Origin of the sequence: Actinocrinis sp. (assembly GCF_035605935.1) — a bacterium.
In the GTDB taxonomy this organism is placed as follows: Bacteria; Actinomycetota; Actinomycetes; order Streptomycetales; family Catenulisporaceae; genus Actinocrinis.
Genome location: NZ_DATNGK010000104.1, coordinates 1 through 56603, shown reverse-complemented (window position 1 = coordinate 56603; position 56603 = coordinate 1). Strand labels below are relative to the sequence as shown.

Below are 56603 nucleotides of genomic sequence, written 5' to 3'. Positions count from 1 at the left end.
GGCGCTGGACGAGGCCGACATCCGCCACCGGCACTGGCTCGGCATGATCACCGTGACCGAGCAGAGCGACGGCGAGCTGTTGGTGCGCAGCTACGCCACGGTCATCGAGATCCCGCACGGCGGCAAGGCCTCGCTGAAGTTCAGCACGGTCTGCGAGGACCTGCTGGTGCGGGTCGGCGGTGAGCTGAAGATCCGGGACCGCCAGGTGGTCCGGGACGATCTGCGCTAGAGCGAGGTGGCACGCAATATAAAGCAGCCGCCGCTTCCCTTCGGGGAGGCGGCGGCTGCCGTGTGTCAGAGGGTTGCCCAGGTTCGTCAGGAGGCGACGATCGGGGCGGACTGGATCATGTCCAGGAGGCTGCGGAAGGTCTCCGCGTCTGAGACCGCGTCATCCGGCAGGTCGATGCCGTACTCGCGGCGGATGCGGCCGGTGACCTGAAGCAGCGCGAGCGAGTCGTAGCCGATCTCGACGAAGGGGGTGTCCAGGACCTCCTCGCCGTCCAGATCCACTCCCTCCTCTACCCCGGCGCTTTCGCGCAGCAATCTGGTCAGCACTTCGCGGTCGATCGTTTGGGACATGCTCGGCACTCCTTGCTCGGTTAGCGTTGTTCTCCGGTACGTGCGGTGCTAGGCGCCGACGACGAGGGCCGCGTTGAATCCGCTGTAACCCCTGGCCAGGACGAGGGCGGCGCTCGCGTCGGTCTCGCGGGCCTCGGTCACCAGATCGATCGGCAGGCCGGGCGCGGCCTGCGCGACGTTGATCGTCGGCGGGATCACGTGGTCGCGCAGGCTCAGCAGCGCGGTGGCCACGTCGAGCGACGCGCCGCCGCCGATCAGCCGGCCGGTCATCGTCTTCGGCGCGGTGACCGGCACCGCGTTCGGGCCGAACAGCGCGCTGATGGCCAGCGCCTCGGCCCGGTCGAGTCGCGCAGTTGCGGCGGCGTCGGCGAACACGACGCCGATGTCCGCCGGGGCCAGCCCCGCGTCGGCGACCGCCTGGCGGGCCGCGCGCAGCAGTCCCCCGCCGCCCGCCAGCGGATCGTTCTCAGCATCCTCAGAGGAGGGCCGCGGGTCGAAAGTCGCGGCGTAGCCGAGGATCCGGCCGTACACCCGCTCGACCCCGCGGGCGCGGGCCGCGTCGGCGTCTTCGACCACGATGATCGCCCCGCCCTCGCCGGGCACGTATCCGTTCGCGTCGGCGGAGAACGGCAGGAAGCCCTGCGCCGGATCCGTTGAGCGGCTCAGCAGTCCGGTCGCCAGCTGACCCATCCAGCCCCACGGGCACAGCGCTCCGTCCACGCCGCCCGAGACCACCAACTCAGTGCCCTTACGGATCTGCCTGCGGGCGTGGCCGAGGGCGTCGAGGCCGCCGGCCTGGTCGGTGACCACCACCCCGCTGGGGCCGCGCATGTGGTGCCGGATCGAGATCTGGCCGGTGTTGGCCGCGTAGAACCAGGCGAAGGACTGGTACGCGCTGACGTACTCCTTGCCCTTGCTCCACAACAGCCCGAGCTCGCGCTGGCCGAACTCGACGCCGCCGCCGGAGGCCGAGGTGATCACGCCCATGCCGTACTCGGGCAGTTCCTCCGGGTTCACCGCCGCGTCGCCCAACGCCTCCTCGGCGGCCACGAGCGCGAACTGCGTGCTGCGGTCGGTCTGCGGCAGCAGCCGGCTCGGGATGCGCGCCTCGGCGTCGAATCCGGTGACCTCGCCCGCCAGACGGGAGGGGTAGCGGCTGGCGTCGAAGCGGGTCAGTTCGCCGATCGCCGGACGTCCGGCGAGCGTAGCCTGCCAGTGCTGCTCGACGCCGAGTCCCGTCGGCGCGGCGATGCCGAGCCCGGTGACCACGGGTGCTGACACGCTCATGCTTGCCTCCTGCCGACGCGGTTGAGCACCAATGCGCTCTGGAAACCGCCGAATCCGCTGCCGACGCTGAGCACCGCGTCGGTGCGGTGCTCGCGGGCGGTGTTCGGGACGTAGTCGAGGTCGAGGTCCGGGTCCGGCTCGTGCAGGTTCGCCGTGGGCGGCACCACGTTCTCCTCGATGGCCAGCGCGCAGGCGGCGATCTCCAGCGCGCCGATCGCGCCGAGCGAGTGCCCGATCATGGACTTGATCGAGCTGACCGGGGCGCGGTACGCGTGGTCGCCGAGCGCCGCCTTGAACGCGCCGGTCTCGTGCCGGTCGTTCATCTTGGTGCCGGAGCCGTGCGCGTTGATGTAGTCGATCGCGTCCGGGTTCAGCCTGGCCTCGTCCAGCGCGACCCGGATCGCCTCGGCCATCTCGCGGCCGTCGGGCTTGAGCCCGGTCATGTGATAGGCGTTGCAGCGCGAGGCGAATCCGCTGATCTCGGCGTAGATGTGCGCGCCGCGGCGTTGGGCGCTCTCCAGCTCCTCCAGGATCAGCACCGCCGCGCCCTCGCCGAGTACCAGGCCGTTGCGGGTGCGGTCGAAGGGGCGGCAGGCGTGTTCGGGGTCGTCGTTGCGCGGGGTGGTGGCGTGGATCGCGTCGAAGCAGGCGGCGGTGATCGGCGCGATAGGCGCCTCGGTACCGCCGGCCACGACGACGTCGACGCTGCCTTCCCGGATCAGGTCGACCGCGTAGCCGAGCGCGTCGAGACCGGAGGTGCAGCCGGTCGAGACGATCGAGGCCGGTCCCTGCGCTCCGGCGGCCCAGGCCACCTCGGCGGCGACCGAGCTGGGCACGAAGTGCCGGTACAGCTCGGGCACCACGTATTCGTGGTCTACTTCCCACTTGGTGCCGGTGTCGCTGACCACGACGTACTCGCGCTCGAGGCTCGTGGTGCAGCCGACCGCGGTGGCGATCGTGGTGCCGACGCGGCCCGGGTCCAGCGACTCGATGTCCAGGCCGCTGTCGGCCAGCGCCTCGCGGGCGCAGACCACCGCGAACTGCGAGGCCCGGTCCATCCGGCGTGCGTCCTGGTGCGAGAGTCCGGCCTTGATCGGGTCGAAGTCGACCTCGGCGCCCACCCGGGAGCGGAACGGCGAGGGGTCGAAGTGGGTGATCGTGCGGGTGGCGGTGCGGCCGGAGGTCAGCAGCTCCCAGTAAGCCTTGGTGCCGACGCCGCCGGGGGCGACCACGCCGAGGCCGGTGATGGCGACCGCGCGGCTCATCGACCCGCTCCTTCATGGTGGTTCGAACGGTGACCCAGCCCGGACGGGCTGCTCGCGGGCGGGCGGCGCCGGCCGGGGTCGGGGGTGCGGATAGTCCTCACTGAGGTCGGTCCCTTCTCAATTCCGATTCCAGCCGGGTGCCGGGACGGGCGGAATCGTGTCCCGCCCGGTCCCGGCAGCTACCGGGCGCGCCCGCGGTGGCGGACGGCTGCCGGATCTCGGTCCGCCTCCCCGCGGATGAGCGGAGATCGGAACCGCGTAGGCGCATGGTTGGCGACCTGGCTCGACGCCTGCTTGAGCGGTCGCGGAAGGCTCGGTGGCTCAGGCCGCCGCGACGCAGATCGCGTCCGCGGGCGGTGCAGTGGCGTCCTGCGGCGCTTGCGCCGCCTGCGCGGCTGTGGGGGCGGGGGCGGGCGAGGACGCGGGACGCGGTTTGACCTTGCGGTTGCGCAGCATCTGCCGCCACTCCTCCGCGGAGAAGCCGGCCGCCTCGGTGGTCGCGATGAAATCGAGCAAGATGTCCAGGAACCGTTGCGGCTGCGTGTGGAACGGGAAGTGCCCCGTGTCGGTGAAAAGCTCCAGCCGGCTGCCCGGCATCGCCACGTGCGCCAGCCAGGCGTGCGACGCCGGGAGGATCGGGTCCTTGGCGCCCCACATGAGCATGGTGGGCATGCCCTCGGTGAGGTAGCAGCGGTCCAGCAGCGTGCCCAATTGCCCGCGCCAGTCCAGGACGGCACGCAGCGTTCTGCCGAACGCGAGGCGCGAGTCGGCGTTCGGCAGTGCGTCCAGTACGCGCAGCAACTCCGGCGCGTCGCGGCCCAGCGGCAGCCCGGAAAGCTGGAGCAGCTTGACCGCGGCGGTGATCTGCAAGCGCACCGTGGGCAGCTTCATCGCGGCCATCAGCAGTTCCGCGCCCGGCAGCGAGGCCGCGCGCAGCAGCGGGGTGACCTGGCGGCCGACTCCTCCGGTGGCCACCAGCACGATCCGCTCGGTACGCTCAGGGTACTGATAGGCGAACTGCATCGCCACGCCGCCGCCGAGCGAGTGGCCCACGAGGGTGACGCGATCGATCCCGAGCACCGAGAGCAGATCGCGCATGCCGTTGGCATAACCGCCGATGGAGTAGTCGCCGCGCGGCTTGTCCGACTCGCCGTGGCCGAGCAGGTCCGGCACGATCACCCGGTGGTTGCGGGCCAGTCCGGGCACGATCGGCGCCCATGTCTCGGAGGAGTCGCCGATTCCGTGGATCAGCAGCACGGCGGGACCGTTGCCCGCCATCCGGAAGGCATGCTTATGGCCGTGGATGGTCCGGTATCGCAGCCGAGCCATCGGGAGCGGCACCGACTCGGGCACCACCCGCAGGGCTCTGCGATCCCGGGCAGAGGTCGCGTAAGTCGCCGCGCCGCTCTTCGTGTTCACCGTGCTCTCCCTCACTGATGCCGTCGCCAGGACCCGGCCGAGCACTGCTGGTGCCGGAGGCGTCCGTGGCGCCGGCGCGGCCGCAGCTGAACCTGCCCAACCGCTTCGATCCGCGGGCGGGCGGCGCCGAGCACAGCCACGACCGCGACGAGCGCCGCGATCTGCGCTTCGGTCGGGTTCCCGCGCACGATCCGCAGGCCGAATTCGGGCGCGCCGTCAGGGCCCGCAGACGCAATCGCCTGGTTCCGCGTCATAGCCGCCGCCTAGACCGGTTGGTTGCCGTGTTTGCGCTCCGGCAGGTCCGCGTGCTTGTTGCGCAGCATCGCCAGCGAGCGGATCAGCACTCTGCGCGTATCCGCCGGGTCGATGACGTCGTCCACCAGGCCGCGCTCGGCCGCGTAGAACGGGTTCATCAACTCACTGCGATACTCTTCGATCCTGCGGGCGCGCACCGCCTGCGGATCCGGGGAGTTCGCGATCTCCTTGCGGAAGATGACGTTCGCCGCGCCTTCCGCGCCCATGACCGCGATCTCGTTGGTGGGCCAGGCGAACGAGAGGTCCGCGCCGATGGAGCGCGAGTCCATCACGATGTACGCCCCGCCATACGCCTTACGCAGGATGACCTGGACCCGCGGAACTGTGGCGTTGCAGTACGCGTACAGCAGCTTCGCGCCGTGCCGGATGATGCCGTCGCTCTCCTGTTGCGCGCCGGGCAGGAATCCGGGCACGTCCACCAGTGTCACCAGCGGGATGTTGAAGGCGTCGCACAGCTGCACGAACCTGGCGGACTTCTCACTCGCGTGGATGTCCAGCGCGCCGGCCAGCACCAGCGGCTGGTTCCCGACGATCCCGACGACCCGGCCGTCGAGCCGGGCCAGCGCGCACACGATATTCGGCGCCCAGTGCTCGTGGATCTCGAGGAACTGCTCGTGGTCCACCACCTCGCGGATCACCGCGCGCACGTCATAAGCCTGATTCGGCCCGGTGGGGACCAGATCCAGCAGCGCCTCGGCGCGGCGGTCCGCCGGATCGTCGCACTGCGCCTCCGGCGGCAACTCGGCGTTGTTGGACGGCAGCAGCGAGAGCAGATACCTGACATCCTCGAAGCAGGAGCCTTCGTCATCGTGGATGAACGCTGATACGCCAGAGGTGCGCGCGTGCACGTCCGCGCCGCCCAGGCTCTCGTGCGTCACCTGCTCGCCGGTCACCGCGCGCACCACGTCTGGGCCGGTGATGAACATCTGCGCGTTGCCGCGCACCATGAAGGTGAAGTCGGTCAACGCCGGCGAATACGCCGCGCCGCCCGCGCACGGCCCGAGGATCACGCTGATCTGGGGTACCACCCCGGACATGCGCACGTTGCGCTCGAAGATGCCGCCATAGCCGGCGAGCGCGGTCACGCCCTCCTGGATCCGGGCGCCCGCGCCGTCGCACAGGCCGATCAGCGGCGCACCGGCCGCCGCGGCCAGGTCCATCAGCTTGTGGATCTTCTGCGCGTGCGCCTCGCCCAACGCCCCGCCGAACACCCGGAAGTCGTGTCCGAACGCGAACACGGTCCGGCCGTGCACCAGGCCCCAGCCGGTGACCACGCCGTCGCCGTGCGGGCGGCGCCGTTCGAGACCGAAGGCGTTGGCCCGATGCCTGCGCAGCGTCTCCACCTCGGTGAAGGTGCCCTCGTCGAACAGCAGCTCCAGCCGCTCGCGCACGGTCAGCTTTCCGCGTTCGTGCTGCCGCACGGTGGCCTGCTCATCCGGTCCGGCGCACACCAGCTCGCGCAGTGCGTTCAAGTCCGCGGTGGCGGCACGCAGATCGGGTGTAGCGGCGGCGCCAGCAGCCTGCTCGGCCTCGGCTATCGTTTCGGCCAACAGTTCGGCGGCGAGTTCATCGAGGGCCGCGGTTTCCATACACACTCCCTGCCTGCGAGCGACGACGCGCCCCGCGCGGGGAATGGCGGCCGCGCGGGGCAGTCGGCGGACTGCCGAACTGGCGGGACCGTAGGCAGCGCGCCTCGCGGGGCGCTGGAGAACCGCAGGCGCGGGTACGACGGTGCGCGCGATCCGGCGGCCGGCGTCGTGTCAGGGCCCGAAGCGGCAAGGTCCGGTGCTTGCCGCTCTAGAGCGTCAGGCCACGAACCTGTCGAACGAGGCGTCGCGCGGAGATTCGAGATCCAGCGCCGGGTCGGAGCGCAGGATCGCCTGCTGCAACCGGTGCACCCGCCCGGACGGCTCAAGGCCCAGCTCGCGGTTGAGCGTGTTGCGCAGCTGATGGAAGGACTCCAGAGCCCGCCAGGCGCTGCCGCAGCGGTAGAACGCGAGCATCAGCTGCATACACAGGTTCTCGTGCATCGGATACCGCGCGACCAGCACCCGCAGCTCGCCGATCAGCGAGCCGTGCCGGCCGAGCCGCAGATCGGCCTCGATCCGGCGCTCGAGGGCGCCCATCCTGGTCTCTTCCAAGCCGAGCACATCGAGTTCGAGGACCCGCCCGGCCCGCACATCGAGGAGCGCGGGACCGCGCCAGAGCCGCAGCGCGCGGCTGAGCGTGTCCGAGGCCAGGTGGTCATCGCCGGCCTCATAGGCCCGGCGGCCGGCCGCGGCCAGCTGGTTGAATTCCTCCGCGTCGATGCGTCCCGGCTGCACCTCAAGCAGGTAGCCGCCGTGCCGGGTGACCAGCACGTCCTTGGCCTGCCTGCTCGGATCGTCGGCCAGCGCGGCGCCGATCAGCCGGCGCAGCTGGAGCACATACGTCTGCAGCGTGGTGGCGGCGCTTCGCGGGGCCTCCGCACCCCACAGCTCCTCCACCAGCGTCGGCACGGTGACCACCCGGTCAGCGCGCAGGGCGAGAAGGGCCAGGACCTGGCGCGGCTTGCTCGCGCTCGGGACGATCGAGGTGCCTTGTTGGTCGATGCACACCGGACCGAGAACTTTGACATCCATATCACGGTCTCCCTTCGAGGTGGCGTCCAACGGTCAAAGACCGCGATGACGACCGCCCGTCGAGAATCGCACCACGGCAGGTCCAGCAGCCAGTGACCGGCTCATGAGAGCGGACGTGAAGAAATCACACCCCGTGGGTGAGCCCGGCACTGTTCGATGCCGAACATCAGCGCGCACTATCGGTGATGTCAGCACGAACGGCTGACGAAGATCCGGGAGGGGAGATCCGTCATGTCGAACGTCAGCAACACGCCGGTCGAGCACGACTGGCGCTTCGCCGAACTCGTCGCCCGCAGCTGGATGGAGCCGGAACTGGTGGTGCGGTACGCCGCGGATCCCTGCGGTGTGCTGGCCGAGTTCGGGCTCGAAGTCGCCTGCCGCGAGGACGCGCCGGCCCTGGAGCCGTACTGCGGTCCGGACCTGATCATCGAGGACCTGGAGCACGCCCGCGGCCATCGGCTCACCGGGACCATCCTGTTCTGCGGCGGCGAGCCGCAGGACGACCAACCGGAGCCGCAGCGCGATCCGATTCCGGTGCGGGAGCCCTCGGCGTGATCACCGCAGGCGGTCCGGACACGGGCCGGCTGGTGGGTTTCAAGCGGCATCTGCGCAGCACCGTCATCCCGGGCGAAGCGGCATATCTGCTGTCTCCGCTCGGGGTGAAGGCGCTTCAGGGGGATTGCATCGAGGTACTCGCTCCGCTGCTCGACGGCAGCCGCACCCTGGCCGACGTCGTGCGCGACGCCACCCCCGAGATGACCGCCGCCCAAGTCGGCCGTCTGATCGGCCAGCTCTTCGAGGCCGATCTCCTGGCTTTCCGCGATAGCGCGCACCCGGGTCAGGGGCACGACATCGCGGCCGAGGCCTACTGGGACATGGCCGGGCTCGACGGCCCGCTGGCGGCGCAGGCGCTGGCCAGGACGCCGGTGCGGCTGGTGCCCATCGGCGAGGTTGATCTGGCCGCGGCGCGCGAGGCGTGCCGCGCTTCCGCGCTCAGCACCATCGAGGACCGGCCCTGCCAGGCCGGCGCGTTCACACTCGTGTTCTGCGACGACTACCTGGCGCCGGAATTGGCCGCGGTCGACGCCGCCCAGCGCGAGGCCGGCCAGCCCTGGCTGCTGGCCAAGCCGTGCGGTCCGCAGCCGTGGATCGGGCCGCTGTTCCAGCCGGGTTCGGGTCCGTGCTGGTACTGCCTCGCCAAGCGGCTTGGAGACCACCGCCGTTGCGAACTGTCGCTCAGCCGTGCGGAGGCGGCTGGAGCGCGGGTGCGGTACCCGGAGGCGTCGATCGCCGCCGCCAGGTCCGTAGCCATCCAGTTCGCGGTGCTGGAGAGCGCCAAGTGGCTGGCCGGAGTGCGCCAGGCAGAACAGAACACGATCTACACGCTCGACACGATGACGCTGCGCGGCACCCGGCACGCCGTCACGCGCCGGCCGCAGTGCCCGAACTGCGGCGATCCGGCCATGATGGCGGATCTCGCGCGCAGGCCGATCACCCCGCGCCCGCGACTGAAGGCCGCGGACACCGGCGGCGGTCATCGAACCCTGTCCGCGGAGGCGATGCTGGCTCGATACGGGCACCTGATCAGCCCGGTCACCGGGATCACCAAGGCGGTCGAGCCCGCCGAGGGGACGCCGGACTTCCTGCACTGCTACGTCTCAGGTCCGAACCTGGCCGTGCGCGCGCAAACGCTCACCGGGTTGCGAGCAGGCATTCGCGCCCAGAGCAGCGGCAAGGGACTCACTGCGCTGGAGGCGCAGATCGGTGCGCTCTGCGAGGCCGCGGAGCGTTACAGCGCCGTGCGCCAGGGCGACGAACTGACCGTCAAAGCCAGCTACCGTTCCTTGGGCGAGCAGGCGGTCCACCCGGATCGCTGCCAACTCTTCCACGAGCGCCAGGTGCGCGACCGGCGGCGCTGGAACGCCACGCACTCCGCCTTCCAGCAGGTGTGCGAGCCCTTCGACGAGAAGGCGGTGCGCGAGTGGACGCCGGTGTGGTCGCTGACCGAAGGCACCCAGCGGCTGCTGCCCTCCGAACTGCTGTACTTCGGACCAGCGCACGCCAGGTCGGGGCAAGTGGCCGCCGACTCCAACGGGAACGCGGCCGGCAGCTGCCTGGAGGACGCGCTCGTGCAGGGTTTCCTGGAACTGGTGGAGCGGGACGCGGTCGCGCTGTGGTGGTACAACCGCACCCGGCAGCGCGCGGTCGACCTCGGCTCCTTCGACGAGCCGTGGATCAGGACCCTGTGCTCGCATTACCAGCGGTTCGGCCGCGAGGTGTGGGCGCTGGACCTGACCTCGGATCTGGGTATCCCGGTCATCGCCGCGCTCTCCCGGCGGCGCGACCTGCCGGGCGGCCGGATCGTCTTCGGCTTCGGGGCGCACTTCGACCCGCGTATCGCGCTGCGCCGGGCGCTCACCGAGATGGGCCAGCTGTTCGGCTCGGTCCTGGGCCGCGAGACGCAGACGAGCGGTCACGGCGTCGATCCGGACCTGGACGCCTGGTGGAACCGGTGCGCGCAGCAGAACCCGGATTATCTGAATCCGGATCCGGGCGCCGCGGCGATCGCGGCCGGCGATTACGGCTACACGCCGACCGCGGACCTGCTCGACGACGTGGAGGCGATCATCGCCCTCACCCGCTCGCGCGGCCTCGATCTGCTCGTGCTCGACCAGACCCGCCCGGACCTCGGTGTCCCCGTGGTGAAGGTGATCGTGCCCGGACTGCGGCACTTCTGGGCGAGATTCGCGCCGGGGCGCCTCTACGACGTGCCGGTGGCGCTGCACCGTCTCGCTGAACCGACACCGTACGAACAGCTCAACCCGGTTCCGCTGTTCGTCTGAGCACCCTCAAGCAACTCCACCGAGCACCACCCGGCCCCGGGCGCAGGAGACCGATCGCCATGTACACGCTTCACCTGGGCGATCCCGGCGAGGGATCGAAGGAACTCTGGTCGCTGCGCGAAGACGTTTTCGTCGAGCCCACCGCGCCGGACGGATCCGTCACGCTGTACGGCCGCTGGGGGGACGTGGTTCTCTCGCACGTCCCCGACGCGGTCGGCAAGTTCCTGCACCGGATGCAACTCGGGCCGGTCTCGCTCAGCAACGTGCTCGGCGACTCGGCCGGCCCGGATCCCCTGAGCACCGCGGAGCGTGCGATGCTCTTCGTCACGCTCGACCGGCTGCGGCACCTGATCGTGCGCTCGCTCAGCGCCGGGCACGGAGAGCAGCCGCTGGTGTCGGTGATTCCCATGTCCCCGCGTGCCACCTTCCAGGTCAAACCGCTCGAACCCGACCTGCCCATGCGCCTGTCCGTCTTCGCGACCCTCGGCTCGGACGGCGCCGTGCTCAGCCTCGAATCCCCGCTCTCGCTGCACCACGTGGTGCTGCACAGTCCGCAGGCCGCATGGCTGGCGACGACGCTGTCGCGGCCGCGCACCCCGGACGAGGCCGCGTCGCTGCTGACACTGCCGCGCGAACTGGTCCTCAACACGCTGGCCTACCTGGTCGCCGCGGGCATGGTGGTGCAAAGCGAACCGGGCAGCCCGCCCGACGTCGCGCGGTTCGCCGAGGACAGCGATCCGTCGCTGCGCGGCTGGGCCAGGACCGACCTGGCCTTCCACGTCTCGAGCACGCTCGGCCGGCACGACCACGACTTCGGCGCGACCTACCCGCTCGGCGGGGAAGCACGCCTGACGCTGCTTCCCGAGCTCTCGCAGCACGGACCGAAGATCGCGCTGAGCCGGCCGCGGCTTTCCGAGCTGCTGGACGGCGATCCGCCATTCACCGCGGTGCTGGAGGGCCGCCGTTCGGTCCGCGAGTTCGACGACACGGCGCCGACCGCGCGGGAACTCGGCGACCTGCTCTACCGCAGCCTTCGTATCAGGTCCCTGATCGGGCCGCGCGATACCGGTCCCGATCAGGCGACGACGGTGGACCGGCCGTACCCGGCCGGCGGCGCGATCCACGAGCTCGGGTTCTTCATCGTCGTCGACCGCTGCGAAGACCTGGCCCGCGGTATCTACGCCTACGACGCCGTCGAGCACGCGCTGACGCCGGTCGGCGCCGGGGACGCGGACGCGGACCTGCTGCTGGCGCACGCGCGCACCGCCGCGAACATGGCCGGCCCGCCGCCAGTGCTGATCATGATCACCGCGCGGTTCGAGCGGCTGTTCTGGAAGTACGCGGGCCTGGGCTACGCCCTGGCGCTCAAACACGTCGGCGTCGTCCAGCAGACCCTTTACCTGGTGGCCACGGCCATGGGCCTGGCTGCCTGCGCGATCGGCACCTGGGAGATCGAGGAATCGGCACGGATCCTCGGGCTGGACTGGCTGGCCGAGTCCTGCGTGGGCGCCTTCACGGTCGGCCACGCCGCACCGCGCGCGGCGGCGGACTCACGGGCGCGGCACCCGGTCAACGACGCCGACTGGGCCGAACTATGCCGCGCCCGCCTGTCCTGCGGCCGGTGACTGGCCCGCCACGGCCCCGGGGGCAGGCGCGGAACCGAACGATCAGACTACTGATCATTTGGGCCCGCGGGCACACCTGTGCCGATATGCTCGCACAGCCTCCCTTAAGTACGGATCCCGCCATATATTCAAGGTCTACGTCGACACTCGCGAGGAGTGGCATGGCCACCGACCGCACAATGCCGCACAGACGCGTCACACCCAGGTCGTTCCGGCGGGCGGACACCGACCCGCTGGACGGGTTGGCGCGAGCGATCGATGCGGGTCAGGGCGCGCCCGCTCCACGGATCGCTCGCAATATCCTGTTATTCCTGCTGTGTACGTATGCATTCATCGGAGCCCTTACGGTTCCCCTTGACGATCCGGGCGACAACCCCGCGAACACCGGTTCGTATATATGCATGGGCATCGTGTTCGTCCTGCAGGTCGCGCATTCCTCGTCCTGGGCGCCCCGCTGGCCGCTGTGGGTGCGGGCCCTGAGCCTCAGCGCCCAGGCGGTGGCCACTTATCTTCCGTTCACCGTCTTCCACGAGCTGTGGGGCGGGATGACCGGGTTCCTCGCCGGGTCCATCATCATCCTGCTGCGCGGTCCGGTGGCTTGGACCCTGTTCACGCTGTGCCCGCTGAGCATGATGTGGGTCGCCGCCGCGACGCACGAGACCGGGCCGTGGATCGCCTACTTCGCGGTCGCCACCGCGAACACCGGCCTGGTGGTCTTCGGGCTGACCAAGCTGACCGATCTGGTGACCAAGCTGCACGCGGCCCGCGCCGAACTGGCCCGGATGGCGGTCGCCAGGGAACGGCAGCGCTTCTCGCGCGACCTGCACGACCTGCTCGGGTACAGCCTTTCCTCGATCACGCTCAAGAGCGAGCTGGCCTACCGGCTGGTGGAAGGCCAGACGGAGCGGGCGCGCCAGGAACTCGAGTCGATCCTGGAGATCTCCCGGCAAGCCCTCTGCGACCTGCGCACAGTGGCCAGCAGCTATCGCGACCTGTGCTTCACCGAGGAGGTCTCCAGCGTCGAGTCGATGCTGCTGGCCACCGGCGTGGACGTGTCGGTGGAGGTCGCCATGCCGGAACTGCCGCCGGCCGTGGACACCGTGTTCGCGACGGTGCTGCGCGAGGGCGTCACCAACATGCTGAGACACAGCAAGGTAGAGCACTGCTGCATCACCGGGCGCGCCGCCGACGGAGCGGTGCGCCTGGAACTGGTGAACGACGGCGTCGGCGCGCAGGACGAGGAGGCGCCGGACCCGGCGGGCAGCAGCGGGCTCGGCAGCCTCGCGCAACGGCTGGCCGCGATCGGCGGCGGGCTGACCGCTGGCCCCGGGGCGGACGGCACCTTCCGCGTGGTAGCCCAGGCGCCGCTGCGCCGGGGCCGAGTCAGATCGGAGCGCGTCGGATCAGAGCGCGTCGGATCAGCGCGCGTCGGATCAGCGCGCGTCGGATCAGAGCGCGCGGGATCACAGCGCGAAGGATCACAGCAGGCCGCGCCGGTCGGGATGTCGGCATCCCTGGCCGATCCCGGGCGCGGGTCTGCCGATGAGGCAGACGATGAGCAGTCTTGATGGGTAACCTGAGACGAACGGGAGCCATAAAGGAGCCACCCGCGACCGTCGGGCCGAGTCCGGAACGGGCACGCGCGCAGCCACAGGCGGAGCTGACCTCGGCGAGCATGGGGGAGCCGGATCATGCGATGAAGCAACTGACCATTTTGCTCGCGGAGGATGTCAACATGGTGCGCGGCGCCCTGGTGGCGCTGCTGAACCTGGAGCCGGACCTGACCGTGGTCGCCGACGTCGACAACGGCGACGACATACTGCCCAGGGCGCTTGAGCACCGGCCGGACGTGGCCGTCATCGACATCGACCTTCCGGGTATCGACGGGCTCACCGCCGCGGCCCAGCTGCATGAGCGGCTGCCCTCGTGCCGGACCTTGATTCTCACCAGCCTCGGCCGCCCGGGCACGCTACGCCGCGCGCTGACCGCGCACGTGTCCGGGTTCCTGCTCAAGGATGCTCCCCCGGCCAAGCTCGCGGACGCGGTGCGAAACGTGGCGGCCGGTTTGCGCGTGATCGATCCCCAGCTGGCGGTCGCCGCGTGGGACTGCCGGGACAACCCGCTCTCCCAGCGCGAGTTGGAGGTGCTTCGGCTGGCGGCGCGCGGCGCCGACGCCGTCGAGATCGCCGCGCGGCTCTACCTCTCCCCCGGCACGGTGCGCAATTACCTGACGACGATCGTCACGAAGCTGAGCGCCCGCAACCGGGTGGACGCGATCAGGATCGCCGAGAACGCCGGCTGGATCCCGTGACCGGCCGCCGTCGCGGGATCACGTGACGGCCGGATCGGGCGATAGCGCGATCACGCGGCGGCCGGGACCCGGCGGGCCCCGGTCAGCGCCTCGAACAGACCCGGGTCCAGCATCGTGCCGGCCGCGGTGTCCACGGTGTCGCCGAAGCCCGCGTCGAACAGCGCGACGCTGACCGTGTAGCGCCGATCGACCGCGCAGGTGCCGAAGGTCCACTCGTCGCCGGTCCCGGGCGAACCGTCCGGCCGCAGCACCCGGGCGCGCGGGTCGCCGAGCCGGAACCCGAACTCGGTGAACTGGAACCGCAGCCCCTGCCCGATCGCCTTGCTGTAGGCCTCTTTCAGCGTCCACAGCCGCACCAGCGCGCCATTGCGGCGGTTCGCCGCCATCGCGTTCAGCATCGTCAGCTCGTACGGAGTACAGGCCTGATCCTCGGTGCCGGTGCCCGACATCGGGCGGTCGGCCAGCTCGACGTCGACTCCGATACGGCCACGCCTGGTGATCCCGACGACCAGCAGCTCGTCGGTGTGGCTCAAACTGATGTCGATCTGGTCGCAGCCGCGCAGATACGGTCGCCCGCCCGGCTTGTAGGCCAGGTCGAGCAGCTCCGGCCGAGTCTCGATCACCGCGGCGGCCGCGTGCTTGAGCAGGAGCCGTGCCGCGACGAACCGGGAGCGGATGTGCCGGTGCGTCATACGTTGCGCGCGCGCCCAATCGCGGCCGAGCAGCAGCCGCAGCCGCGGGTCGTCCGGGTCGCCCGGCAGCCAGTCGTCCAGCCGGCCGTACACCATCACCCCGCCGGCCTCGGCCAGCCGCCGGCGCACCAGCTCCCACGGTCCATCAGGACCCTCGATCAGCAGCGGACGGCCGAGCGGCCCGCCGGCCGCGCCCCCGGGGCCCACCCCGGCCATCACGCGACCAGACCGGCGGACAGCTGGCCGCGTAGGTATTCCACCAGGGTCGCGGGCGTCACGATGCTGTCGAGCATGTCCGGCAGCGACAGCTTGCCAAGCGCGGGCAGCCGTTGCTCCAGCTGGTAAGTCAGCTGCATGACCATCACCGAGTCGAATCCGAGGTCGCCGCGCAGCGCTACGTCGGGTCCGATGCGCGCACACGGATCGTTGACCAGGCGGGAGACCGCGGAGTAGACCGCCTCGCGCACCGGGTCGTCATCCAAGGCCTCATGCGGCAGCAGTTCGGCGATCAGCGCCACCAGCGCGGCCGCGTCGGTGTCCTCGCTGCGGCACACCGGCACGCAGGCCGGGCCGTCGTCCCCGGCCAGCGCCTTGACCAGGTTCGTCAGCACCGGCTTCGGGCCGATCTCGAGCACCATGTCAAGGCTTTGCTCCGCGAGCAGCCGCTGCGCGGCCTGCGCGAACCGCACCGGGGCGCTGATGTGCTCGGTCCAGTAGAGCGCGCCCAGAGCCTCGTTCAGCAGCCTGCGGCCGCGCACGGTGGAGTAGAACGCCAGCTTCGGCGGGTTCGGCGGCACCCGCGAGGCGACCCGGGCGAAGCGCTGGAGCATCGGCTGCATCAGCGGCGAGTGGAAGCCGTGCGAGACCTGGAGCAGCCGGGCCGCCACCTTGCGCCGGGTCAGCTCGTCGTGGATGTGTTCGAGGGCGCCGAGGTCGCCGGAGAGCACCGTGGCGCGCGGTCCGTTGAAGGCGCCGAAGCCGACCTTCGCCGACCGCTGCACGAAGTGTTCGAGTTCCTCCGGCGCGGCGCGCACCGCCAGCATGCCGCCACCGCTCGGCAGGTATTGCATGTAGGCGCCGCGTACCGCGACCAGGAGCGCCGCGTCGTCAAGGCAGAGCCCTCCGGCGACGACGGAGGCGGCGAACTCGCCGATGCTGTGGCCGATGACCGCCACCGGCCTGATCCCCGCGTCCAGCAAGGTGGCGGCCAGGGCGTACTCGATGGCGAACATGGTCGGCTGGGTGAACCCGGTCTGATGGACTCTCAGGTCACCACGCACGATCAGATCGGTGACCGAGGTGCCGGTGTACGGGCGCAGCGCCTCGGCAGCTGCGTCCAGGTGGCGGCGGTAGCCGTCGTGCCCGAGGTAGAGCCGGGCGGTCATGCCCGGGTATTGCGCGCCCTGCCCGGTGAACGCGAAGGCGATCCGGGGCCCGGAGCGGTCGATGCTTGCGTTCACGGTCGGCTCCTTTCTGAGTTTCGCCCGTCGCGCGGCGGCGTGCCGCCGGGCGCGATCGTGCCCGATTGCGCGCGGCTGTCATCAGCCTGCTGCGACAGATGCTCCGCCAGCGCGGCCACGGTCGGGTAGTCGAGCACCACGGTCACGTCGACCGGCAGGCCGAGTTCCTCCTCCACATCGCCGTAGAGGTTCAGCGCGACCAGGGAGTCGATGCCGTACTCGGCGAGCGGGACCAGCGGATCGATGTCCAGCCGGCCCAGGTATCTGGCCAGCCGGTGCACCAGCCATTCGCGCAGCGCGGCCTCGCGCTGCTCTGGCGCGAGGGTGAGCATTCGCGCGTTCACGCCGCCTCCCTTCGGGCCGATCCGCCGGCCGTGCGTGCCCGGCCCTTGGTGCGCACCAACTGCCGGACCTTGGGATCGACCAGTTCGAGCAGCGGCTCGAGCCGGTCCTCGAGGAACAGCGAGCGAACCGCGCTGCGCGCGAGCTTGCCGCTGGTGGTGCGGCGAACCGTGCCCGGTCGCACCAGTACGACCCCGGCGGCCTGCACCGCGAATTCCGCGGACACCCGTTCGCGCACCGCGGTCGCCAGCTCGGCCAGGTCGGCCTCGCCGCCCACGGAGGCCGGGCGCACCTCCTGGACCAGCACCACGTGCTCGCGGTCCGATTCGACCGGGAAGGCGACTCCGGCGCCGAACAGGGCGCTGACCCGCTGGATCGACTGCTCGAGATCCTGAGGGTGCAGGTTGCGCCCCGCCACGATGATCAGATCACTGATACGGCCGGTGACGTACAGTTCGCGGTCCTTCAGGAAGCCGAGGTCGCCGGTGCGCAGGAAGCCGCTCTCGTCGTCCGCGGTGCATGCGTCGAAGCCCTCCGCGCTCTCCCTCGGGCGGCCCCAGTAGCCGGAGGCGATGCTCGGGCCGCGCAGCCAGACCTCGCCGACCGCGCCTTCGGCCAGTTCGGTGCCGCTCTCCGGATCCACGATCCGCACTTCGAGTCCGTGCACTCGGCCGCAGCTGCTGAGTGTCCGGCTCGGCCGGTTGGCCGCCGCCGGCCAGAGCCGTCGCTGTTCCAGCGCCGCACGGTCGGCTTCGACGGCGGGCGCGCCCTGGCCGCCCGCGCTGCACGAGACCATCAGCGTCGCCTCGGCCAGGCCGTAACCTGCCCGCAGCGCCGTGGACCGCAGCCCGAACGGGGCGAATCGCTCGGCGAACCGGCGCATGGTCTCCGGGCGCACCGGTTCGCCGCCGTTGACGGCGCAGCGCCACTCGCTGAGGTCCACCCCGGACAGCTGCTCGTCGGTGATCTTGCGCAGGCACAGGTCGTAGCCGAAGTTCGGGGCCGCGGACACGGCCAGGCGGTGCTCGGAGATCAGCCGCAGCCAGTCGGCCGGGCGCTTGGCGAAGGAGATCGGGGACATCAGGACGCTGGTGGCGCCGAGCCACAGCGGGTGCAGCAGCTGCCCGATCAGGCCCATGTCATGGTGCAGCGGCAGCCAGCCGCCGATCGCGGTGTCCGGGGTGGTGCGCAGCAGCTGCTGGATGGCGGCCTGGTTGGCCAGCAGGTTGGCGTGCCGCACCACTACACCGCGCGGGTCACCGGAGGAGCCGGAGGTGTATTGCAGCAGCGCGATGGCGTCCGGGCCGAACGCGGGCATGCGCCAGTCGGAGGGCTCCGGAGCGGACGGCAGACCCAGCAGCGTGTCCGTCGCCACGCAGGTGATCTCTCCGTAGCCGCCGAGCGCGAGCGCCTGACTGGCCGCGCCGGCGTTGCGCCCGTCGGTCAGCACGAAGCGCACCGCGGCGTCGCGCACGATCCCGAGTACTCTGCGCTCCGCGTGGCGCAGGCCGCCGGGGTTGGGGCCGGGCACGGCGATCGCCCCCGCGTAGAGGCAGCCGAGCAGCGACACGGCGAACTGATGAGCGTCAGGCTGCTGAATCAGTACGCGTTCGCCCGTCGCGCCGTGGATGTGCAGCCACGCGGCGAGGGTTCGCGACTCGCGGTCCAGCCGCGCGTAACCGATCCGCCGGATCCCGCCGGTCTCGTCCACCACGACGAGCGCGTCTCGGCTGGGCCGGTTCGCGGCGTGCCGCCGCACCAGCTCGGTGAAGCTTCGGTGTCCGGTCATCTCCGTCCCCCTGTCCCGTCGGTGGGCCCTGCTCCGGCGCCGGGCGGCGAATGTCCCGTGTGTGCGGCGCCGAGGCCGTCGGGCCTCATAGTTCGGAGTATGTGTCCGTATTCTCGAAGGCTCCTCGAACACCCGTTGCCGTCCGAGTGAGCACGCCGCGGCCGGTCGGGCGAACAATCGGGCATATCGTGACTCTTCCGCCCCGGGCGCCGCAGGCTGCGGCGCGCCGGGATCGGAATTCCGCCGCGGTTCAAGCGGATGCGGAGGGGTCGTCAGCCGCGCCGCTACGCGGATCGGTGGCCGCGCGATAGCGGGTGAGGTAGCGCTTGACCGCTTCGGCGTCCGGAGCCGCGGGGCGCTCGGCCCGGGCGCCGGCCGGAATGTCGGGCCGCGGCGTGCCGGGCACGACCACGTCGGCTTCCGGCAGTACCCCGTCGACGAGGTACGCGGCCACCAGCGACTCGACCTGCGCGTTGCCGCGCACGCCGAAAACCTCGTTGGAGCCGTCGTCGGCGATGGTGATCAGGCGGTCGCCGAGGTGCGCGGCCATGTCCCGGCCGCCGGGATAGTTCAGGTTGGTGTTGCCCTCGGCGTGCACGATCAGGCCCGGGGCGTAATGCGCGCGGCGCAGCTCGGTCAGCGGCTCACGCGGCTTGTCTGCGCGGAACGTCGCCACCCACGGTTGCACCCGCGAGACGCCGTAGCCGTAGGGGTAGCGATCGCGGTATTCGCGCATGTCCCGGAAGTACAACTCAAGGTCCTCAGACCAGTCGCCCTCGCAGGTGATGGCCTCGACGACGCCCGGCGCGTGCGTGTCACCCGGCTTCGGCTGGTCGCCGTCTGGCGCGGCGAACAGCCAGGCGGTCGCGGCGCCGGCGGGGTTCGCGTCTCGCAGCGCGGCGACGGTATACGCGAGCTGATCCCACAGCGGCCGGTGCGTCGCGCCGTTGCCGACCGCCCCGTCGAAGGCGGTGCGATCGACTCCGCCCACCGGCTTGACCGCCAGCGCCGCGGCGACCCGCTCGACGGTCGTGATGACCGCCGCGGCGTCCGAGCCGAGCGCGAACACGCCGTCGCGCTCGCCGGCCCAGGCGGCCCAGGCGTCGACGTTGCGCCGGATCGCGATCGCCTGCGTGGTGTACTGCGCCCGCCAGATGGCCGCCGGATCAACGCAGGAGTCGAAGACGTGCCGATCCAGCCGGGTGCCGAACATGCTGCCGTAGACCGAGCCGAGATAGCTGCCGAAGGCGTATCCCAGGTAGCTGATCTTCTCCTCGCCCAGCGCCTCGCGGATCAGATCGAGGTCGCGCGCGATGTTGCGGGTGGTGATATGGGCCCTGAGCTGCCCGCCGGCCCGCGCCGCGCCCTCCTCGGTCGCCTTCATGTCGAGCGCTATCTGTGCGAAGTCCTCGTCCGCCGGCCGGGAGGACCACGGCGCCTTGGCCGCGACCAGTTCCCGCAGCAGCGGCGCCGACAGGCCCCAGCCGCGCGGATCGAAGCCGACCAGGTCGTACACCTGGTGCACCGGGGTGCCCGCGTATCGCAGCGGGCTGAAACGGCCGAGCCCCTGGTTGCCGCCGGGACCGCCGTTGAGCGCGACGAGCGTGCCGCGCCGCCGCGCCGGATCGAGCGCCGGTATGCGCCCGACGACGATCCTGATGCTCTCGCCTTGCGGGTCTGTGTAGTCAAGCGGTACCTCGACCTCGGTCTGCTGCAGACCGCTGTCACCGCCGGCGCCGTCGGCCACCGACCACCGCAGGGCCTGTCGGCGGTAACGCGCCGGGACCTCGCCCACCAGCTGCGTCGTCGTCATGTTCAAGTCCTTCCTCACGAGCCGCGGTCCTGGTCGGGGCAGTGTCCTGAAGCGGCCTCTAGCACCGGTGGAGCGGGCCTTCCCGCGCGGGCGCGGCGCGGCGTCCTCCAGCGGGAGTCGAGCCGGGCATCCCACACTCCGGACATGAGCCCGCTGCACGGATTGCGCGTCCTGGAACTCGCCGCGATCGGTCCCGTTCCCTACGCGGCGATGCTGCTGGCGGACCTCGGCGCCGAAGTGGTGCGGATCGACCGGGCGGACGGCGAGCAGCCGTTCGCCGCTTGGCACCGCGGCATTGACCGGGGCCGGCGCCGGGTGGCTCTGGACCTGAAGCAGCCGGACGCACTGGCCCGGCTGCTGAGCCTCGTCGAGGACAGCGATGTGCTGCTCGAAGGCTTCCGGCCCGGGGTGGCCGAGCGGCTCGGCTTCGGCCCGCGCGCGTGTCATGAGCGCAATCCGGGGCTGGTCTACGGACGGATGACCGGCTGGGGGCAGGACGGCCCGCTGGCTCACGCCCCGGGCCACGACATCAACTTCCTGGCACTGTCCGGGGCGCTCGACGCGATCGGCCCTGAGGGCGGCGATCCGGTGGTGCCGCTGAACCTGGTCGGGGACTTCGCCGGCGGGGCGCTGCCGCTCGCGGTCGGCGTGCTGGCCGCGGTGCTCGAGCAGCGCACCACCGGGATCGGCCGGGTGATCGACGCCGCGATCGTGGACGGCACCGCCAGCCTGCTCACGATGCTCGCCGCGATGGAAGGCGCCGGGCTGTGGAGCCGCGGGCGCGGGCGCAATCTGCTCGACGGCGGCGCCCCTTTCTACACCGTGTACACCTGCGCGGACGGCCGCCACGTCGCGGTGGGCGCGCTGGAGGAACGGTTCTATCGGCAGTTCGTGCGCGGGCTCGGGCTCGATCCCGAGCAGCTGCCCGACCGCGACGACCCGGCCCAGTGGCCCGCGCTGCGCCGCCAGTTCGCACTGCGCTTCGCCACGGCGGACCGGGATTCATGGGCCGGCCGGTTCGACGGCACCGAAGCCTGCGTCACCCCGGTGCTCAGCCTCGCCGAGGCGGCCGAGCACCCGCACCATCGCGCCCGAGGCACCTACCGCGACGAGGCGGGTTTACGACTGCCGGCCGCGGCGCCGCGCTTCCTGGACGACCCGTCCCGCGCCGCGGCGGCCGCACAGCACGTGCCGTGACACGGAGGAGAGAGATGGCCGCGAACAACCGCCGAGCGGTGCAGATCTATGACACGACCCTGCGCGACGGGGTACAGCAGGAAGGCCTGGCGCTGACCGTCGCGGACAAGCTGGCCGTCGCCCGCCGGCTCGACGCGTTCGGGGTGGACTTCATCGAGGCCGGCTGGCCCGGCGCCGTTCCCCTGGACACGGATTTCTTCCAGCGCGCCGAACGGGAGCTGACGCTCGCGCACGCTCAGCTCGCCGCCTTCGGCGCGACCCGGCGACCAGAGGGCGACGCTGGTAACGATCCGCAGATCCGCGCGCTGCTCGACGCTCGGACACCCGTGGTGACCCTGGTGGCCAAGAGCCACGACCGGCATGTCGAGATCGCGCTGCGCACGACGCTGGCCGAGAACCTGCGGATGATCCGCGACTCGGTGCGTCAACTGATCGCGCAGGGCCGCAGGGTCTTCGTGGACGCCGAGCACTTCTTCGACGGGTACCGGGCCAATCGCGCTTATGCGCTCGCCGTCGCCGAGGCTGCGATCGATGCCGGAGCGGAGAAGGTAGTGCTCTGCGACACCAACGGCGGCACGCTGCCGACGCAGCTGGCCGAGATCGTCGCCGTCGCGACGGAACGCGGCCTTGCTGTCGGCATCCACTGCCATGACGACGCCGGTTGCGCGGTCGCCAATTCGCTGCTCGCGATCGGCGCGGGTGCCGGGCAGGTGCAGGGCACCGCAAACGGATACGGCGAGCGCTGCGGCAACGCGAACTTGTTCAGCGTCGTGGCGAACCTGGTGGTCAAGGAGGGGCACGAGCTGCTCTCCCCCGCGCAGCTGGCCGGTATGGCGCGCACCGCGCACGAAATCGGCGAACTGGCCGCGGCCCCGGTGCTCTCCTCGGCTCCGTATGTTGGCGCGTCGGCTTTCGCGCACAAGGGCGGGCTGCACGCCTCGGCGGTCCGGCTCGATCCAAGCCTTTATCAGCATATTGAACCGGAGCGGTTCGGCAACCGCAGCCGGGTGCTGGTCTCCGATCTCGGCGGCCGCTCCTCGATCGAGCTCAAGGCCCGCGAGCTCGGCTACACCGTGCGCGCGTCCGATGAGCGAGTCAACCGGGCGATGCTGCGGATCAAGGAGCTCGGCCGGCTCGGGTACGCCGTGGAGTCCGCGGACGCGTCCTTCGAATTGCTGCTGCGAGAGCACCTGGCCGATCAACCGATGCCCCGCGTGTTCGACATCAGCGCCTGGTGGCTGTCCACCTCCGGCTCCTGGGACCGGTCCGCGACCTCGACCCGCGCGGTGCTGCGGGTCGACCGGGATGGGCGCACGGTGACCACCAGCGGAGTCGCCGACGAGCCTGTCAGGGCCCTGTTCCAGGCGTTGTGCGCGGCGCTGACCCCGGTCGTGCCCGGTATAGAGGCGCTCGAACTCCTCGACCACGAGTCGCGGCCGATCACGACGGACGACGACGGACAGCCGGCGACCAGGGTGCTGATCCGGTTCGGGTTGGGCGCACGCGCCTGGCGCACCGTCGGCGTCGGACGCGACCTCGCGGCGGCGGCGCTGCTCGCGCTGAACGACGCCGCCGACTACGTGCTCGCCTGCGGTCCGGCCGGCGCGCCGCCCGCTCTCGACCGGCGGCGCGGTGAGCCACGGGCGCAGCGCACGGGCGCCAGTTCCGGGGCTGCGGGATGAGCGGCCGTCGCGCCACCCGCCCGGGCTCCGCACCGGGCGCCGGAGTTGGTGCCAGGACCGGGGACAGCACCGGCGCCGGTGTCGTAACTGGGACCGCTGCGACGGTTCTCGCGTTCCCCGGTCAGGGATCACAGTTCCCCGGCATGACGGCTCGGCTGTACCTCGGTCACGTCCGATACCGCGCGCATCTGGAGGCGGCGGCCGAGGCACTTGGCCCATATACGAGCTCGTCGATCATCGACCTGGTGGTGGGCGGGGACGCGCGCATCTGGCAGACCGGCTTCGCTCAGCCCGCACTGTTCGCGGTCGAATACGCCTTGGCCACCACCCTGATCGAGAGCGGCGTACGCCCGGCCGCCGTGCTGGGCCAGGGCGTCGGCGAGCTGGCCGCGGCGGTGATCGCCGGCGCGCTGAGCCTTGATGACGCCGCGCTGCTCGTCGCGACGCGCGGCGCGTTCATGCACTTCCTTCCGCCCGGCGGCATGCTCGCGGTGCGCGTGGGGGCGCGCGGACCCGGCGGGCTGCTGGACGGGCCGCTCAGCGACGCGCTGGCGCGGGAGCCGGCCGTGACCGTGAGCGCGTTCAACGGCCCGCGGGATCTCGTGCTGTCCGGCGAGCCCGCAGCGCTCGGGCGGGTCGGCGCGGCGTTGCGGCGCCAGCGTGTCGCGACCTTGCCGCTGGCCGTGCCGCACGCGTTCCACTGCGCGTTGATGCAGCCGGTGCTCGGGCGGTACCACAGGGTTCTGAGTCGGGTTTCCCTCGGCGCGCCGAGCCTGGCGTTCTACTCGACCGTGCGCGGCGGTGCCATGCGCGGCGAAGCGCTGGACGCTCAGTACTGGGCGGAGCACGTGACCGCGCCGATCCTGTTCGCCCGCGCGGCCGAGCGCCTAACGGCCGACCTGCGTTCAGCCGTGATCGTCGAGGTGGGGCCGAGGCCGTCGCTTGGCGGCCTGCTGCGGCGGCGCGGCGGCGGGGCCGACACCCTCGTCTGCGTATCCGCGTGCCCGAGCGTCGATACCGACGCCGCCGGACTGAACGCGCTCGCGGAGCGCCTCGTCGACGGCCGTATCGCGAACGAAAACACGCAGGAGCGCTGGACGGCCGCCTCAGCAGCCTGATCCAGCGCTCCCGATGCCGGGTGCTGCGCGTTGGCCGACGCGCAGCACCCGGCGTGTTCAGGCCGCCACGTCTGCGGCAGAGGCCTGATTCACGGGCCGTACGGATTCCGGGGCGGCGACCAGGATCGGGCGCGGCATCCTGATCGCCTTGGTGGCGCGGGTGCCGACCCGGCGGCGCAGCACCGGCAGTGCGCCCTGAAGACGTTCGACGCGGATGGGCCGCGGTCCGCCGCCTTTGGGCTGCTTACCCTTGGCTACCGCGGCCATCGCGGCCTTCATCCCCTTCGCCCGGGCGCGGGCGTTTCGGGCTTCGAGCCGTTCCTGGAAGCGCTGGCGGTCCTCGACCACCGGGCGGCGGCGGGCCTCGATGAGCGCGCACGCCTCGTCCAGCGCGCGTGCGCCATCAGCGTCCTGCGACGGATCGGCGTGCCGGCCGGCCAGGATCGGATGCAGCACGTTCGAAGCCTCGACCGCGTCGGCGACGGCCAGTCCGATCCCATATCCGCCGACCGGCGAGATGACGTGCGCCGCGTCACCGATCAGCAGCAGGCCGGGCAGCCACCACCGCTCCAGCATGGTGATCCGGATGCTCAGCAGCTTGAGCTGGTCGAAATCGGTCAGCTCGGCGGCGCGCTCGTCCAGCCACGGCAGCGTGTTGTGAATGAATGCCTTGATGGGTTCCACACCGCGGGCGCGCGCCTGCTCGACGCTGCCGACCGGGATGGCGTAGCCGATCTGCCAGTGGGTGTCGTGGTTGAGCGCGGAGCCCAGGCCGCGTTCGTCGGAGAACAGGTCGAAGCCGCACAGCCACGGATCGCTGTCCTTGTACCGCGGAACGCGCAACCAGAGCAGGTCGTTGCCGACGCCGCACTCGCGCGACGGGATCTCGGCCAGCCGGCGCAGCACCGAGAAGCGGCCGTCCGCGCCCACCACCAGCGGCGCGCGCACCTCGTGCTCGATGCCCCCGGCGCGATAGCCGACGCCGCAAACCCGGCCGTCGTCCGATCTGAGCAGACGGTTGACCCGGGCGCTGAAGCGTAGTTCGAAGCCGGCGAACCGCCCGGCCCGCGTCGCCAGGAACTCCAGGAACCGCGACTGGGAGAGTATCGCCATGAAGGGGTGATCGCGGCTCGCCGCACCGTAGTCGAGCAGCTTGTAGTCCCTGCCCCGGGCGTGCCAGGTCAGGCCGGTCGCCTTCGCGTGGGGCAGTTCGAGCACCGCGTCGGCCAAGCCCAGCGCGCCAAGCAGGTCGAGGACCGCCGGGCTGAGCGTGTCCCCGCGAAATTCGCGTTCGAAGTCGCCGGCTCCTTCCAGCAAGGTCACCCGGACGCCGTTCCTGGCCAGCAGATAGGCCAGCATCATGCCGCCCGGACCGCCGCCCACGACGACGCAGTCCGTCTCGGACGTCTCCACCGCGCCCATAACCGCCTCTTCCGTATCCGTCGGTCCGCCGTGATCCGTCTCACCATGGCGGCGGCCGCTGGACCCGCGATGCAGCCGGACTCGAACTCCGGAGCTCGAACCCCAGAGCTCGAACGCGAGAGCTCTAACACGGCGCGCGAAACGGCGACGCAGCGAAGTCGCGGGAGCAAGAGCAGGGCCGATCACGGCACGCCGCCGCGTCGAGCGCCGCTCGAGGACCCGCAGCTACCTTCGCGGCGGCCGGCGCGGTCGGCGCCGGCGCGGAGGAGGAGCCTATGAACACCGAAGCGCAGCCCCGGCCCTACCCTTTCAGTGATCCGGATCGGCTCACCCTCGATCCCGTCTATGAACAGCTGCGCGACTCGCCCGGTCTGATCCGGGTCCAGCCCCCGCACGGCGGGTGGGCCTGGCTCGCCACCCGGTACCAGGACGTCAAGACCGTGCTCGGCGACCCGAGGTTCAGCCGCGCCCGCGCGGTCGGCCCGGACGAGCCGCGGCACATGGCGATCGGCCAGCGGCCGGACACGATGGTCGCGATGGACCCGCCGGAGCACACCCGGTTGCGCAGGGTCGTGGCCAAAGCGTTCACGATGCGCGGGATCGAGCGGCTGCGTCCGTGGATCCAGCAGCTCGTCGACGGGCTGCTCGACGAGATCGAACGCGACGGCGCGCCGGCGGACCTGGTCGAGCAGTACGCCTGGCCGATCCCGGTGAACACCATCTGCGAACTGCTCGGCGTACCGCAGCACGAGCGCAAGCAATTCCAGATCTGGTCCGACGTCGCGCTCTCCACCCGCTCCTCGGGGCGCACCCCGGCCGAGGTCGGCCAGGCGGTGGCCGGGCTGCGCGGCTTCCTGGCCGAACTGGTGGACCGCCGCCGCAGGGAGCCGGGCGAGGACCTTATCAGCACCCTGGTCTCGGCGCGGGATGCCGAGGACCGGCTGACCGAGGACGAGATGGTCGGTCTCGGCGTCGGCGTCTTGGTGGCCGGGCACGAGACCACCGCGAACCAGATCGGCAACGTCATCTATCTGTTGCTGACCCATCCCGAGCACCTGGCCAGCCTGCGCGAGCGGCCCGAGCTGCTGCCGCAGGCGGTCGACGAGCTGATGCGGTTCATCCCGCTGTTCGCCGGTTCGTCCTACCCGCGCGTGGCCACGGAGGACATCGAACTCGGCGGCACCCTGGTACGTGCGGGCGAGGCCGTCCTGCCGTCGATGATGTCGGCCAACCGGGACGAGTCGGTGTTCCAGAACGCCGCACGGCTCGACTTCGAGCGCGCCGACAACCCGCATCTGGCCATGGGATACGGCGTGCACCGCTGCCTCGGCACGCAGCTGGCGAAAGCAGAGCTCGAAATCGCCACCTCCGCGCTGCTGCGCCGGTTCCCGCAGCTGCGTCTCGCGGTGCCGGCCGAGCAGGTGCCCTGGCGCGTGGGCGCGCTACAGCGCGGTCCGAGCAAGCTCCCGGTGCTGTGGTAGCGGCCGACCGCCGCCGGCACCGGGCCAACGACGAAAGCACTCGCAGAGAAAGGCCATCTGATGCCCAACACCCTCGCGCTCGACGCGCACGCCCAGGAGCTGCTGTTCCGCGGCGCGCACACCGCCTACTCGTTCAGTGACGAGCCGGTGTCCGATGCGACCGTGCAGGCGATCTACGACCTGGTCAAGTGGGGCCCGACCTCGATGAACCAGCAGCCGCTGCGCGTGGTGCTGATCCGTTCCGAGGAGGCGCGCGACCGGCTGGTGCAGCACATGATCGAGCCGAACCAGGCCAAGACCAAGGCGGCGCCGCTGGTCGCGATCCTGGCGGCCGACATGCGGTTCCACGAGAAGCTGCCGCGGGTCTTCCCGCAGTTCCCGATCGCCAAGGGCTTCTTCGACGGCGACGACAAGCTGCGCGAGGATTCGGCGATTCAGAACGCGCTGCTGCAGGCCGGCTACTTCCTGCTCGGCATCAGGGCCGCGGGCCTGGCGGCCGGGCCGCAGGGCGGGTTCGACGAGGACGCGGTGAACAAGGAGTTCTTCGGCGACGGCCGCCACCGGGCGCTGATCGTGGTCAACATCGGCAAGCCGGGCGAGGGCGCCTTCTGGGACCGCAACCCGCGCCTGGACTACGACGAGGTGGTCACCACCCTCTGAGAGGGCGTCCCCACCATCGCTCCACGGCAGCCTTCTGGTATCAGAAGGCTGCCGTAGTGTGTCCGCAGCCGCGGATGACGGACCGCGGCGTAGCCGGTCCACCCGGTGTCAAGTGCTCCTGAAGACCGGATTCGTACTCTGCGGCCATGAGGATACTTGTCAACACCGGCCCGGCATACGGGCTCTACAACCCGCTCGTTCCGCTCGCGTGGGCGCTGCGGTCGGCCGGCCACGAGGTCCTGGTCGCCGGCCCGGAGCCGATGGCGGGCATGGTCAACGGCTCCGGTCTGCCGTTCACCCCGATCTACGGCCCGATGCACATGCGCGAGTTCATGCTGCACGACCGGGAGGGCCGCCCGCTCGTGCAGGCGAGCGACGAGGACGCGCAGCTGGAGCAGATCGGGCGCGGGTTCGGCCGGCTCGCCGGCCGGGTGCTCGACGGTCTGCTGCGGGTAACCAGGCAGTGGCGCCCCGACGTGGTGATCGCCGAGCCGCACGCCTACGCCGCCGCGGTGGCCGCCGAGATCAACGGCATCCCGTGGATCGAGCACGGAATCGGCATGGGCTACCGGGCGGTGTGCGACGAGTGGGGTGTCGACGAGTTCGGACCCGAACTGAGCCGTTACGGCTTCTCCGGGTTGCCGGGCCCGGCGGCGGTGTTGGACAACTGCCCGCCGACGCTGCGCCGCGACGACGCGAAGCCAGGCATCGCGATGCGCTATGTCGCCTACGACAAGCCCGGCACCGTGCCCGACTGGGTGATGGAACCGAAGCGCCGGCCACGGTTGCTGCTGACACTGGGCACGGTGGAACCCGAGTTCGTCGGGGTGAACCGGAACATCGCCGGCGGCCTGCCGCTGTTCCAGGATCTGCTGCGCACGCTGCCGACGCTGGGTCTCGACATCGTGGTCGCGGCCGCGGACTCGGTAGTCGAGCAACTGCGGCCGCTGCCGGAGGCCGTCATCGCGGCGGGCTGGCTGCCGCTGACCGCGGTGCTGCCCGCGTGTGATCTGGCGGTGCATCACGTCGGTGCGGGAACGACGATGGCCTGCCTGCTCGCCGGACTGCCGGAGGTACTCATCTCCCGCAACGCGGAGCAGACCGATACCGCGCGCCGACTGCACACCGACGGCGCCGCCATCCAGCTGGTCTCCGAGCACCTGGAGACCGGTGCGGTGCTCGAAGCCTGCCGGGCGCTGCTGGAGAACCCGCGGCACCGCGAGCGCGCGCAGGCGCTACGCGACGAGGTGGCCACCCTGCCCTCGCCGGCGCAGCTCGTGCCGCGCATCGAGCAGATCGTCGCGGAGCACGCCGGCTCGTTGGCTCCGGCGCTCGCTTGAGCCGAGCGTCTTCGCCCATGAACGCGGGCCCCGGCCGTGGAAGCGGCCGGGGCCCGTCAGCGTTTGCGGTGCCTGTGTTTGTGCGGTGCCTGTGGTTGCGATGCAACGCCCTGCGAGTCGGGGCGGCTACACGCGCTCGGCGCTCAGGGTCACCTCGACCGGGTCCGCGACGCCGCCACCTGCCGTGTGCATGACGGCGGAGCCGGCGGATTCCAGCCGGTCGCCGCTGACGGAGCCTGACTGGATTGCGTAGACCGCGCCGATCTGGCCGCCATTCCCGTCCGGGACCGGGTGCGTGACATGGTGGACGAAGGTGCCGTCCGGGCGGGTGAACCAGTGTCCTGTGCCCATGAACGCCGGCTCGCCGTCGGGTCCGGGCGGACCGTAGGCGGTCAGCGTGTGGTCGGGGTTGAAGTCGAACCTGGTGCGATAGGGACTTGCCTCCCCGGCGATGGTGGAGCTCGCGGTCCAGGTGCCGACCGGGGTGGTCGTGTCGATCGTCTGGTTCGTCATCGGTGGCCCTCCTCGTTCCGGCGCGGCAATACGCGGCCTAACCGATGGTGATCCCCGCCGCTCGCGCCCGAGTCGAGCGGCGCTCGGATCGGGCCGATCCGTTTGGTCCGCTCAACTGGATAACCCGTCAGATGAACTCGACGCCGTGGCCCACGGCATCCCCCGCCGCGAAGGCGAGCAGCCGCTCCCCCTCCTGCGCCACCTCGGCCTGCTCGGCCTTCGACAGCGGCGAGAAGGGTTCGACGACCAGCGTCGCGTCCTTCTTGGCCCGCTCCACCTTCCACGTCGCCCTGACCACACCATCGACCAGCAGCGTCGCGGCCACGGCGCCGTGCTGGCCCGGCCGGGTACGGGTCTTGCCGCCGACGCCCGAACTGACCACCTTGCGCTGCTCCTCGGTGATCACCCGGCTTCGGTCCGCGTGCGCGACGATCAGGTTGTCGTAGTCGGGCAGGAATCGCGGCGGGGCCGGGGTCTGCGGGTCAGGGCGCGGCGCGTCCGGCAGGTCGAATAGCTCCTCGCCGCGCTCGTCCCGGAAGACCGCGAGTCGCGGCCGCAACTGCTCCACGGCGCCGGCAAGGCCGCGCAGCGCCGACCATGCTTGCACATCCTTGACCGACGCCGGCCCAAAAGCGGCCAGGTACCTGCGCACCATCTGCGCCTGGTCAGGCTCCCCCAGCGGCCGCCCGAGCCAATCCTCGGCCAGCGTCAGCGTCACCGCGCCGCCCTTGCCCCAGGTACCGCACGGCGGCACGTGCACCATCGGCACCATGTACTGCACCGAGTAGCCGAGAGCGGTCGGGTTGCGGTCCGGCCAGCGCTCAGCCAGCAGCTTGCGCAACTCGACCAACGTCAGTTGCCTGCCACGAATCAGATCCCTGCCATAGTTGGCGAGTTCGGCGATGTCCATGTCCTTGGTGTGCCGGCCGAAGAAGCTCTGCTGCGCACGGTCGAGCATCGGTTGGAGTGTCGGGCGCAGCCACAGGTAGTCCTGCGCGCCGATCAGATGCTGGGTGTAGCGCATCATGGTCGAACGCACGATGACGCGGTCGAACAGCAGCCGGGTCAGCTCGTCGAGCTTGAAATCCGTGGACCGGGTCCACACCCCGATATACGGCGGGCTCGGCAGCTGCGACTGAAGGCCGACGAGCCGGGCGACCATCCGCTCCGCGTCGTGCTCGGCGCGCTCCAGCAAGTGCTGCCGAGCGAGCGTGGCGCGGTTCAGCGCGCGGGTGCTCAGCGTCTCCCCCGAAATCGCCCCCGACGCCGTGACGCCGGCCGACTGCGACGCCTCGCGCGATGCCGAACTGCGTGCCATGGTCCTGAGTTCCTCTCTCCCGCCGTCCGCGCCGCGGCGCGTCGGCTGCCGGGCGTGCCGACCAGGTTACGCCGCGCGACCGGCCCTGCGCGGCCTGCTTCCACCGGGCGGCGAGTCCGGTTCGAGCCCGCGCCGGGATGCTGCGATCGGCCATCCGCAACCCGGACGCACGAGGAGACTCAGCCATGACAGCGGAATCGATACCCGCCACGACGCGGGAGGTGCAGCTGGCGTCCCGACCCGACGGGGACTTCCGGCCGGAGAACCTGGCAGTCGTGCAAGTCCCGCTGCGCGAGCCCGGCGAGGGCGAGGTGGTGGTCCGTAACGAGTGGATGCTCATGGCGACCGCGTACCGCGACCTGATGAACGAGGACTGCAAGATCCCGGTGCCGCGCTTCGAGATCGGCGCCCCGCTGACCGGCCGCACCGTCGGCACGGTACTGCGCTCGAACAGCCCGCAGTTCGCGCCGGGCGACTTCGTCGAGCACTTCCTCGGCTGGCGCGAGCACGTGGTGCTGCCCGCGCAGGCGCTGGCCAAGCGGGACCGCGCGCAACTGCCCGCGCCGCAGTACTTCCTGGCCAACGGCCCGACGGCCTGGCGCGGCATCGTGGACATGGCCGGCGCCGGCGAGGGCGATGTGGTCTTCGTGTCCGGCGCCACCAGCGGCGTCGGCTCGCTGGCCGGGCAGATCGCCAAGCACCGGGGCGCGGCGAAGGTCATCGGCAGCACCGGTTCCAAGGCTAAGATCGACTACCTGGTCGGCGAGCTGGGCTTCGACGCGGCCTTCGACTACCACGACGGACCAGTGCTCGACCGGCTGCGCGAGCTGGCACCGGACGGCCTCAACGTGGTCTTCGACAACGTCGGCGGCGAGCAGTTCGAGGCCGCGGTGCAGGCCGCCGCTGCGGGCGCCAGGTTCGCGCTGTGCGGGGCGATGACCGAGCAGCTGGGCCGGGACCGCGCGGACCTGCCGCGGCTGGACCTGATGGCGTCGATCGGCAAGCAGCTGACCTACCGTCCGTTCGCCTGCTTCCACCTGCCCGAACAGATCGCGATCTGGAACGAGCACTTCGCGAAGTGGCTGAACCAGGGCACGTTCAAGTACTCGCACACGGCGCTTGAGGGCGGCGTGGAGTTCGCGCCCAAGGCGCTCAAGGGCCTGCTGGACCGCGAGTACAGCGGCAACGTGGTGCTCAAGCTGACGGTCTGACAGCTGACGGCCCCGCAAGTCGATCGCTGCGAACTGCCGCCCCGAACGCAGGAAGGTCCGCCGGCTGGCTACCGGCGGACCTTCCTGCGTGACAGGCCACTTAGTTTCCGAGGCGGCCGCGTCCCGCCCCGCGTCAGTGACGCCCCTCGGCGAACTCACGGATGCTCAGCGCCACATAGTCGAGCTGCTCGGCGGTCAGCGCCGGGTACACGCCGATCCAGAAGGTGTGCTCGGTGATGATGTCGCTGTTGGTCAGCTCACCGACCACCCGGTAGTCCCGGTCGGTGTACGCGGGATGCCGGGTGAGGTTGCCGGCGAACAGCCTGCGCGTGCCGATCTTGCGGTCCTCCAGGAAGTTCACCAGCTCGGCGCGGCTGTAGCCGGCGTCGGGCCGCACGGTGATGGCGAAGCCGAACCAGCTCGGGTCGCTGTTCGCGGTCGCCTCAGGCAGCAACAGACCGGGTACACCGTCGAGCGCGCCGCGCAGCCGCCGCCAGTTGGCCCGCCGGGCCGCGCAGAACTCGTCCAGCCTGGCCAGCTGGCTCAGCCCCAGCGCTGCCTGCAGGTCGGTGGCCTTCAGGTTGTATCCGACGTGCGAGAAGATGTACTTGTGGTCGTACCCGTGCGGCAGGTCGCCCATCTGGTACTGAAACCGCTTGAGGCACTTGTTGTTCTCGCCGGGCTCGCACCAGCAGTCCCGGCCCCAGTCGCGCATCGACTCGACGATGCGGGCCAGGGCGAGGTTCGCGGTCAGCACGCAGCCGCCCTCCCCCATCGTCAAATGGTGGGCCGGGTAGAAGCTGACCGTCGTCAGGTCGCCGAAGGTGCCGGTGAGCCTGCCACCGTAGGTGGAGCCGACCGCGTCGCAGTTGTCCTCGATGAGGAACAGGTGGTGCCGCTCGGCCAGCTCGGCGATCTCGGCGACCTCGAACGGGTTGCCCAGCGCGTGCGCGATCATGATCGCCTTGGTCTTCGGGCCGATCGCGGCGGCCACCCGCTCGGCGGTGGCGTTGTAGGTGCCGAGTTCGACATCGACGAAGACCGGCACCAGGCCGTTCTGCAGGATCGGGTTGACCGTGGTGGGAAAGCCGGCCGCGGCGGTGATCACCTCGTCGCCCGGGCGCAGCCGCAGATCACCGAGCTGCGGCGAGGTCAGCGCGGAGAGCGCGAGCAGGTTCGCCGAGGAGCCCGAATTGGTCAGGTGCGCCTTGCGCAGGCCGAGCTTGCGCGCGAATGCGGACTCGAACTTGCGCGAGGAGTGCCCGGCGGCGATCCGCATGTCCAGCGCGGCCTCCACCAGCGCCACCCGGTCCTCCTCGAACAGCGTCGCCCCCGAAGGCCAGATCTCGGTCACCCCCGGCTCGAAGCCCCGGGGCGGATTCTTCGCCTGGTGGTACTTTCGCACCAGCTCCAGGACGGCTTCCTTCTCGTCGGTCAGCGTGGCGGTCAGGGTGTCGGTCAGAGTCATCGCGGTCCTCCAGGAACTCGGTTCTTCGGGCTTGACCGGGGCTGCGGCACCGGGCCGGGAGCAAGGGGGCTGCGGGCGTCGCCTGGCGGCACCCCGGCCCGGGCGAACACCTCGTCGACCAGGCGGGCCAGCTCGACGGCCTGCCGCAGCGACGCCATGCGTCCGGCGCTCGCGAATTCGCGGCGGCCGGCCGCGCGCACCGCGCGGGCAAAGTGCCGCAGCGTATTCGAGCTCTGATCCTGCGCCGGCGAGAGCACGTCGCGCGCGCCCTGCCCGCTCTCGACCCGCAGCGCCGCCGGCACGTCCGGTGGCGGGGTGAACGCCCGGTCCGCCGTGATCCGGCCGTCGGCGCCCCACAGCTCGTAGCGGGACTGATAGGCGTGCCGCATGCCGAACGTCAGCTGCGCGGTGATCCCCTGCGGCGAGCGCAGCAGCACCGCGCCGCCGAGATCGACCCCTGATTCGCCGGGGTCGAGGTGCGCGCCGACCACTTCGAGCCGCGGGCCGAGGAAGAACTGCGCGGCGCGCAGCGGATAGACCCCGATGTCGAAAAGCGACCCGCCGCCGAGGTCGGGCCGCAGCCGGATGTCGCCGTCCGGGCGCGGCGGCACCGCGAACGCCGCGCTGAAGGCGCGCAGCGGCCCGATGGCGCCGCGCCCGAGCAGCCGCCGGGCGGTGTGGTTGCGGCCGTGGTGCGCGAACATGAAGTTCTCCATCAGCACCAGGCCGCGCTCCTCGGCGTACCCGGCGACGCTCTCGGCCAGATCGGCGCGCGTGCTCAGCGGCTTCTCCACGAGCACGTGCTTGCCGTGGCGCAGCGCGGCCAGCGCCCACGGCGCGTGCAGCGCGACCGGCAGCGGGATGTAGACGGCCTCGATGTCGGTGCGCTCCAGCAGCCGCTGGTAATCGGGCTCCGCCGCGCAGCCGAAGGCGCCGGCTATCTGCGCCGCCCGGCGCGGATCGCGAGCCGACACCGCGACGAGGCGCAGCCCGGCCTGCTCCCGCGCGGCGGGCAGCACGCGCCGCACCGCGATGTCCGCGCACCCGATGACGCCGAGCCGGACCGGCCCGCGGTCCGGCGACACCGCGTCACCGGACCGCGTTCAGGCAGGCCACCAGGCTGCGTGCCTGAACGCTGACATAGTGGCCGTGCAGCAGCAGGTCGCCCAGCTGCCAGGCGGTGACCCAGGTGTACTCCTCGGGCAGGTGCGCCGGCAGCGAGTCGTCGGCCTCCACGATGAGGTACCGGAATTCGGCGTTGAGGAACCGCCCGCCCTCCTCGGAGTGAATCGTGTCGAACCGGATGCGCGAGGGGTCCGCGCCGAGGACGTAGTCGAGCAGGAACGGCTGTTCGCTCTCGTCGTAGTTGCCGGGCCGGCACTGCACGGTCGGGCCGAGTTCGACGGTGTCCAGGAAGCCGCTCTCGATCTTCGCGTGCGCCAGCACGTGCAGGACGCCCTCGATCCGCTTGACCACGAAGGCCGCGATGCCGAGGCCGTTCGGCTCGAACAGCGGCTGGCTCCATCCGGACACCTCGCGGCTGCTCGCCTTGACGTCGACCGCGACGACCTGGAAGTGCCTGCCGTCCTCGCGCACGATCGCCTCATCGGTGCGGCGCCAGCCCGGCAGGCCGGCCAGCGGGACCTGTTTGGCGGTGAACTCCAGCCGGGCGCGCTGCTCGGTGAACCAGCTCAGCAGCTCCACGGTGCCGACGGCTGCGCCGGCCTGAGGGTCGCGCGAGGCGGCCAGCGCGTCGTGGAACCCGCCCGGGCCCAGCGGCGCGCTGGCAGCCGGCGGCAGGCAGGAGAGCACCGTGCGCGCGTCCATGTTCACCGCGTTCTTCTGGTTCATCAGCTCGTTGATCTGGCCGAGCGTCATCCAGCAGAAGTCGTCGTGCAGCTCCACCTCGCCGTCCGCCTCGACGATCATGTTCCGGTTGCGCTTGCGGTAAAACCACCAGCCGTGTTCCGACTGGAGCACGTCGGTCACCACGCGGCCGCGGCGCGGCGCGGCGAAGTATTCGAGGTAGCGCACCGCGTTGCCCTGGTGTACGCGCATGTAGTTGCTGCGGGTGGCCTGGACCGTCGGGGCCAGCTGGAGCATGCGCGGGTTGCCCGGCTCCATCTTGGCCTGCATCAGGAAGTGCAGCACCCCGTCGAACTCCTTGACCAGGATGCCCAGGATGCCGATCTCCGGCTGGTTGATGATCGGCTGGTGCCATTGCGGAAGCGGACCGCCCGAGGAGGTGACCGCCAGGCCCTCGACGCTGAAGAAGCGGCCGGTGCGGTGCACCAGGTTTCCGGTGTCCGGCGCGAAGGACCAGCCCTCCAGCGCCTCGAACGGGATGCGTCGCACGTCGAAGGTGTGCACCCGGCCGCGCTCGGCGAGCCAGGCCTCGATCGCCGCGGCGTCGGAGAGGGCCGCTCCGGACGAGCAGGCCGCCGAGCGGTGCAGTCGGAAGGGCAGCTGCGCGTCGTGCGCAGTGCGCAAAATCCGTTCCGGGGCCGCAGTGATCCCCATGGTGAGCCTCCTGAAGTCTCGCCGGTTGCGGGTCCGCGCGCGATCAGATTCAGACAGGCCGCGCGGCGGACGCGGGGTCACGGTCGGCCACCGCGCTAGAGCCGCGCACGAGGGCGCCCGGACCCGGTCGCGCCGGACCGCCGGCGCCGCACCGCGAACGCGGAGGCGAATAGGGACTCTGTTCGGCCGCTGACACCCCGCGGGATCCCGGCCGCGGCGCAGCGCCGCTCCACCGTCGCTCCGCCGCGGTGCGAGCCCCGGTTGCGAACCTCGCCCGGCCGACCGTCGCACCCGCGACCGCACCGGCCGGATCCAGAAGGGTTTCCCGCCATGCCTACCGTCGCAACGAGAGGCCTCAAACCGAGGCTGGACTCACTGACCGGGCTGCGGTTCGTCGCGGCAGCGCTGGTCTTCTTCTTCCACGGGAGCATCGAGTTCGTCTTCGCGAACCCCTCGACGCAGAGCGGCTACCTCACCGCGGCGCGCACCGCGGGCTTCGTCGGCGTCTCGTTCTTCTTCATCCTCAGCGGCTTCGTGCTGACCTGGAGCAGCCGGCCGCAGGACCGGGCCCGTTCGTTCTGGCGCCGCCGCTTCTTCAAGATCGCGCCGAACTACCTGGTCACATATGTGGCGGCGCTGATTTTGCTGGCCTCGATCCACAAGCCGAGCGGGATCGGCCAGGCGGTGGCGAACCTGTTCTTCGTCCAGTCCTGGGTACCGCAGTTCTCGTACATGAGCGGCGTCAACGACGTGAGCTGGACGCTGTCGGCCGAGGCGTTCTTCTACCTCTCCTTCCCGCTGCTGCTCGTGCTGATCAAGCGGATCAAGGAAACGCAGCTGTGGTACTGGGCCGCGGGCGTGGTCGCGGCGGTGTTCGTCCTGCCGGCCGTCGCCCAGGCGGCGTTCGCCGACAAGCCGTACTTCATCTGGGGCCCGGCCTCGTGGCACCAGATCTGGTTCGTGTACACGTTCCCGGCCGCGCGGCTGCTGGAATTCACCCTCGGCATCCTGCTGGCCAGGATCGTGCTCGCGGGTAAGTGGATCCCACAGTTCGGCGTGTTGCCCGCGACCGTCATCGCGGTGGCGGGATACGTCCTCTCGCTGCACGCGCCCTTCCTGTACCGGTACGCCGCCGCGACCGTGATCCCGCTGGCGCTGCTCATCCCGGCCGCCGCCACCGCCGACGCCGCCGGGCGCCGCACCGTGTTCTCCAGCAGGGTGATGATCCGGCTCGGTGAGGTCTCCTTCGCCTTCTACCTGGTGCACCACCTGGTGATCGTCTATGGGCACCGCGCCTTCGGCCTGGGTGCGTACGGCTACCCCAAGGCCTGGTCGACGCTGCCTGCCATCGCATTCCTCATCGGGACATTCGTGGTCAGCCTGATCCTCGCCTGGGGCCTGTATGAGCTGGTGGAGCGGCCGGTTATGCGCCGTTGGTCCGCAGCGCGGCCGAAGGCCGGCTCGGTGGGGCCGATCCCGGCGCAGGCCCCCGTGCCGCAGACCGAGCAGGTGGCACCCGGCAGGCTCGCCCCGACCGCCAACGCCGAGTAGGAGGAAGCGTGTCCACCACTTCGCTCTCCGCAGCGCCCGGGGCGTCTGCGGACCCTGCGATCCGGCCGGTGACCCCGGAACTGTACGTGGAGATCCAGCAGTACTACGCGCGCCAGATGCCGCTGCTCGAAGAGCTCGACATCGAGCGGTTCGGGCTGACCTTCACCGAGGACGCCGTCTTCGAGCACGTTCCGGACGGCTGGAGCATGCGCGGCCGCGAGCAGCTGGTCGAGGCGACCCGCGCGAACACCGCCCGCTACGGCGAGACGATCTTCCGGCACTGGTTCGAGAACCGGATCATCGAGCTCTGCGACGACGGCACGGTGCGCGTCTCGTACACCGCGCTGGTCAGCCTGACCGCTCCGGACGGGACCGTCTCATTCGAGCCCAGCTGCACGGTGCGCGACGTGCTGGTGCGCGGCGCGGACGGCGTGCTGCGCACCCGGCACCGCAGGCTGCGGCACGACACCTCGAGCCGGGAGCGCTACTGGGCCGGCCAACTGACCGCTCGCAGCTAAGGCGCGTTCCGCCGCGCGACCTTGCGAAACCGAAAGGAAAGAACATGTCGACCAAGCCATTCGAGGGGCAGACCGTCGTGGTCACCGGCGGGGGCACCGGCATCGGCCGGGCCACCGCGCTGTCCTTCGCCGAGCAGGGCGCCGCGACCGTGGTGATCACCGGCCGGCGCGCGCACCGGCTCGACGAGGTCGCCGCCGAGCACCCGGCGATCGTGCCGGTCGTGGCCGACCTCGTCACCGAGGAGGGCGCCGACGCGATCGGCGCCGCCGTCCAGGCCCGCTCCGGGGTCCTGGACGTCCTAGTGCACAACGCCGGTATCTACCGGCAGACGCCGATCGACGCGATCGACGTGAAGCTGGCCCGCGAGCTGCTGGAGACCAACGTCTTGGGCACCGCGCTGCTGACGACGCGGCTGCTACCGCTGATCAAGGCCCCCGGCGGCAGCATCGTGCTGGTCTCCAGCGTCGCCGGGCACAAGCCGGAACCGTATGCGTCCGTATACGCGGCGAGCAAGGCCGGCGTGCACAGCCTCACCCTCACCTGGGCGAAGGAGCTGGCCGGCCGGGGCATCCGGGTCAACGCGGTGGCGCCGTCCGCAGTCCGCACCGAGGTGTACGCGGCGAACGGGCTGACCGACGAGCAGACCGACGCGATCTTCGCCCACTACGCCGCGTGCATGCCGCTGGGCCGCACCGGCACCGTCGAGGACGTCACCCCCTGGATCACCAAGCTCGCGGAGCCGGCGAGTTCCTGGGTCACCGGCCAGATCATCGTCCTGGACGGCGGCGCCGACCTGACCTCCGCCGCGGACACCCCGTACTCGCCGTACAAGTGGACCGACGAGTCCGAGTCCGCGCCGGCAGACGAACTCGAGCGGGCCACGGCCTAGGGCGTGTTTTGGAACTAGCGCCTGTGAAGGCCGCGGCGTCTGGCGCGTGCGATCGCAAGGCGGAGGGTCGTCCTCGTACCGGGCGTACGCGGACGATCCGACAACGCAGCGAGCGTGCGTGGCAGGCGCCGCGGCCCAGGCGAAAGTTCCAAAACATGCCCTAGGGCGTGTCCAGCCAGACGAGCACGAGAGGCGGCAAGCTATGTCTATTGCAATAGCACCACCCGCGACCGGGCTGCTCGACGCGGCCCGCGGCGTGGCCGAATCCGCGGCCCGGCACGCTGCGCAGGCCGACCGCACCGGCGCGCTGTCCCCAGAAGTGGCCGCGGCGGTACGCCAGGCCGGATTCGCCCGGCATCTGGTACCGGCCCGTTACGGCGGCACCGAAGGCACCTTCAGCGAACTGACCCGCGCGGTGGCCGCGGTAGGCGAGGCCTGCGCCGCGACCGCCTGGTTCGCCTCGCTCTCGGCGTACTCGGGCCGCTTCGCCTCATATCTGCCCGCTGCGGGCCAGGACGAGCTCTGGGCGGACGGCCCCGACGCGGTCATCGCGACCGGCCTGGTCCCGTCCGGCGCGGCCACGCAGACCGAGGGCGGCTGGCTGGTCAGCGGAACCTGGCGCTACGTCAGCGGCATCACCTGGAGTGACTGGGTGCTGCTGTGCGCGCCCGGACCGCAGGGCATCGCGGACGCGCGGTTCTTCGCGCTGCCGGCGTCCGCGTGCCGGGTCGAGGAGACCTGGGACAGCACCGGGATGCGGGCGACCGCGAGCCACAGCGTCATCGTGCCGGAGACCTTCGTGCCCGAACACCGCTCGGTTCCGCGCACGCAGGTGCTGGCCGGACCAAACCAGACCTCGGACGCGGTGTGCCACAACACCTCGTTCCGCGCGGTAGGCACGCTGACCTTCGTCGCGCCCGCGCTCGGCGGAGCGCTCGGCGCGCTCGGTTCGGCCGTGGCCCTGCTCAAGCACGGCCGCCGCACGGCGGCGGGCGACGAAGGGCTGGCGCGCGCGGCCGGCCGCATCGACGCCGCGCGCCTGCTCATCGAGCGCAACGCCGCGACCGCGGACGGCGCAGACTGCACTCCGGCGCTGCTGGCCCGCAACGAGCGCGACGCGGCCCTCGCGGCGGAACTGCTCGTCGACGCGGTCGGCGGCCTCGTGCGCGCAGCCGGAACCAACGGCCTGTCCCAAGCGCATCCGCTGGAGCGGCACTGGCGCGACGTGGTCGCCGCCGCGAGCCACGTGGCGCTGCGCTTCGAGACCGCGCCCGCGAAGAACTTCGCGGACACCCTCCTGGCCTGAAAAGCGCCCGGACTCGAGCCCCGCTGGAGCGCGGCTCGACGACGCCTCGGGGCGGCATCCCAACACCGGATGCCGCCCTGACGTGTTCCTTTACCCCGGGCACACTGGGCCAAGACCGCGTTCTCGGCGCGGTCGGGACGTCATCGTGGACTGAGAATGTCGGCGCGACGTCCTAGAGTATGAGCACCGACAGTACTGAATCGAACACGGAAAGGTAACGTTCCATGATCCTCGTCACCGCCGCCACCGCGCCCGTCGGCCGCGCGATCGTCGAACAGCTCGTCGCCGCCGGAACGCCGGTGCGCGCGCTCACCCGGGACGTAGAGAACGCCGATCTGCCGCCGGGCGCCGAGGCCGTGGCCGGCGACCTGGGCGACGCGGAGAGCATGCGCGCCGCGATGCAGGGCGTCGAGGCCGTGTTCCTGCTCGCCGTGGTGCCCGGGTTCGCGCCCGCGTTCCTCGGCGCCGCACGGGACGCCGGGGTGCGCCGCATCGTCTTCCAGTCCTCCGGCGCCATCGACGACGCCGCCGAACAGCAGTCGAACCAGGTCGCCTCGTTCCACGCGGACCTGGAGAAGGAGATCAAGGACTCCGGCCTGGGCTGGACCTTCCTGCGGCTGGAGCTGGCGTCCGCGAACTCGATCCAGTGGGCGCTGGACGTGCCCGAGCAGCTGAAGGCCGGGGATGTGGTGCGCGGCCCGTACGCCGAGGCGCAATGCTCGCCGATCCACGAGGCGGATATGGCCGCCGTCGCCGTGGCCGCGCTGACCTCGGACGCGCACGAGGGCAAGGTGTACAGCATGACCGGGCCGCAGTCGCTGACCCACCGCGAGCAGATCCGGCTGATCGGCGAGGCCACCGGCCGCGAGCTGAGCTACGAGGAGGTCTCCCCGGAGGAGTCCCGCAAGCTGATGGGCCCGTACACGCCCGCGGACGTGCTGCTGGCGGACTGGGCGGCGCACGTCGGCACGCCGGCCCCGGTCAGCGACACGGTGCAGAAGGTGGCCGGCCGGCCCGGCCTGGATTTCGCCCGCTGGGCCGCCGACCACGCCGCTGAGTTCAAGGCCTGACAACCCGCTCGCCGCCGCGGGCGCGGCCGGGCAGGACGCGGGCGACAGCGAAGGCCAGTGCCATCAGCAGCGCCCCGACCAGATAGCCCCGGTCGTAGCCCGCGGCGGCGGCGTGTCGCTGCGCGGACGCGCTCGCGGTGCCCTCCTGGCCGGAGAGCAGCGCCGCGCTGCGCGCCGTGGCGACCCCGGCCAGCACCGCGATGCCGATCGCACCGCCGAGCTGCCGGTTGGTGTTGATCAGGCCCGCCGCGAGCCCGGTCTGATCGCGCGGCACGCCGCTGACCGCGGCCACCGTCGAACCGGTCATGATCAGGCCCCAGCCACAGCCGAGCAGAACGCAGGGTCCGATCAGGCTGCCCAGATAGGTCGCGTGTTCGGTGGCGCGCGAAAGCCACAGCAGCCCGCAGCTCGCCGAGGCCAGACCGGCGCTCAGCACGGTCCTGGTGCCCAGCCTCGGCACGAAGCGGGCGACGCCGCGCGCGCTGATCAAGACGCACAGGGACTGCGGCGCGAGCAGCAGGCTCGCCCGCAGCGCGGAGGCGTGCAGCACCTGCTGCAGAAGCAGCGGCGTGAAGTAGACCGTCGTGTAGAACGCCGCGCAGGAGAAGGCACCGACCGCGTTGGTGACGGACAGCGCACGGTTGCGGAAGACGACCAGCGGCACCAGCGGATCGCGGGCCAGCTTCGCCTCGTTGAGCACGAAGAAGAGCAGCAACGCGGCCGCGAGCGCGAGCGCCGTGACCACGGGGGCCGAGCCCCAGCCGTACTTGCCGCTCTCGCCGATGCCGGCCACCAGCGCCATCAGGCCGAGCGTGACGGCCCCGGCCCCGAGCACGTCCGGACTGCCCACCCGGGCGGCCGGCCGCGACCTCTCCACGCTCAACGAGCCGATCACCAGCAGCAGCAACCCCAGCGGAACGTTGACCAGCAGCGTCCAGCGCCATGAGGCGAACGAGGTCAGCAGCCCCCCGGCGATCCCGCCGAAGGAGGCACCGCCGCCGGCCACCGCGCTCCACAGCCCCATCGCCTTGGCCCGCTCGCCCGGCTCGGTGAAGGTCGAGGTGAGCACCGCCAAGGTGGCCGGCACCATCACCGACGCCGCGACTCCCTGCAAGCAGCGAGCCAGTACCAGGACCGGCCCGGACACCGCTGTGCCGCCGATCAGGCTGGCCGCGGTGAAGGCGGCGATGCCGATCAGCATCATCCGGCGCTGCCCGAGCAGGTCGGCCAGCCGTCCGCCGAGCAGCAGGCAGCCGGAGAGCGCCAGCGAGTACGCCGTCACCACCCACATCAGGTTGGCGGTGGTGAACCCCAGGGCCTTCTGCACGCTGGGCAGCGCGATGTTCATCGCGGAGATGTCCAGCACTGACATGAACTGGGCGAGGCAACAGGCGAACAGCACGCCGCGCCGGCGTGCGGCAGACCGGGCGGCTCCGGCGGGGGCGGGGGCTGCGGCCGCGGTGCTCGCGGCGACCGTCGTCATCCGCGGTTCCCGGCCGGGGCGGGCGTCTTCCCGATCAGCCGCGACCACAGCAGTTCGGCCGCGGTCCCGCCGCCGTCCGCCGCGCCGATGAGCGCCGCGGCCTCCTGGGCGCCGCGGCGGTAGGCCGGGTCGCGCAGGACCGCGCGGACCGCGTCGGCGACGACCCCGGCGTGCCAGTGCTGCGCCGGGATGCGGATCCCCGCCCCGAACGCGGCCGCGCGGTCCAGATTGATCCGCTGCTCCGTCTGGAACGCCACCCCGACCAGCGGGACGCCACCAGCCAGCACCGACTGCACGGTGCCCTGGCCGCCATGGCTGACCACGACGTCGACCAGGCGGTAGAGCTCGCGCACAGGCAAGAAGCGGTCGGTGACGACAAGGCCGGGCCGGGGACCGGCGGCCGCGCGCACCAGGTCCACCGGGCAGATCGAGGGCGGCGCGAGAATCACCGCGTTCCAAGCGTGTCCGGACTCTTCGACAATGCCGCGCACCGCTTCCAGCAGCGCGTCCTTGGTGCCTGAGCTGCCCATGGTGCACAGGATCTTGGGCCGCGGATCGGCCGGGTCCAGCACCGCCGCGATCTCGGGAGCGATCGGCTCCGGCTGCGGGGCGGCGAACAGCGGTCCGGTGACGTGAACGTTCTGCGGCAGCTGTTCGTCGGCGTAGAAGGCGGGCAGGTCGTTGATCAGCACCAGGTCGGCGTCGAGCATCTCGAAGAGGGTCGAGGGCACCGCCCCGGTCCAGCCGCAGCGCGCGATCGCCTGCGCGAGCCGCTCCTGCCGGAACACCTGCCGCGGCGCCGCCGGCTTGTGCTCCTCCCGCGCGCGGAAGACGTGGGTGGCTTCGCCGTGCAGCGGAGTCTTCTCCCGCAGTTCCCGCGCGACCTCGGCGGCGAGCACGGTCGGCGCAACGGCGAGGAACGCGGCCGTCGCGACGCCCTCAAGGCGCGCCGCGATGTTGGCGAAGGGCCACAGGCCGTGCAGGACCAGGTCGGGGCGCAGCCGCGCGATGGCGGCCCGCTCGCCCTCGATGAAGGCGCGGGCCAGGCGCACCGAGCCGACGAACTCCGGGGGGTCGAACTGCAGGTCCTCGATCATGCTGCGGCCGCGCACGGCCGGTTCGGCCCGCTCCACGCGGAAGCCGGCGGCGGTGATGCGCGGCTCGAACCAGCCGCCGTGGGACAGAAACGTGATCTCGATCTCGCGGCCGTGCGGCCGGTGCGCGCGCAGCGCCTTGGCCAGTTCCAGCGCACGGGTCGCCTCTCCGGCGTTGGCGAGGCCCGCCGACACGACGACATGGGTTGGCGCAGCTCTCAGGTCACCGAGGCTCATGTCACTTCCTGGGGGTGATCGACCGGCCGCGCGCCGACCCGAAAGGCCGGTACCGTCTCCGGATCGGATGGGGGTGCGGGGAGCAGACAGCGCGCGCCATTGAGCGTCGCCGGTCTCGAACCGCGCTCGGCTGCGGCTGGACGGCGCCGGGTTCAAGCCCGGTTCGAGCGCCGGGGCCTACCGTCGAAGGCGGATCGGGGGATCCACGCGACCGGAAAGGGCCGATCGAGACCATGGCTTCCACCGAGGTGACGACCAACACGCAGACGCCGGCCCCGGCGCCCTATCGGTGGCGATGGCCCGCTCTCGCCGTGGTCTTGGCGGCCGGGATGATGGACCTGCTCGACTCGCTGATCACGATCGTCGCCGGACCGCAGATCCGCGCCCATCTGGGCGGCGGCGACACGCTGATCCAGTGGCTGGCCGCGGGATACACGCTGGCGATGGCGTCCGGGCTCATCGTCGGCGGGCGGCTCGGTGACATCCACGGCCGCAAGCGCCTGTTCCTGCTCGGCATGTCAGGGTTCACCATCGCCTCGCTGCTGTGCGCGGTGGCGCAGGATCCGGGCATGCTGATCGCGTTCCGGGTGCTGCAAGGGCTGTGCGGCGCGGTGATGCTGCCGCAGGGCCTGGGCATCGTGACGGAGGTGTTCCCGCCGCGTCAGCGGCCGATGGCCTTCGGCCTGTTCGGGCCGGTGCTCAGCCTCGGCACGATCGGCGGGCCGGTCCTCGGCGGCTGGCTGATCGGCGCGAACCTGTTCGGCACCGGCTGGCGGATGATCTTCCTGATCAACCTGCCGCTGGGTCTGGCCGGGGTGGCCGCGGCGGTGCGTTACCTGCCGAAGGCCGGGGTGCCCGCGGCACGCCGGCTCGACGTCACCGGCGCGCTGATCATCACCGCGGCCGCGGTGCTCCTGGTGTATCCCACGGTGCAGGGCCGCGAGCTCGGCTGGCCCGCGTGGGTCTTCGTCTGCTTCGCCGTGGGCGCCGCGCTGGCCGTGGCTTTCGCCCGATACGAGGCGCGGGTCCAGCGGGCCGGCGGCGATCCGCTGGTGGCGCTGAGCCTTTTCGGCAAGCGCTCCTTCACCGGCGGCCTGTTCGCGGTGGTCTCGCTCTATTGCGGCCTGGTCGGGCTGAGCCTGATCTTCACCATCTATGTGCAGGTGGCGCTGGGCTTCTCACCGCTGCGCGCGGCGCTGACGACGCTGCCGCAGGCGGCCGGGTCGGTCAGCGCCCTGCTTGCCTCGCGCGGCGGGCTGACCGCACGGCTGGGCCGGCTGCAGATCCACCTGGGCCTGGTCACCGCCGCGGCGGGTGTCTTCGGGCTCTGGCTCACCCTGCGGCAGACGGGTGGGCGGCCGGCCTCCTGGCAGTTCGCCCCGGCGCTGTTCGTGGTCGGGGTGGGGATGGGCCTGGCCCTGGCGGCGATCTTCAACATCGTGCTGGCCACCGTGGAGCCGGGCGAGACCGGCTCGGCCTCCGGGGTGTTCACCGCGGTGCAACAGTTCGGCGGGGCGCTCGGCGCGGCGCTGCTGGGGACCGTGTTCTTCGGCCTGGCCGGCCGCGACGGATTCGCCACCTCGGCGCAGCGCACGCTGTGGGTCGTCGTGGCGCTGCTCGCCGTGGCGTTCGCGATGACGATGGCGCTTCCGCGCGAGGCGCGCACCTTCGGTCCGCCGCCGCCTGCCGCGCCCGCAGCGCCCAACACGGAGGCCTGACCGTAAGTCAGGTCACGGTGGCTCAGATCACCGGCGAGCGGAGGCGCACCAGGCGACCTCCACTCGCCGGTTCTCGCTCTGCGGGAACATGAAGCCAAGCAGCATGAGACCTTCCGTGACCAGCGCGGCGTGCTCCTCGTCCGATAGGTCGCGGAAGCTCTCCACGTCGAGCACGACCTCGTCCGCCCGGACGGCCGCGGTCCATCGCCCCGCGACGAATCCGTCGACCAGCACGGTCGCTCTGATGGCCGCGTTGCCGGTGGAGACCAGCGCACGGTGCTCGTCGGCGAGTACGCGGGTGCGGTCTTTGTAAGCGACCATCAAGTTGTCGTACTCGGGTAGGAAGCGCACCGGCGCGGCGAGATCGGGGCCGGGACGTGGCGCGTCCGGCAGGTCGAACAGTTCACGCCCGGCCTCGTCGCGGAAGCAGACCAGCTCGCAGCTCAGCTCCTCGGTGACCTCGCGAAGCCTGGTGAGGCCGGACCAGGCCTGTATGTCTTGCACGGCGGCCGGGCCGAAGGCCGCGAGGTAACGCAGGATCAGCCGGTGCGGCGCGGCCGAGGTGCCCACCGGCGTTCGCAGCCAGGTCTCGGCCGTCGTCGCAGCCATCGAACCGTGCGCGCCCCAGAATCCGGCCGGCGGCACTTGGACGACCGGCAGCAGGTAGTGCACGGAGAACTGGAGCGCCGCAGGGTCGGTGCCCGGCAGCCGCTGCGCGAGCGCGGACCGCAGCTGCTTGTTGGTCAGCGGCTCCTCGTCCAGCAGCTTGCGGCCGACCTCGCACAGCTCGCGCAGATCGATCCCGGCGGTGTGCCGGCCGAAGAATCCGCGCTGGGCGCGTTCAAGCGCGGGCTGAAGCGCGGGCCGCAACAGGGCGTAATCCGCCGCGGTCATCACATGGAGGGTGGCGCGCATCATCCCGGCGCGCACGGCCAGCCGCTCTTCGAGCAGTCGCTCGAGGTCTCGCGTCGCGAAGTCGGCCAACCGGGTCCACAGGCCCAGGTGCGGCGGGTCGCACAGCTGCCCTTGCAGACCGACGAGGTGTTCGATCGCCGCGGCGGCGCTCATCCGGGCGCGCTGGAGCAGCAGTTGCCGTTCCAGCGCGGCTCGATTCAGCTCCCTGATGCTCAGGACGCGCGCCGGCCGCCCGGCGGCGGGACGCACCGCGCGCTGAGCGCTCAACGCAGCGGCCGGAAGAACTCGCGCAGCTCGCCGACGAGCACATCAGGGCACTCAATCGCGGGGAAGTGGCCGCCGCGGTCCAGGTCATGCCAGAAGCGCAGGTCGCGGAAGCGCCCCTCGCACCACGGCTTGGGCATCCGCGCGTCGCCCGGGAAGAGGCTGCACCCGGTCGGGATCTCGACCGGCGGCATCGCGGCCTTGTTGTGGCTCTCCCAGTACAGCCGCGCAGAGGAGGTAGCGGTGTTGGTGAGCCAGTAGATCGAGGCGGCGTCCAGCAGCCGCTCGCGCGGGATCGCCTTCTCCAGGTCTCCGTCGTGCCCGCTCCAGGTCCAGTATTTCTCGGCCACCCAGGCCAGCTGGCCGGCCGGGGAGTCGGCGAGCCCGTAACCCAGGGTCTGCGGGCGGGTGGATTGGATCGCGGAGTAGCCGGACTCGGTGCGGCCGAACTCCTTGAGCGCGGCGAGCCCGGCCAGATCGCGCTCGGACAGCTGGACCTGGTGCTCGGGCGGCGCGGCGAACGGCATGGTGATGTGGATGCCGGCGAGGCGGTCCGCGGCGCTCGCGCCGAGCTGCGCGGTGACGAAGGACCCGAAGTCGCCGCCGTGCGCCGCGAAGCGGTCGTATCCGAGCCGTCGCATCAGCGCCGCCCACAGTCCGGCGATCCGCTCGACGCCGATCCCGCTGCGCCGCGGCCGCCCGCTGAAGCCGAACCCGGGCAGCGAGGGGCAGACGAGGTGGAACGCCTCGCCGGGCTCGGACGGGTTCGTCAACGGCGCGACGATATCTTCGAACTCTGCGAAGGTTCCCGGCCAGCCGTGCGTGACCAGCAGCGGCAGCGCGTCGGCGTGCGGGGAACGGATGTGCAGGAAATGGATCGGCGTGCCGTCGATCTCGGTGCGGTACTGCGCGAGCGCGTTAAGCCGCGCCTCGGTCGCCCGCCAGTCGTATCCATCCGCCCAATAGCCGCACAGGTCGCGCAGGTAGGCCAGCGGAACTCCCTGGGACCAGTCGTCCACGGTCTCGGCGTCCGGCCAGCGCGTGGCGGCCAGCCGGGCTCGCAGGTCGGCCAGGTCCGGCTGCGGGATCTCGATGCGGAACGGGGTGATCTCGGTGTCCAACGCCGGCTCCTCGGTCGGTCGGCAGCTTTCGTCGAAAAGGCTGGCTGGCGGACCGTGGCCCCGTCTTCGGGGGCCACGCCGCGCGTGCGTTAGGGCAGGACCTGGTGCTCGGGCAGGTCCACGGCGAGTCCGTCGCAGCGTTCGGTCACGGCGAGCTGGCAGCCGAGCCTGCTGTTCTCCCGCCGCGGGCAGGAGGTGGTCTCCAGCACCTCGTCCTCGAGGGGATGGATCGGCGCGATGCCGCGGGCCAGCCGCTGCTCCTCCGGTAGGAAGATGTGGCAGGTGCCGCACATGCCGGCGCCGCCGCACTCGGCCACGATGCCCGCGACGCCTTCGCGCACCGCGCCGCGCATGACGCTGGTGCCGACCGGGACCTCGACGGTGTCGCTGGTTCCGTCGGTTCGCACGTAGGTGATCTGAGGCACGTCGTCTCCTGGTCTCGTCGGGGCCGGCTCAGACCGCGCCGGCCAGGGTGCCCGCGGCGGCCAGCTGCCTGCGAGCCTTGATGTGCTCGGCCGGCCGGTTGATCGACTCGACGCCGACCAACCGCTCGCCGCGGAAGCAGTGCACGGAGAACCGGCCCTGTTCCGGGTCGCCGGCCAGCTCGGTGCGGTCGTGTCCGGTGGTGATCCCGGCGATCTGGAGCTTGTCAGAGTACTGATCGGTCCAGAACCACGGGACCGCGCTGTACGGCCTGGCCGCCAGGCCGTCCTTCGCGATGAACTCGGCCGCGCATTTGGCCTGGTCGACCGCGTTCTGCACCGATTCCAGCCGCAGCGGGTCGTCGGCGAACGGGCTGGGGAACAGGGCGCAGTCACCGATCGCGTGGATCGCGGGGTCGCTGGTGCGCAGGTAGGCGTCGACCACGACGCCGTTGGCCACGGCGAGCCCGGCCTCCGCTGCCAGCGCGGTGTCCGGCACCACGCCGATGCCGACCACGACCAGGTCCGCGGGCACGCTCTCGCCGCCGGCCAGCCGGACCGCGCGAAGCGGCCCGTCGGCTTCGCCCTCGATCGCCTCGACCTGCCGGCCGAACCGGATGTCGACGCCTCGGCCGCGGTGAAGCCGGGTCACGTGCTCGGAGACCGGCACCGAGACGGCGCGGGCCAGCACCCGGTCCAGCGCTTCGATGACGGTCACCTCGTGGCCGGCCGAGCGCGCGGCCGCCGCAACTTCGAGTCCGGTGAAGCCCGCGCCGATCACGACGACGCGCCGCGGCGCCGCGAGCCGGTCGCGCAGGACCCGGGCCTGCGCGAGGGTGCGCAGGACCAGGACGCCGGGGTGATCGGCGCCGGGCACCGGCAGGCGCCGCGGGATGCTGCCGGTAGCCAGGATCAACCGCTCATAGGGAAGGCGCGCGCCGGAGTCCAGCACGACGGCCGCGTTCGCCCGGTCGATCCCGGCGACCCGCGTGTCCACCCGCAGATCAATGTCCTGATTTTGATAGAACGCCGGGGTGCGTAGCGCGAGGGCGGCCGCGTCGACTTCTCCGTTGAGGTACTGCTTGGACAGCGGCGGCCGGTCATAGGGCGGCTGGGGCTCGGCCCCGACGAGGGTGACCGGGCCGTCGAAGCCCGCGTCCCGCAGCGAGGCCGCGGCCTGCATGCCGCCCTGCCCCGCGCCCACGATGACGATCGGCGATCCTGCCATGTCTCAGACCTGCTTTTCCGGGAGGAGCACGACCAGGGTGCTCAGTTCGTCGGTGATCGGCAGCTGGCAGGAGAGCCGGCTGTTGTCGCGGCGCGGACTGGCGGTGCAGTCGAGCAGCTCGTCCTCGTTCTCGTCGACCGGCGGGAAGGCCACGGGGCACTGCTCGATGTACACGTGGCAGGTGGCGCAGATGCCGTCGCCGCCACACTCGCCCTCGATGCCGTCCACGCCGTTGGCCAAGGCGCCGCGCATCACGTTGCTGCCGGAGGGCACGTCCAGCACGGTCGTGCTCCCGTCCGGGTGGCGGTAGGTGATCGTGGCCATCAGACCTCCGGGTAGATTCGCCGACTCGGGCAGTCGGATCAGTCGAAGTTCGGCGGCGGGTCGGGCAACCCGCCCGTGGTGCGGCCTTCGGCCGGGTCACCGTCCGGTCGGGACGGCGGCCCGGCCGCGGCCGGCGCGTTGTTTGGCAGAGGGCTGGCTTACCAGGCGACCGGCATCTCGTAGACGCCGTACATGACGTTGCCGTCCTTGTAGCGCAGCTCGTTCCAGGGCTTGGCGAGCCGCAGGTTCGGCAGCCGCTCGAACAGGGTGCGGATCACGATGGCGAGCTCAACCCGCGCGATCTCCGCGCCGATGCAGTGGTGGATGCCGTGGCCGAAGGCGACGTGGTGGCGCGACTCGCGGTGGATGTCGAGCGTGTCGGGGTCGTCGAACGCGGCGGGGTCGCGGTTGGCGGCCATGCCGAGCACGATGATGCCTTCGCCCTTGCGCACTGTGACATCGCCGACCTGCATGTCCTCCAGGGCGACCCGCGAGGTGGCCAGGTCCCCCGGGGAGAGGTAGCGCAGCAGTTCCTCGACCGCGTCCGGGATCAGGGACGGATCGGCCTTGATCTTCGCCAGCTGGTCAGGGTACTCGAGCAGCGTCATGGTGCTCAGCGCGATCATCGCGGCGCTGGTCTCGTGACCGCCGTTGAGCAGCAGCCGCGTGACGTTGCACATCTCCCTGCGGTCGTAGATCCCCTCGGCGCGGTACTTGGCGATCATCCGGCTGATCAGGTCGTCGCCGGGTTCCCGCTCCTTGCGCTCGACCAGGGTCTGCAGGTACTCGCCGAACCCGGTGATCGCCCGCTCGCGCTGGTCCGCGGAGCTGCCGCCGCCGAACAGCACCTCGGTGAAGGAGTGCAGGGCGGCCTGGTCCTCGGTCGGCACGCCGAGGATGCCGCAGACGATGGTCAGCGGAACCTTGAGCGCCACCTCGTGCACCAGGTCGGCGGGCGAGCCCTTCGCGATCATCGCGTCGACGCACTCGTCGACGATCTCCTGCATCCGCGGGCGCATGTCCAGCACCCGCTTCTTGGTGAACTCGCCGGACAGCGCGGCCATCCGCCGGTGCAGGGTGTGCTTGGGCGGGTCCCAGCCGATGAAGGAGCAGTCCGTCTTGAACTGGTCGGGGATCGGAATGTAGTACGGGAAGCCGTCGTGGGCCCGGTCCGAACTGGATCGCGGGTCCGTGAGCACCTGCTTCACCAGCTCGTAGCTGGTGACGACCCATGCCTCGCGCCCCGTGGCCAGCTTCACCCGGGCGATCGGCTCGGTTCGGCGCAGCTCGCCGTACAGCTCGGGCGCATTCATGGGACAGCCGCGGAACCAGGGGAACAGCGGGGTCTCGGTTGCCGTCTCGGTCAAGGCCGGTCCTTTCTCTGGATGGGGCCGTCTACTCAACGCGCGGCTTCAGCGCGGCCCGGTTCTGTTCGAGGTACCGTTCGATCTGCTCGGTCTTCGGCGCGGCCCCGGCGTTGGGCGCGGGAGCGCCGCCGAGATCCCGGTCGGCGGCCACCTGCGGCCGCGCGGTCCCGGATACGACGAGGTCTGATTCGGGCAGCACGCCGTCGACCAGGTAGGCGGTGACCGCTTCATCGACGGCTGCGATGCGCCGGGCGAAGAAGATCTCGTTGCGGCCGTCGTCCGCGACGGTGATGAGCCGGTCGCCGAGGCGCTTGGCCATCTCGACGCCGCCGAGGTACGACAGCGTCGGGTTGCCTTCGGCGTGTACGACCAGGCCGGGCGCGTAGTACTCGCGCGCGACGACGGGCATCGGCTCCAGCGGCTCGGTGGCGCGGAAGGCGGAGACCCAGGGCGCCGCGCGCAGCACGCCGTAGCCGTATGGGTACTTATCGCGGTACTCGCGCATGTCCCGGTAGTAGACCTCCAGGTCCTTGGGCCAGTCGCCCTCGGCGGTGGCGGCCTCGACGACCCCGGACTGCGTGGTCGCCCCCGGCGCGGGCCGCTCCCAGTCGGGAGCGGCGAAAAGCCAGGCGGCCTTCACCGCGGCGAAGTCCCCGGCGCGCAGCGCGGCGACGGTCGCGGCCAGCTCGCCCCACAGCGGCCGGTGGGTCGAGCCGAGGCCGACCGCGCCGTCCAGGACGGTCTGGTCCACGCCGCCGAACGGGGACTCGGCCAGCCGGGCGCCGAGCAGTTCGACGCTGTCGATGACCGCCGCGGCGGCGGCGCCGAGGCCGTAGGTCAGGTTGCGCTCGGCGGTCCAGGCCGCCCACGCGTCGACATTGCGGCGGATCGCGACCGCCTGGGTCATGTACTGGCCGCGCCACATCGCGGCCGGGTCGACCGGGGAGTCGAACACGTGCCGGTCGACCCGGGCGCCGAACAGCGTGCCGTAGACGGATCCGGTGTGCGTGCCGTCCGCGTATCCCAGCAGGCTGATCTTCTCCTCGCCGAGCACGGCGCGGATCACGTCGAGGTCGCGCGCCACGTTCGACGTGGTCACGTGCGCGCGAAGCCGGCCGCCGAGCCGCGCGGCCGCTTCCTCCACCGCCTTCATGTCCTGCGCGATCAGCTCGAAGTCCGCGTCGGCGGGCCGGGAGGACCACGGCGCCGTGGGCACGGTGACCTCCCGCAGCAGCGGCGCCGAGCGGCCCCAGCCGCGCGGGTCGAAGCCCACCAGGTCGTAGACCTCGTGCACCGCGCTGCCGGCGAGGCGCAGCGGCATCCGCGGGCCGAGTCCGTTATGCCCGCCCGGGCCGCCGTTGAGCGCGACCAGGACGCCGCGCCGCCGCGCCGGATCGCTCGCGGGCAGCAGGCCGACCGTGATCCGGATCCGCTCGCCGGCCGGGTCCGCGTAGTCGAGCGGTACTTCGATCTCTGCTTCGAGCAGCCCCGAGCCGTCGGCGGCCGCCTCCCAGCGCGCCTGCTGCGCGTAGAACTTCTCCAGCGCCTCGGCCGGCGCGGCCACAGCCGTGGGATTCACCTGGCCACCTTCGCTTTCTCCACTGTCGGGTTCGCCATCGGCGGCTCATGATGGGCGGGCGAACTCGAGCTCTCCTGGATCCCGCGCTGAACCGGCGCCGCGCCCTGCTCCCCCTCGGCCTCGGCGCACCACGCGGGTCGCTCGGTGATCCGCAGGACGGCGGCGCCCCAGCTGTATCCGGCGCCGACCGAGATCAGGACACAGTGATCCCCGGGCCGAGCCGCGCCGCTGGAGACCAGGTGGTCCAGGCTGGCGAACTGGTCGGCGGCGCCGAGGTGGCCGACTGTGCGGCTCCACTCCCACGTGGTGCGTTCGATCGGGATGCCGTACTGCTGGAGGTAGATGGATTCAAGCCGGCGGCGACCGAAGTGCGGCAGGATCACCCATTGCGCCTCTTCGAGTTCCAGCTGCGCGTCCGCCAAGGCCTGTTTCACCGCGGCCCGTTGGCCCGCGGTCGTGCGGCTTATCGCGAAGGACAGGCCGTAGCAGCTGGTGAAGTACCGTTTGGCCGCGTCGAAGTCGACCGGTGTGCGGATGCTCAGCGGCGCCGGGCTGAACGGCTCCTGCCCGCGGTGCATCTCCTCGAGTTCCGAGTCCGCGTTGACCGCCACCGAAAGCAGCCGGGCGAAGCCGCCGCGCCGGGAGAGCACCACGGCGGCGGCGCCGTCGGCATAGGGGGTGCCCGGATCGGTGCGCCAGCGGTCGATGCCGGGCGGGCAGAACCGGTCGGCGGCGGTCAGCAGCGCGTCCGTGCGGTGCTCGCTCCGGCGCAGGTACGCGCAGGCCAGGTCGAGGGCGGCCAGGCCCCCGTTGGACATCTGCCGGATCTCCACCGCCAGGCACTGGTTGCGCACCGTCTCGCGCTGGATGTAGGAGGCCACCGGCCACAGGTCCTGGCCTTGGTGATAGGTGTCGGCGTGCAGGATCAGCTCGACGTCGCCGGGAGTCGATCCGGCGCGGGAGAGGGCGTCGCGGGCCGCGTGCGCCGCCATCTCGGCCGCCGACTCCCCCGCGGAGACGCAGACCGAGACGGCTCCGGTGCGCGCTACCAGCTTCGGATCGCACTCGCCTGAAGCGACGGCGTCCTGCACCATCAGCCGCGCGGGCAATCGCACGCCGGTGCCTCGGATGTAGACGTCTTCGATTCTCACCCATGCTCCCCGGATCGATGGATCGGTGCCGGGAGCGTGCGCGGATCGGCTCGACGCGGGGTGCAGCGGTGCCGGAGACCGGATCGACCGGCGCGATCGCGGCCCCCTGGTGTGGGCGGGGCACTCGGCACCGCGGCCTGCCCCGCAAGCCGCGCACTCCATCCGCGCTCCACCGCCCGGCGAGATCGGCGGGCGAACATCGCCGTCACCCTGTATCGCCGACCCGGGAGGTTTCCTTGTCCATTTCGCCCTCGCCGGCGGTTCCGGATGCCGAGGAGGCTTCGGTCCCGCCGGTGCGCAAGCAGGTGAGCGTGCCGGTCCCGGCCGAGCGCGCGTTCGAGATCTTCGCCGGCCATCCGCTGGGCTGGTGGCCGTCGGACCACAAGCTGGTGCCGGGGCAGCGGGTCAGGATCGAGTTCGAGAAGTGGCCGGGCGGTCGCTGGTACGAGGTGGACGCGGACGCGGTGATCGCCGACTGGGGCCGGGTGCTGGTCTGGGAGCCGCCGGTGCGGATCGCGCTGTCCTGGCGGATCGACGGGCGCTGGCGGCCCATCGACGATGACGATAAGGCCAGCGAGATCGTGGTGACCTTCACCCCGGACGGCCCGGACCGCTCCATCGTCGAACTGTCGCACGAGAAGCTGCACAAGCACGGCGAATGGGCAGTCTCGATCCGCGCCGCGCTGGACGGGCCCAGTCCCGGCGACACGCTGGCCAAGTTCGCAACGCTCGTCGATCAGGTGCTGGCCGGCGCGGTAGCGCCCTAGCGCGTGCTTTAGAACCAGCGCCTGCGCGTCGCAAGACTTCGGCGGTCAGGCCCCTCCCCTCCGCCGGACGCGAAGCCCGGTCCGTCGCAATGGCGCGGCGGACCGGGCTTCCTCATGCGATATCTTCGCCTATTGATTCTGCTCGCCGGTTCCCGGTCACCCGACGCGCTGTGACGCTTCGCGGGCCAGGGCCAGCAGCTCGGGCTCCGCGGCGAGTCGCGGCGTCACGGCGGCGCTCTCCTCCTCGTCCGCGAGGTCGAGCAGGTATTGTCCGTAGCCGCTTTTGAGCAGCGGCTGTGCCAGGCGGCGCAGCTGATCCGCGTCGATGAAGCCGGCCCGCCACGCGAGTTCCTCGACGCAGCCGATCTTGAAGCCCTGGCGTTCCTCGACGACGCGCACGAACTCGGCGGCCTGCACCAGGGAGGAGAATGTGCCGGTGTCGAGCCACGCGGTGCCGCGGTCGAGCGTTGAGACGGTCAACCGCCCGGCGGCCAGGTAGACGTTGTTGACCGCCGTGATCTCCAGTTCGCCCCGCGCGCTCGGCTTGAGACCCTTGGCGATCTCGACGACCTCGTTGTCGTAGTAGTAGAGGCCTGGTATGGCGTAGCGCGAGCGCGGCTTGTCCGGCTTCTCCTCGATCGAGATCGCGCGGCCGTGCCGGTCGAACTCGACCACGCCGTACGCGGTGGGATCGGCGACCGGATACGCGAAGATCAGGCCGCCGTCGATCGAGGCGCAGGCGCGTAGCTGCCGGCCGACCCGGGCGCCGTGCAGGATGTTGTCGCCGAGCACCAGCGCCACCCGGTCGGCGCCGATGAACCGCTCGCCGAGCAGGAAGGCCTGAGCCAGGCCGTCCGGGCTCGGCTGGACCACGTATTGGAGACTGAGGCCGAGCTGCGAGCCGTCGCCGAGCAGCCGCTGGAACGCCGCGCGGTCCTCGGGTGTGGTGATGATCAGGATCTCGCGGATGCCCGACAGCATCAGCGTGGAGAGCGGATAGTAGATCATCGGTTTGTCGAAGACCGGCAGCAACTGCTTGGAGACGGCCTGGGTCAGCGGCCACAGCCGCGAGCCGGTCCCGCCGGCCAACAGGATCCCCTTCATCGCCCCAAGCTAAATGCGAGCGCTTCAATACCGCTCGCGAATAGGTATGGCGCATGAGGATTCTGGTTACCGGCGGAGCCGGTTTCATCGGCTCGGAGTATGTGCGCGGGCTGCTCGGCGGGCAACTCGACGGCAGCGGCGAGCACACGGTGACCGTGTACGACAAGCTGACCTATTCCGGCAACCTGGCGAACCTCGCCCCG

The 56603-nt window shown here is 71.3% G+C and carries 50 protein-coding genes (1 of these 50 running past the window's edge); 21 read left to right on the top strand and 29 right to left on the bottom strand.

Going from position 1 to position 56603, the window contains the following annotated elements; genetic code table 11:
• Positions 1–229: the 3' portion of a nuclear transport factor 2 family protein gene (locus VN779_RS09460; protein ID WP_325722079.1), read on the top strand. It extends 218 nt beyond the left edge of the window; 229 of the gene's 447 nt are visible here — the last part of the coding sequence; its start codon lies off the left edge, out of view; it ends in the stop codon at positions 227–229.
• An 86-nt stretch (positions 230–315) separates the two neighbouring features.
• Here the strand turns inward: VN779_RS09460 and VN779_RS09455 are convergent, their stop codons facing one another.
• From VN779_RS09455 to VN779_RS09425, 7 genes are all read right to left on the bottom strand, one after another.
• The gene (locus VN779_RS09455) at positions 316–579 is read right to left on the bottom strand and encodes an acyl carrier protein (RefSeq protein WP_325722078.1); all 264 of its coding nucleotides are present in this window, start codon (positions 577–579) and stop codon (positions 316–318) included.
• A 48-nt stretch (positions 580–627) separates the two neighbouring features.
• On the bottom strand, positions 628–1866 hold the full coding sequence (locus VN779_RS09450) for a ketosynthase chain-length factor (protein WP_325722077.1): 1239 nt from the start codon (positions 1864–1866) through the stop codon (positions 628–630).
• Entirely contained in the window at positions 1863–3131 is a 1269-nt protein-coding gene (locus VN779_RS09445; RefSeq protein ID WP_325722076.1) for a beta-ketoacyl-[acyl-carrier-protein] synthase family protein, read from the bottom strand. The genes VN779_RS09450 and VN779_RS09445 overlap by 4 nt, the downstream gene beginning before the upstream one ends.
• Before the next feature lie 321 nt (positions 3132–3452).
• Positions 3453–4460, bottom strand: coding sequence for an alpha/beta hydrolase (locus VN779_RS09440; RefSeq protein WP_349260721.1), 1008 nt, complete (start codon positions 4458–4460; stop codon positions 3453–3455).
• Positions 4461–4561: 101 nt separating this feature from the next.
• Positions 4562–4804, bottom strand: a complete 243-nt coding sequence (locus VN779_RS09435; RefSeq protein WP_325722074.1) for an acyl-CoA carboxylase epsilon subunit — start codon at positions 4802–4804, stop codon at positions 4562–4564.
• Between the two features lie 9 nt (positions 4805–4813).
• A complete protein-coding gene (locus VN779_RS09430; protein WP_325722073.1) occupies positions 4814–6454 on the bottom strand; it encodes an acyl-CoA carboxylase subunit beta in 1641 nt (546 codons plus the stop codon).
• A gap of 216 nt (positions 6455–6670) precedes the next feature.
• The gene (locus VN779_RS09425; protein ID WP_325722072.1) at positions 6671–7486 is read right to left on the bottom strand and encodes an AfsR/SARP family transcriptional regulator; all 816 of its coding nucleotides are present in this window, start codon (positions 7484–7486) and stop codon (positions 6671–6673) included.
• Positions 7487–7717: 231 nt separating this feature from the next.
• Between VN779_RS09425 and VN779_RS09420 the strand changes: the two genes are divergently transcribed.
• The 5 genes from VN779_RS09420 to VN779_RS09400 all read left to right on the top strand — a co-directional run bounded on the left by VN779_RS09420 (position 7718) and on the right by VN779_RS09400 (position 14265).
• Positions 7718–8041, top strand: coding sequence for a hypothetical protein (locus tag VN779_RS09420; protein ID WP_325722071.1), 324 nt, complete (start codon positions 7718–7720; stop codon positions 8039–8041).
• The gene (locus tag VN779_RS09415) at positions 8038–10329 is read left to right on the top strand and encodes a TOMM precursor leader peptide-binding protein (protein ID WP_325722070.1); all 2292 of its coding nucleotides are present in this window, start codon (positions 8038–8040) and stop codon (positions 10327–10329) included. Before VN779_RS09420 ends, VN779_RS09415 begins: the two co-directional genes overlap by 4 nt.
• Positions 10330–10388: 59 nt before the next feature.
• Complete coding sequence (locus tag VN779_RS09410) at positions 10389–11954, top strand: SagB family peptide dehydrogenase (RefSeq protein ID WP_325722069.1); 1566 nt, start codon at positions 10389–10391, stop codon at positions 11952–11954.
• A gap of 161 nt (positions 11955–12115) precedes the next feature.
• On the top strand, positions 12116–13522 hold the full coding sequence (locus tag VN779_RS09405; RefSeq protein WP_325722068.1) for a sensor histidine kinase: 1407 nt from the start codon (positions 12116–12118) through the stop codon (positions 13520–13522).
• 128 nt (positions 13523–13650) lie between these two features.
• Positions 13651–14265 (top strand): response regulator transcription factor, encoded by a 615-nt coding sequence (locus VN779_RS09400; RefSeq protein ID WP_325722067.1) that lies wholly within the window; start codon positions 13651–13653, stop codon positions 14263–14265.
• A 50-nt stretch (positions 14266–14315) separates the two neighbouring features.
• On the opposite strand, the gene VN779_RS09395 is transcribed toward VN779_RS09400, so the two are convergent.
• The 5 genes from VN779_RS09395 to VN779_RS09375 all read right to left on the bottom strand — a co-directional run bounded on the left by VN779_RS09395 (position 14316) and on the right by VN779_RS09375 (position 20361).
• Positions 14316–15173, bottom strand: a complete 858-nt coding sequence (locus VN779_RS09395) for a 4'-phosphopantetheinyl transferase family protein (RefSeq protein ID WP_325722066.1) — start codon at positions 15171–15173, stop codon at positions 14316–14318.
• Positions 15173–16417: an acyltransferase domain-containing protein gene (locus VN779_RS09390; RefSeq protein ID WP_325722065.1), complete on the bottom strand. Its 1245-nt coding sequence runs from the start codon at positions 16415–16417 to the stop codon at positions 15173–15175. Before VN779_RS09390 ends, VN779_RS09395 begins: the two co-directional genes overlap by 1 nt.
• Positions 16414–16761: an acyl carrier protein gene (locus VN779_RS09385; protein WP_325722064.1), complete on the bottom strand. Its 348-nt coding sequence runs from the start codon at positions 16759–16761 to the stop codon at positions 16414–16416. Before VN779_RS09385 ends, VN779_RS09390 begins: the two co-directional genes overlap by 4 nt.
• Positions 16758–18548, bottom strand: coding sequence for a fatty acyl-AMP ligase (locus tag VN779_RS09380; protein ID WP_325722063.1), 1791 nt, complete (start codon positions 18546–18548; stop codon positions 16758–16760). Before VN779_RS09380 ends, VN779_RS09385 begins: the two co-directional genes overlap by 4 nt.
• A 250-nt stretch (positions 18549–18798) precedes the next feature.
• Positions 18799–20361 carry an alpha/beta fold hydrolase gene (locus VN779_RS09375; RefSeq protein WP_325722062.1) on the bottom strand — a complete coding sequence of 521 codons (1563 nt, stop codon included), beginning with the start codon at positions 20359–20361 and terminating at the stop codon, positions 18799–18801.
• 144 nt (positions 20362–20505) lie between these two features.
• Between VN779_RS09375 and VN779_RS09370 the strand changes: the two genes are divergently transcribed.
• From VN779_RS09370 to VN779_RS09360, 3 genes are read left to right on the top strand one after another with little or no spacing between them, the layout of a single operon-like run.
• A complete protein-coding gene (locus tag VN779_RS09370) occupies positions 20506–21558 on the top strand; it encodes a CaiB/BaiF CoA-transferase family protein (protein WP_325722061.1) in 1053 nt (350 codons plus the stop codon).
• A 14-nt stretch (positions 21559–21572) separates the two neighbouring features.
• Complete coding sequence (gene cimA, locus VN779_RS09365) at positions 21573–23240, top strand: citramalate synthase (RefSeq protein ID WP_325722060.1); 1668 nt, start codon at positions 21573–21575, stop codon at positions 23238–23240.
• Positions 23237–24358 (top strand): acyltransferase domain-containing protein, encoded by a 1122-nt coding sequence (locus VN779_RS09360; RefSeq protein WP_325722059.1) that lies wholly within the window; start codon positions 23237–23239, stop codon positions 24356–24358. Before cimA ends, VN779_RS09360 begins: the two co-directional genes overlap by 4 nt.
• 57 nt (positions 24359–24415) lie before the next feature.
• On the opposite strand, the gene VN779_RS09355 is transcribed toward VN779_RS09360, so the two are convergent.
• A complete protein-coding gene (locus VN779_RS09355; RefSeq protein ID WP_325722058.1) occupies positions 24416–25780 on the bottom strand; it encodes an FAD-dependent monooxygenase in 1365 nt (454 codons plus the stop codon).
• Positions 25781–26055: 275 nt separating this feature from the next.
• Between VN779_RS09355 and VN779_RS09350 the strand changes: the two genes are divergently transcribed.
• The 3 genes from VN779_RS09350 to VN779_RS09340 all read left to right on the top strand — a co-directional run bounded on the left by VN779_RS09350 (position 26056) and on the right by VN779_RS09340 (position 29261).
• Positions 26056–27261, top strand: coding sequence for a cytochrome P450 (locus VN779_RS09350; RefSeq protein WP_325722057.1), 1206 nt, complete (start codon positions 26056–26058; stop codon positions 27259–27261).
• Between the two features lie 60 nt (positions 27262–27321).
• A complete protein-coding gene (locus VN779_RS09345; protein ID WP_325722056.1) occupies positions 27322–27921 on the top strand; it encodes a malonic semialdehyde reductase in 600 nt (199 codons plus the stop codon).
• A gap of 146 nt (positions 27922–28067) precedes the next feature.
• The gene (locus VN779_RS09340; RefSeq protein ID WP_325722055.1) at positions 28068–29261 is read left to right on the top strand and encodes a nucleotide disphospho-sugar-binding domain-containing protein; all 1194 of its coding nucleotides are present in this window, start codon (positions 28068–28070) and stop codon (positions 29259–29261) included.
• A gap of 126 nt (positions 29262–29387) precedes the next feature.
• On the opposite strand, the gene VN779_RS09335 is transcribed toward VN779_RS09340, so the two are convergent.
• Both VN779_RS09335 and VN779_RS09330 read right to left on the bottom strand, forming a co-directional pair.
• Positions 29388–29774, bottom strand: coding sequence for a hypothetical protein (locus VN779_RS09335; RefSeq protein WP_325722054.1), 387 nt, complete (start codon positions 29772–29774; stop codon positions 29388–29390).
• A 127-nt stretch (positions 29775–29901) separates the two neighbouring features.
• On the bottom strand, positions 29902–31092 hold the full coding sequence (locus VN779_RS09330; RefSeq protein WP_325722053.1) for a winged helix DNA-binding domain-containing protein: 1191 nt from the start codon (positions 31090–31092) through the stop codon (positions 29902–29904).
• Positions 31093–31277: 185 nt separating this feature from the next.
• Between VN779_RS09330 and VN779_RS09325 the strand changes: the two genes are divergently transcribed.
• Positions 31278–32303: an NADP-dependent oxidoreductase gene (locus VN779_RS09325; protein WP_325722052.1), complete on the top strand. Its 1026-nt coding sequence runs from the start codon at positions 31278–31280 to the stop codon at positions 32301–32303.
• Positions 32304–32436: 133 nt separating this feature from the next.
• Here VN779_RS09325 and rfbH read toward each other — a convergent pair whose 3' ends face one another.
• From rfbH to VN779_RS09310, 3 genes are read right to left on the bottom strand one after another with little or no spacing between them, the layout of a single operon-like run.
• Entirely contained in the window at positions 32437–33771 is a 1335-nt protein-coding gene (gene rfbH, locus VN779_RS09320) for a lipopolysaccharide biosynthesis protein RfbH (protein WP_325722051.1), read from the bottom strand.
• Positions 33768–34856 carry a Gfo/Idh/MocA family oxidoreductase gene (locus VN779_RS09315; RefSeq protein WP_325722050.1) on the bottom strand — a complete coding sequence of 363 codons (1089 nt, stop codon included), beginning with the start codon at positions 34854–34856 and terminating at the stop codon, positions 33768–33770. Before VN779_RS09315 ends, rfbH begins: the two co-directional genes overlap by 4 nt.
• Positions 34857–34860: 4 nt before the next feature.
• On the bottom strand, positions 34861–36291 hold the full coding sequence (locus tag VN779_RS09310) for an NDP-hexose 2,3-dehydratase family protein (RefSeq protein WP_325722049.1): 1431 nt from the start codon (positions 36289–36291) through the stop codon (positions 34861–34863).
• A gap of 330 nt (positions 36292–36621) precedes the next feature.
• On the opposite strand from VN779_RS09310, the gene VN779_RS09305 reads away from it, so the two are divergent.
• The 5 genes from VN779_RS09305 (at position 36622) to VN779_RS09285 (ending at position 41626) form a co-directional block, all read left to right on the top strand.
• The gene (locus VN779_RS09305) at positions 36622–37842 is read left to right on the top strand and encodes an acyltransferase (RefSeq protein WP_325722048.1); all 1221 of its coding nucleotides are present in this window, start codon (positions 36622–36624) and stop codon (positions 37840–37842) included.
• An 8-nt stretch (positions 37843–37850) separates the two neighbouring features.
• The gene (locus VN779_RS09300; RefSeq protein WP_325722047.1) at positions 37851–38360 is read left to right on the top strand and encodes a nuclear transport factor 2 family protein; all 510 of its coding nucleotides are present in this window, start codon (positions 37851–37853) and stop codon (positions 38358–38360) included.
• 44 nt (positions 38361–38404) lie between these two features.
• On the top strand, positions 38405–39250 hold the full coding sequence (locus tag VN779_RS09295) for an SDR family oxidoreductase (protein WP_325722046.1): 846 nt from the start codon (positions 38405–38407) through the stop codon (positions 39248–39250).
• A 202-nt stretch (positions 39251–39452) separates the two neighbouring features.
• Positions 39453–40556, top strand: coding sequence for an acyl-CoA dehydrogenase family protein (locus tag VN779_RS09290; RefSeq protein WP_325722045.1), 1104 nt, complete (start codon positions 39453–39455; stop codon positions 40554–40556).
• Between the two features lie 224 nt (positions 40557–40780).
• A complete protein-coding gene (locus tag VN779_RS09285) occupies positions 40781–41626 on the top strand; it encodes an NAD(P)H-binding protein (protein WP_325722044.1) in 846 nt (281 codons plus the stop codon).
• Here VN779_RS09285 and VN779_RS09280 read toward each other — a convergent pair.
• Positions 41616–43109, bottom strand: a complete 1494-nt coding sequence (locus VN779_RS09280; protein ID WP_325722043.1) for an MFS transporter — start codon at positions 43107–43109, stop codon at positions 41616–41618. The genes VN779_RS09285 and VN779_RS09280 overlap by 11 nt on opposite strands.
• Positions 43106–44440 (bottom strand): glycosyltransferase, encoded by a 1335-nt coding sequence (locus VN779_RS09275; RefSeq protein WP_325722042.1) that lies wholly within the window; start codon positions 44438–44440, stop codon positions 43106–43108. The genes VN779_RS09280 and VN779_RS09275 overlap by 4 nt, the downstream gene beginning before the upstream one ends.
• Positions 44441–44673: 233 nt before the next feature.
• Between VN779_RS09275 and VN779_RS09270 the strand changes: the two genes are divergently transcribed.
• Positions 44674–46158, top strand: coding sequence for an MFS transporter (locus VN779_RS09270; protein ID WP_325722041.1), 1485 nt, complete (start codon positions 44674–44676; stop codon positions 46156–46158).
• A gap of 27 nt (positions 46159–46185) precedes the next feature.
• Here the strand turns inward: VN779_RS09270 and VN779_RS09265 are convergent, their stop codons facing one another.
• The 8 genes from VN779_RS09265 to VN779_RS09230 all read right to left on the bottom strand — a co-directional run bounded on the left by VN779_RS09265 (position 46186) and on the right by VN779_RS09230 (position 54529).
• Positions 46186–47340, bottom strand: coding sequence for a winged helix DNA-binding domain-containing protein (locus tag VN779_RS09265; RefSeq protein ID WP_325722040.1), 1155 nt, complete (start codon positions 47338–47340; stop codon positions 46186–46188).
• The gene (locus tag VN779_RS09260; RefSeq protein ID WP_325722039.1) at positions 47337–48458 is read right to left on the bottom strand and encodes an epoxide hydrolase; all 1122 of its coding nucleotides are present in this window, start codon (positions 48456–48458) and stop codon (positions 47337–47339) included. Before VN779_RS09260 ends, VN779_RS09265 begins: the two co-directional genes overlap by 4 nt.
• 89 nt (positions 48459–48547) lie before the next feature.
• Positions 48548–48883, bottom strand: a complete 336-nt coding sequence (locus tag VN779_RS09255; RefSeq protein ID WP_325722038.1) for a 2Fe-2S iron-sulfur cluster-binding protein — start codon at positions 48881–48883, stop codon at positions 48548–48550.
• A gap of 28 nt (positions 48884–48911) precedes the next feature.
• On the bottom strand, positions 48912–50108 hold the full coding sequence (locus VN779_RS09250; protein ID WP_325722037.1) for an NAD(P)/FAD-dependent oxidoreductase: 1197 nt from the start codon (positions 50106–50108) through the stop codon (positions 48912–48914).
• A 3-nt stretch (positions 50109–50111) separates the two neighbouring features.
• Positions 50112–50432, bottom strand: coding sequence for a 2Fe-2S iron-sulfur cluster-binding protein (locus VN779_RS09245; protein WP_325722036.1), 321 nt, complete (start codon positions 50430–50432; stop codon positions 50112–50114).
• Positions 50433–50590: 158 nt separating this feature from the next.
• Positions 50591–51799, bottom strand: coding sequence for a cytochrome P450 (locus VN779_RS09240; protein WP_325722035.1), 1209 nt, complete (start codon positions 51797–51799; stop codon positions 50591–50593).
• A 28-nt stretch (positions 51800–51827) separates the two neighbouring features.
• The gene (locus VN779_RS09235; RefSeq protein WP_325722034.1) at positions 51828–53378 is read right to left on the bottom strand and encodes an alpha/beta fold hydrolase; all 1551 of its coding nucleotides are present in this window, start codon (positions 53376–53378) and stop codon (positions 51828–51830) included.
• On the bottom strand, positions 53375–54529 hold the full coding sequence (locus VN779_RS09230; protein WP_325722033.1) for a ketoacyl-ACP synthase III family protein: 1155 nt from the start codon (positions 54527–54529) through the stop codon (positions 53375–53377). Before VN779_RS09230 ends, VN779_RS09235 begins: the two co-directional genes overlap by 4 nt.
• Positions 54530–54765: 236 nt before the next feature.
• Here VN779_RS09230 and VN779_RS09225 point away from each other — a divergent pair, with 236 nt between their 5' ends.
• Positions 54766–55296, top strand: a complete 531-nt coding sequence (locus VN779_RS09225) for an SRPBCC domain-containing protein (RefSeq protein WP_325722032.1) — start codon at positions 54766–54768, stop codon at positions 55294–55296.
• 156 nt (positions 55297–55452) lie between these two features.
• On the opposite strand, the gene rfbA is transcribed toward VN779_RS09225, so the two are convergent.
• A complete protein-coding gene (gene rfbA, locus VN779_RS09220; RefSeq protein WP_349260720.1) occupies positions 55453–56400 on the bottom strand; it encodes a glucose-1-phosphate thymidylyltransferase RfbA in 948 nt (315 codons plus the stop codon).
• Positions 56401–56453: 53 nt separating this feature from the next.
• On the opposite strand from rfbA, the gene VN779_RS09215 reads away from it, so the two are divergent.
• Positions 56454–56603 (top strand): NAD-dependent epimerase/dehydratase family protein (locus VN779_RS09215; RefSeq protein ID WP_325722088.1); only part of this gene is annotated, 150 nt, incomplete at its 3' end.

Excerpts from the sequence above, each read along its gene's own strand:
- VN779_RS09455 (WP_325722078.1), bottom strand. The coding sequence starts at position 579 with ATGTCCCAAACGATCGACCGCGAAGTGCTGACCAGATTGCTGCGCGAA.
- VN779_RS09450 (WP_325722077.1), bottom strand. The coding sequence starts at position 1,866 with ATGAGCGTGTCAGCACCCGTGGTCACCGGGCTCGGCATCGCCGCGCCG.
- VN779_RS09445 (WP_325722076.1), bottom strand. The coding sequence starts at position 3,131 with ATGAGCCGCGCGGTCGCCATCACCGGCCTCGGCGTGGTCGCCCCCGGC.
- VN779_RS09440 (WP_349260721.1), bottom strand. The coding sequence starts at position 4,460 with ATGGCTCGGCTGCGATACCGGACCATCCACGGCCATAAGCATGCCTTC.
- VN779_RS09435 (WP_325722074.1), bottom strand. The coding sequence starts at position 4,804 with ATGACGCGGAACCAGGCGATTGCGTCTGCGGGCCCTGACGGCGCGCCC.
- VN779_RS09430 (WP_325722073.1), bottom strand. The coding sequence starts at position 6,454 with ATGGAAACCGCGGCCCTCGATGAACTCGCCGCCGAACTGTTGGCCGAA.
- VN779_RS09425 (WP_325722072.1), bottom strand. The coding sequence starts at position 7,486 with ATGGATGTCAAAGTTCTCGGTCCGGTGTGCATCGACCAACAAGGCACC.
- VN779_RS09420 (WP_325722071.1), top strand. The coding sequence starts at position 7,718 with ATGTCGAACGTCAGCAACACGCCGGTCGAGCACGACTGGCGCTTCGCC.
- VN779_RS09410 (WP_325722069.1), top strand. The coding sequence starts at position 10,389 with ATGTACACGCTTCACCTGGGCGATCCCGGCGAGGGATCGAAGGAACTC.
- VN779_RS09405 (WP_325722068.1), top strand. The coding sequence starts at position 12,116 with ATGGCCACCGACCGCACAATGCCGCACAGACGCGTCACACCCAGGTCG.
- VN779_RS09400 (WP_325722067.1), top strand. The coding sequence starts at position 13,651 with ATGAAGCAACTGACCATTTTGCTCGCGGAGGATGTCAACATGGTGCGC.
- VN779_RS09395 (WP_325722066.1), bottom strand. The coding sequence starts at position 15,173 with ATGGCCGGGGTGGGCCCCGGGGGCGCGGCCGGCGGGCCGCTCGGCCGT.
- VN779_RS09380 (WP_325722063.1), bottom strand. The coding sequence starts at position 18,548 with ATGACCGGACACCGAAGCTTCACCGAGCTGGTGCGGCGGCACGCCGCG.
- VN779_RS09375 (WP_325722062.1), bottom strand. The coding sequence starts at position 20,361 with ATGACGACGACGCAGCTGGTGGGCGAGGTCCCGGCGCGTTACCGCCGA.
- VN779_RS09370 (WP_325722061.1), top strand. The coding sequence starts at position 20,506 with ATGAGCCCGCTGCACGGATTGCGCGTCCTGGAACTCGCCGCGATCGGT.
- cimA (WP_325722060.1), top strand. The coding sequence starts at position 21,573 with ATGGCCGCGAACAACCGCCGAGCGGTGCAGATCTATGACACGACCCTG.
- VN779_RS09360 (WP_325722059.1), top strand. The coding sequence starts at position 23,237 with ATGAGCGGCCGTCGCGCCACCCGCCCGGGCTCCGCACCGGGCGCCGGA.
- VN779_RS09355 (WP_325722058.1), bottom strand. The coding sequence starts at position 25,780 with ATGGGCGCGGTGGAGACGTCCGAGACGGACTGCGTCGTCGTGGGCGGC.
- VN779_RS09350 (WP_325722057.1), top strand. The coding sequence starts at position 26,056 with ATGAACACCGAAGCGCAGCCCCGGCCCTACCCTTTCAGTGATCCGGAT.
- VN779_RS09345 (WP_325722056.1), top strand. The coding sequence starts at position 27,322 with ATGCCCAACACCCTCGCGCTCGACGCGCACGCCCAGGAGCTGCTGTTC.
- VN779_RS09340 (WP_325722055.1), top strand. The coding sequence starts at position 28,068 with ATGAGGATACTTGTCAACACCGGCCCGGCATACGGGCTCTACAACCCG.
- VN779_RS09335 (WP_325722054.1), bottom strand. The coding sequence starts at position 29,774 with ATGACGAACCAGACGATCGACACGACCACCCCGGTCGGCACCTGGACC.
- VN779_RS09330 (WP_325722053.1), bottom strand. The coding sequence starts at position 31,092 with ATGGCACGCAGTTCGGCATCGCGCGAGGCGTCGCAGTCGGCCGGCGTC.
- VN779_RS09325 (WP_325722052.1), top strand. The coding sequence starts at position 31,278 with ATGACAGCGGAATCGATACCCGCCACGACGCGGGAGGTGCAGCTGGCG.
- rfbH (WP_325722051.1), bottom strand. The coding sequence starts at position 33,771 with ATGACTCTGACCGACACCCTGACCGCCACGCTGACCGACGAGAAGGAA.
- VN779_RS09310 (WP_325722049.1), bottom strand. The coding sequence starts at position 36,291 with ATGGGGATCACTGCGGCCCCGGAACGGATTTTGCGCACTGCGCACGAC.
- VN779_RS09305 (WP_325722048.1), top strand. The coding sequence starts at position 36,622 with ATGCCTACCGTCGCAACGAGAGGCCTCAAACCGAGGCTGGACTCACTG.
- VN779_RS09295 (WP_325722046.1), top strand. The coding sequence starts at position 38,405 with ATGTCGACCAAGCCATTCGAGGGGCAGACCGTCGTGGTCACCGGCGGG.
- VN779_RS09290 (WP_325722045.1), top strand. The coding sequence starts at position 39,453 with ATGTCTATTGCAATAGCACCACCCGCGACCGGGCTGCTCGACGCGGCC.
- VN779_RS09285 (WP_325722044.1), top strand. The coding sequence starts at position 40,781 with ATGATCCTCGTCACCGCCGCCACCGCGCCCGTCGGCCGCGCGATCGTC.
- VN779_RS09280 (WP_325722043.1), bottom strand. The coding sequence starts at position 43,109 with ATGACGACGGTCGCCGCGAGCACCGCGGCCGCAGCCCCCGCCCCCGCC.
- VN779_RS09275 (WP_325722042.1), bottom strand. The coding sequence starts at position 44,440 with ATGAGCCTCGGTGACCTGAGAGCTGCGCCAACCCATGTCGTCGTGTCG.
- VN779_RS09270 (WP_325722041.1), top strand. The coding sequence starts at position 44,674 with ATGGCTTCCACCGAGGTGACGACCAACACGCAGACGCCGGCCCCGGCG.
- VN779_RS09250 (WP_325722037.1), bottom strand. The coding sequence starts at position 50,108 with ATGGCAGGATCGCCGATCGTCATCGTGGGCGCGGGGCAGGGCGGCATG.
- VN779_RS09245 (WP_325722036.1), bottom strand. The coding sequence starts at position 50,432 with ATGGCCACGATCACCTACCGCCACCCGGACGGGAGCACGACCGTGCTG.
- rfbA (WP_349260720.1), bottom strand. The coding sequence starts at position 56,400 with ATGAAGGGGATCCTGTTGGCCGGCGGGACCGGCTCGCGGCTGTGGCCG.